The sequence below is a fragment of the Haladaptatus marinus genome (genome assembly GCF_051194195.1).
In genome coordinates this window covers 223,442-278,109 of record NZ_JBLZNK010000007.1, presented here as the reverse complement: position 1 = coordinate 278,109, position 54,668 = coordinate 223,442, and the positions used below count along the sequence as shown (strand labels likewise).

63 protein-coding genes and 5 pseudogenes (1 of these 68 cut by a window edge) are annotated in these 54,668 nt (G+C 53.5%); 43 read left to right on the top strand and 25 right to left on the bottom strand.

Features of this window, described 5'->3' with window-relative positions; genetic code table 11:
- Positions 1-193 precede the first annotated feature (193 nt).
- The 4 genes from ACN2TU_RS23430 to ACN2TU_RS23415 all read left to right on the top strand — a co-directional run bounded on the left by ACN2TU_RS23430 (position 194) and on the right by ACN2TU_RS23415 (position 2,195).
- Positions 194-412, top strand: coding sequence for a hypothetical protein (locus ACN2TU_RS23430; RefSeq protein ID WP_435158871.1), 219 nt, complete (start codon positions 194-196; stop codon positions 410-412).
- A gap of 109 nt (positions 413-521) precedes the next feature.
- The gene (locus tag ACN2TU_RS23425; RefSeq protein WP_435158870.1) at positions 522-1,049 is read left to right on the top strand and encodes a winged helix-turn-helix domain-containing protein; all 528 of its coding nucleotides are present in this window, start codon (positions 522-524) and stop codon (positions 1,047-1,049) included.
- Positions 1,050-1,051: 2 nt separating this feature from the next.
- A complete protein-coding gene (locus ACN2TU_RS23420; protein WP_435158869.1) occupies positions 1,052-1,489 on the top strand; it encodes a toxin-antitoxin system TumE family protein in 438 nt (145 codons plus the stop codon).
- Between the two features lie 412 nt (positions 1,490-1,901).
- Entirely contained in the window at positions 1,902-2,195 is a 294-nt protein-coding gene (locus tag ACN2TU_RS23415) for an amphi-Trp domain-containing protein (protein ID WP_435158868.1), read from the top strand.
- A 371-nt stretch (positions 2,196-2,566) separates the two neighbouring features.
- On the opposite strand, the gene ACN2TU_RS23410 is transcribed toward ACN2TU_RS23415, so the two are convergent.
- The gene (locus ACN2TU_RS23410) at positions 2,567-2,947 is read right to left on the bottom strand and encodes a hypothetical protein (RefSeq protein ID WP_435158867.1); all 381 of its coding nucleotides are present in this window, start codon (positions 2,945-2,947) and stop codon (positions 2,567-2,569) included.
- 833 nt (positions 2,948-3,780) lie between these two features.
- The gene (locus tag ACN2TU_RS23405) at positions 3,781-4,473 is read right to left on the bottom strand and encodes a hypothetical protein (RefSeq protein ID WP_435158866.1); all 693 of its coding nucleotides are present in this window, start codon (positions 4,471-4,473) and stop codon (positions 3,781-3,783) included.
- Positions 4,474-4,554: 81 nt separating this feature from the next.
- Between ACN2TU_RS23405 and ACN2TU_RS23400 the strand changes: the two genes are divergently transcribed.
- On the top strand, positions 4,555-4,845 hold the full coding sequence (locus ACN2TU_RS23400; protein ID WP_435158865.1) for an SWIM zinc finger family protein: 291 nt from the start codon (positions 4,555-4,557) through the stop codon (positions 4,843-4,845).
- A gap of 329 nt (positions 4,846-5,174) precedes the next feature.
- Here ACN2TU_RS23400 and ACN2TU_RS23395 read toward each other — a convergent pair whose 3' ends face one another.
- The gene (locus ACN2TU_RS23395; RefSeq protein ID WP_435158864.1) at positions 5,175-7,628 is read right to left on the bottom strand and encodes a DUF5059 domain-containing protein; all 2,454 of its coding nucleotides are present in this window, start codon (positions 7,626-7,628) and stop codon (positions 5,175-5,177) included.
- Positions 7,629-7,857: 229 nt separating this feature from the next.
- Here ACN2TU_RS23395 and ACN2TU_RS23390 point away from each other — a divergent pair, with 229 nt between their 5' ends.
- From ACN2TU_RS23390 to ACN2TU_RS23375, 4 genes and pseudogenes are all read left to right on the top strand, one after another.
- The gene (locus ACN2TU_RS23390; protein ID WP_435158863.1) at positions 7,858-8,025 is read left to right on the top strand and encodes a hypothetical protein; all 168 of its coding nucleotides are present in this window, start codon (positions 7,858-7,860) and stop codon (positions 8,023-8,025) included.
- Positions 8,026-8,151: 126 nt separating this feature from the next.
- On the top strand, positions 8,152-8,325 hold the full coding sequence (locus tag ACN2TU_RS23385) for a DUF5786 family protein (protein ID WP_435158862.1): 174 nt from the start codon (positions 8,152-8,154) through the stop codon (positions 8,323-8,325).
- A 488-nt stretch (positions 8,326-8,813) separates the two neighbouring features.
- Positions 8,814-9,347 (top strand): DUF7437 domain-containing protein, encoded by a 534-nt coding sequence (locus ACN2TU_RS23380; RefSeq protein WP_435158861.1) that lies wholly within the window; start codon positions 8,814-8,816, stop codon positions 9,345-9,347.
- Positions 9,344-9,538: pseudogene (locus tag ACN2TU_RS23375) on the top strand (PIN domain-containing protein); the annotation flags it as partial. The gene ACN2TU_RS23380 and the pseudogene ACN2TU_RS23375, both read left to right, overlap by 4 nt.
- Positions 9,539-9,569: 31 nt before the next feature.
- Here ACN2TU_RS23375 and ACN2TU_RS23370 read toward each other — a convergent pair.
- Positions 9,570-10,037, bottom strand: a pseudogene (locus ACN2TU_RS23370) (winged helix-turn-helix domain-containing protein); the annotation flags it as partial.
- A gap of 198 nt (positions 10,038-10,235) precedes the next feature.
- Here ACN2TU_RS23370 and ACN2TU_RS23365 point away from each other — a divergent pair.
- Entirely contained in the window at positions 10,236-10,997 is a 762-nt protein-coding gene (locus tag ACN2TU_RS23365) for a M23 family metallopeptidase (protein ID WP_435158860.1), read from the top strand.
- Between the two features lie 1,016 nt (positions 10,998-12,013).
- On the opposite strand, the gene ACN2TU_RS23360 is transcribed toward ACN2TU_RS23365, so the two are convergent.
- Both ACN2TU_RS23360 and ACN2TU_RS23355 read right to left on the bottom strand, forming a co-directional pair.
- Positions 12,014-12,412 (bottom strand): PIN domain-containing protein, encoded by a 399-nt coding sequence (locus ACN2TU_RS23360; protein WP_435158858.1) that lies wholly within the window; start codon positions 12,410-12,412, stop codon positions 12,014-12,016.
- Positions 12,409-12,606, bottom strand: a complete 198-nt coding sequence (locus tag ACN2TU_RS23355; protein ID WP_435158857.1) for a DUF7557 family protein — start codon at positions 12,604-12,606, stop codon at positions 12,409-12,411. The genes ACN2TU_RS23360 and ACN2TU_RS23355 overlap by 4 nt, the downstream gene beginning before the upstream one ends.
- Positions 12,607-12,983: 377 nt before the next feature.
- Here ACN2TU_RS23355 and ACN2TU_RS23350 point away from each other — a divergent pair, with 377 nt between their 5' ends.
- From ACN2TU_RS23350 to ACN2TU_RS23330, 5 genes are all read left to right on the top strand, one after another.
- The gene (locus tag ACN2TU_RS23350; protein ID WP_435158855.1) at positions 12,984-13,577 is read left to right on the top strand and encodes a SprT-like domain-containing protein; all 594 of its coding nucleotides are present in this window, start codon (positions 12,984-12,986) and stop codon (positions 13,575-13,577) included.
- A gap of 81 nt (positions 13,578-13,658) precedes the next feature.
- Positions 13,659-14,330, top strand: a complete 672-nt coding sequence (nthB, locus tag ACN2TU_RS23345; RefSeq protein WP_435158854.1) for a nitrile hydratase subunit beta — start codon at positions 13,659-13,661, stop codon at positions 14,328-14,330.
- Positions 14,327-14,944, top strand: a complete 618-nt coding sequence (nthA, locus tag ACN2TU_RS23340) for a nitrile hydratase subunit alpha (protein ID WP_435158853.1) — start codon at positions 14,327-14,329, stop codon at positions 14,942-14,944. The genes nthB and nthA overlap by 4 nt, the downstream gene beginning before the upstream one ends.
- Positions 14,941-15,366, top strand: coding sequence for a nitrile hydratase accessory protein (locus ACN2TU_RS23335; RefSeq protein WP_435158852.1), 426 nt, complete (start codon positions 14,941-14,943; stop codon positions 15,364-15,366). Before nthA ends, ACN2TU_RS23335 begins: the two co-directional genes overlap by 4 nt.
- Positions 15,367-15,423: 57 nt before the next feature.
- Positions 15,424-15,909, top strand: a complete 486-nt coding sequence (locus ACN2TU_RS23330) for a hypothetical protein (protein WP_435158850.1) — start codon at positions 15,424-15,426, stop codon at positions 15,907-15,909.
- 28 nt (positions 15,910-15,937) lie between these two features.
- Here ACN2TU_RS23330 and ACN2TU_RS23325 read toward each other — a convergent pair whose 3' ends face one another.
- The gene (locus tag ACN2TU_RS23325; protein WP_435158973.1) at positions 15,938-17,752 is read right to left on the bottom strand and encodes a formate/nitrite transporter family protein; all 1,815 of its coding nucleotides are present in this window, start codon (positions 17,750-17,752) and stop codon (positions 15,938-15,940) included.
- Positions 17,753-17,843: 91 nt separating this feature from the next.
- Between ACN2TU_RS23325 and ACN2TU_RS23320 the strand changes: the two genes are divergently transcribed.
- The 4 genes from ACN2TU_RS23320 (at position 17,844) to ACN2TU_RS23305 (ending at position 20,110) form a co-directional block, all read left to right on the top strand.
- A complete protein-coding gene (locus ACN2TU_RS23320) occupies positions 17,844-17,999 on the top strand; it encodes a hypothetical protein (protein WP_435158849.1) in 156 nt (51 codons plus the stop codon).
- A gap of 174 nt (positions 18,000-18,173) precedes the next feature.
- The gene (locus ACN2TU_RS23315) at positions 18,174-19,589 is read left to right on the top strand and encodes an ATP-binding protein (RefSeq protein WP_435158848.1); all 1,416 of its coding nucleotides are present in this window, start codon (positions 18,174-18,176) and stop codon (positions 19,587-19,589) included.
- Positions 19,567-19,854, top strand: a complete 288-nt coding sequence (locus ACN2TU_RS23310) for an SWIM zinc finger family protein (RefSeq protein WP_435158847.1) — start codon at positions 19,567-19,569, stop codon at positions 19,852-19,854. The genes ACN2TU_RS23315 and ACN2TU_RS23310 overlap by 23 nt, the downstream gene beginning before the upstream one ends.
- Positions 19,855-19,945: 91 nt before the next feature.
- Entirely contained in the window at positions 19,946-20,110 is a 165-nt protein-coding gene (locus tag ACN2TU_RS23305) for a hypothetical protein (RefSeq protein WP_435158845.1), read from the top strand.
- A 63-nt stretch (positions 20,111-20,173) separates the two neighbouring features.
- Here the strand turns inward: ACN2TU_RS23305 and ACN2TU_RS23300 are convergent, their stop codons facing one another.
- Positions 20,174-20,473 (bottom strand): HalOD1 output domain-containing protein, encoded by a 300-nt coding sequence (locus ACN2TU_RS23300; RefSeq protein WP_435158844.1) that lies wholly within the window; start codon positions 20,471-20,473, stop codon positions 20,174-20,176.
- A 2-nt stretch (positions 20,474-20,475) separates the two neighbouring features.
- Positions 20,476-21,327 (bottom strand): DUF7344 domain-containing protein, encoded by an 852-nt coding sequence (locus ACN2TU_RS23295; RefSeq protein WP_435158843.1) that lies wholly within the window; start codon positions 21,325-21,327, stop codon positions 20,476-20,478.
- 74 nt (positions 21,328-21,401) lie between these two features.
- Between ACN2TU_RS23295 and ACN2TU_RS23290 the strand changes: the two genes are divergently transcribed.
- On the top strand, positions 21,402-21,575 hold the full coding sequence (locus ACN2TU_RS23290; RefSeq protein ID WP_435158841.1) for a hypothetical protein: 174 nt from the start codon (positions 21,402-21,404) through the stop codon (positions 21,573-21,575).
- 348 nt (positions 21,576-21,923) lie between these two features.
- Here the strand turns inward: ACN2TU_RS23290 and ACN2TU_RS23285 are convergent, their stop codons facing one another.
- Entirely contained in the window at positions 21,924-22,499 is a 576-nt protein-coding gene (locus ACN2TU_RS23285) for a DoxX family protein (protein ID WP_435158839.1), read from the bottom strand.
- A gap of 856 nt (positions 22,500-23,355) precedes the next feature.
- On the opposite strand from ACN2TU_RS23285, the gene ACN2TU_RS23280 reads away from it, so the two are divergent.
- Both ACN2TU_RS23280 and ACN2TU_RS23275 read left to right on the top strand, forming a co-directional pair.
- A complete protein-coding gene (locus tag ACN2TU_RS23280; RefSeq protein ID WP_435158837.1) occupies positions 23,356-23,685 on the top strand; it encodes a DUF7344 domain-containing protein in 330 nt (109 codons plus the stop codon).
- Between the two features lie 141 nt (positions 23,686-23,826).
- Positions 23,827-24,165, top strand: coding sequence for a SprT-like domain-containing protein (locus ACN2TU_RS23275; RefSeq protein WP_435158835.1), 339 nt, complete (start codon positions 23,827-23,829; stop codon positions 24,163-24,165).
- A 23-nt stretch (positions 24,166-24,188) separates the two neighbouring features.
- Here the strand turns inward: ACN2TU_RS23275 and ACN2TU_RS23270 are convergent, their stop codons facing one another.
- Entirely contained in the window at positions 24,189-24,584 is a 396-nt protein-coding gene (locus tag ACN2TU_RS23270; RefSeq protein ID WP_435158833.1) for a toxin-antitoxin system TumE family protein, read from the bottom strand.
- A gap of 54 nt (positions 24,585-24,638) precedes the next feature.
- A complete protein-coding gene (locus ACN2TU_RS23265) occupies positions 24,639-25,136 on the bottom strand; it encodes a winged helix-turn-helix domain-containing protein (protein WP_435158832.1) in 498 nt (165 codons plus the stop codon).
- A gap of 242 nt (positions 25,137-25,378) precedes the next feature.
- Here ACN2TU_RS23265 and ACN2TU_RS23260 point away from each other — a divergent pair, with 242 nt between their 5' ends.
- From ACN2TU_RS23260 to ACN2TU_RS23240, 5 genes are all read left to right on the top strand, one after another.
- Positions 25,379-25,603 carry an SWIM zinc finger family protein gene (locus ACN2TU_RS23260; protein WP_435158831.1) on the top strand — a complete coding sequence of 75 codons (225 nt, stop codon included), beginning with the start codon at positions 25,379-25,381 and terminating at the stop codon, positions 25,601-25,603.
- A 65-nt stretch (positions 25,604-25,668) separates the two neighbouring features.
- Positions 25,669-26,043, top strand: a complete 375-nt coding sequence (locus ACN2TU_RS23255; protein WP_435158830.1) for a DeoR family transcriptional regulator — start codon at positions 25,669-25,671, stop codon at positions 26,041-26,043.
- Positions 26,043-26,507: a type II toxin-antitoxin system VapC family toxin gene (locus tag ACN2TU_RS23250; RefSeq protein WP_435158829.1), complete on the top strand. Its 465-nt coding sequence runs from the start codon at positions 26,043-26,045 to the stop codon at positions 26,505-26,507. The genes ACN2TU_RS23255 and ACN2TU_RS23250 overlap by 1 nt, the downstream gene beginning before the upstream one ends.
- Positions 26,508-26,574: 67 nt before the next feature.
- Positions 26,575-26,829 carry a DUF8118 domain-containing protein gene (locus tag ACN2TU_RS23245; RefSeq protein WP_435158828.1) on the top strand — a complete coding sequence of 85 codons (255 nt, stop codon included), beginning with the start codon at positions 26,575-26,577 and terminating at the stop codon, positions 26,827-26,829.
- 177 nt (positions 26,830-27,006) lie between these two features.
- The gene (locus tag ACN2TU_RS23240; protein WP_435158827.1) at positions 27,007-27,444 is read left to right on the top strand and encodes an SRPBCC domain-containing protein; all 438 of its coding nucleotides are present in this window, start codon (positions 27,007-27,009) and stop codon (positions 27,442-27,444) included.
- A 737-nt stretch (positions 27,445-28,181) separates the two neighbouring features.
- Here ACN2TU_RS23240 and ACN2TU_RS23235 read toward each other — a convergent pair.
- A pseudogene (locus ACN2TU_RS23235) lies at positions 28,182-28,367 on the bottom strand (DUF5789 family protein); the annotation flags it as partial.
- Between the two features lie 214 nt (positions 28,368-28,581).
- Between ACN2TU_RS23235 and sufB the strand changes: the two are divergent.
- The gene (sufB, locus tag ACN2TU_RS23230) at positions 28,582-30,012 is read left to right on the top strand and encodes a Fe-S cluster assembly protein SufB (protein ID WP_435158825.1); all 1,431 of its coding nucleotides are present in this window, start codon (positions 28,582-28,584) and stop codon (positions 30,010-30,012) included.
- A gap of 17 nt (positions 30,013-30,029) precedes the next feature.
- Here sufB and ACN2TU_RS23225 read toward each other — a convergent pair whose 3' ends face one another.
- Positions 30,030-30,260: a DUF7120 family protein gene (locus tag ACN2TU_RS23225; RefSeq protein ID WP_435158824.1), complete on the bottom strand. Its 231-nt coding sequence runs from the start codon at positions 30,258-30,260 to the stop codon at positions 30,030-30,032.
- 114 nt (positions 30,261-30,374) lie between these two features.
- On the opposite strand from ACN2TU_RS23225, the gene ACN2TU_RS23220 reads away from it, so the two are divergent.
- A complete protein-coding gene (locus ACN2TU_RS23220; protein WP_435158823.1) occupies positions 30,375-30,980 on the top strand; it encodes a hypothetical protein in 606 nt (201 codons plus the stop codon).
- 193 nt (positions 30,981-31,173) lie between these two features.
- Here ACN2TU_RS23220 and ACN2TU_RS23215 read toward each other — a convergent pair whose 3' ends face one another.
- A complete protein-coding gene (locus ACN2TU_RS23215) occupies positions 31,174-32,367 on the bottom strand; it encodes a trans-sulfuration enzyme family protein (protein WP_435158822.1) in 1,194 nt (397 codons plus the stop codon).
- 672 nt (positions 32,368-33,039) lie between these two features.
- The gene (locus ACN2TU_RS23210; RefSeq protein ID WP_435158821.1) at positions 33,040-33,363 is read right to left on the bottom strand and encodes a HalOD1 output domain-containing protein; all 324 of its coding nucleotides are present in this window, start codon (positions 33,361-33,363) and stop codon (positions 33,040-33,042) included.
- Between the two features lie 282 nt (positions 33,364-33,645).
- Between ACN2TU_RS23210 and ACN2TU_RS23205 the strand changes: the two genes are divergently transcribed.
- The 8 genes and pseudogenes from ACN2TU_RS23205 (at position 33,646) to ACN2TU_RS23170 (ending at position 39,974) form a co-directional block, all read left to right on the top strand.
- Positions 33,646-34,461: a helix-turn-helix transcriptional regulator gene (locus ACN2TU_RS23205; RefSeq protein ID WP_435158820.1), complete on the top strand. Its 816-nt coding sequence runs from the start codon at positions 33,646-33,648 to the stop codon at positions 34,459-34,461.
- Between the two features lie 140 nt (positions 34,462-34,601).
- Entirely contained in the window at positions 34,602-35,711 is a 1,110-nt protein-coding gene (locus ACN2TU_RS23200; RefSeq protein ID WP_435158819.1) for a flavin-containing monooxygenase, read from the top strand.
- Between the two features lie 286 nt (positions 35,712-35,997).
- Positions 35,998-36,549, top strand: coding sequence for a DUF7342 family protein (locus ACN2TU_RS23195; RefSeq protein ID WP_435158818.1), 552 nt, complete (start codon positions 35,998-36,000; stop codon positions 36,547-36,549).
- Positions 36,550-36,569: 20 nt separating this feature from the next.
- Positions 36,570-37,056: pseudogene (locus ACN2TU_RS23190) on the top strand (hypothetical protein).
- Between the two features lie 35 nt (positions 37,057-37,091).
- Positions 37,092-37,340 carry a hypothetical protein gene (locus ACN2TU_RS23185; protein WP_435158817.1) on the top strand — a complete coding sequence of 83 codons (249 nt, stop codon included), beginning with the start codon at positions 37,092-37,094 and terminating at the stop codon, positions 37,338-37,340.
- A gap of 230 nt (positions 37,341-37,570) precedes the next feature.
- A complete protein-coding gene (locus ACN2TU_RS23180; RefSeq protein ID WP_435158816.1) occupies positions 37,571-38,455 on the top strand; it encodes an aldo/keto reductase in 885 nt (294 codons plus the stop codon).
- Positions 38,456-38,483: 28 nt separating this feature from the next.
- Positions 38,484-39,203: a class I SAM-dependent methyltransferase gene (locus ACN2TU_RS23175; protein WP_435158815.1), complete on the top strand. Its 720-nt coding sequence runs from the start codon at positions 38,484-38,486 to the stop codon at positions 39,201-39,203.
- 342 nt (positions 39,204-39,545) lie between these two features.
- Positions 39,546-39,974 (top strand): OsmC family protein, encoded by a 429-nt coding sequence (locus ACN2TU_RS23170; protein WP_435158814.1) that lies wholly within the window; start codon positions 39,546-39,548, stop codon positions 39,972-39,974.
- A gap of 317 nt (positions 39,975-40,291) precedes the next feature.
- Here the strand turns inward: ACN2TU_RS23170 and ACN2TU_RS23165 are convergent, their stop codons facing one another.
- Together ACN2TU_RS23165 and ACN2TU_RS23160 are read right to left on the bottom strand one after the other, a co-directional pair.
- Positions 40,292-40,612 (bottom strand): hypothetical protein, encoded by a 321-nt coding sequence (locus tag ACN2TU_RS23165; protein ID WP_435158813.1) that lies wholly within the window; start codon positions 40,610-40,612, stop codon positions 40,292-40,294.
- Entirely contained in the window at positions 40,612-40,992 is a 381-nt protein-coding gene (locus ACN2TU_RS23160; RefSeq protein ID WP_435158812.1) for a MarR family transcriptional regulator, read from the bottom strand. The genes ACN2TU_RS23165 and ACN2TU_RS23160 overlap by 1 nt, the downstream gene beginning before the upstream one ends.
- Positions 40,993-41,084: 92 nt before the next feature.
- On the opposite strand from ACN2TU_RS23160, the gene ACN2TU_RS23155 reads away from it, so the two are divergent.
- Positions 41,085-41,306 (top strand): SWIM zinc finger family protein, encoded by a 222-nt coding sequence (locus ACN2TU_RS23155; RefSeq protein ID WP_435158811.1) that lies wholly within the window; start codon positions 41,085-41,087, stop codon positions 41,304-41,306.
- A gap of 137 nt (positions 41,307-41,443) precedes the next feature.
- Here ACN2TU_RS23155 and ACN2TU_RS23150 read toward each other — a convergent pair whose 3' ends face one another.
- The gene (locus ACN2TU_RS23150) at positions 41,444-42,175 is read right to left on the bottom strand and encodes a helix-turn-helix domain-containing protein (RefSeq protein ID WP_435158809.1); all 732 of its coding nucleotides are present in this window, start codon (positions 42,173-42,175) and stop codon (positions 41,444-41,446) included.
- Positions 42,176-42,347: 172 nt separating this feature from the next.
- On the opposite strand from ACN2TU_RS23150, the gene ACN2TU_RS23145 reads away from it, so the two are divergent.
- The 4 genes from ACN2TU_RS23145 to ACN2TU_RS23130 all read left to right on the top strand — a co-directional run bounded on the left by ACN2TU_RS23145 (position 42,348) and on the right by ACN2TU_RS23130 (position 45,801).
- A complete protein-coding gene (locus ACN2TU_RS23145; RefSeq protein WP_435158808.1) occupies positions 42,348-42,893 on the top strand; it encodes a GNAT family N-acetyltransferase in 546 nt (181 codons plus the stop codon).
- 86 nt (positions 42,894-42,979) lie between these two features.
- Complete coding sequence (locus ACN2TU_RS23140; protein WP_435158807.1) at positions 42,980-43,450, top strand: SprT-like domain-containing protein; 471 nt, start codon at positions 42,980-42,982, stop codon at positions 43,448-43,450.
- A gap of 236 nt (positions 43,451-43,686) precedes the next feature.
- On the top strand, positions 43,687-43,962 hold the full coding sequence (locus ACN2TU_RS23135) for a hypothetical protein (RefSeq protein WP_227355891.1): 276 nt from the start codon (positions 43,687-43,689) through the stop codon (positions 43,960-43,962).
- 1,443 nt (positions 43,963-45,405) lie between these two features.
- Positions 45,406-45,801, top strand: a complete 396-nt coding sequence (locus ACN2TU_RS23130) for a hypothetical protein (RefSeq protein ID WP_435158806.1) — start codon at positions 45,406-45,408, stop codon at positions 45,799-45,801.
- Positions 45,802-45,834: 33 nt separating this feature from the next.
- Here ACN2TU_RS23130 and ACN2TU_RS23125 read toward each other — a convergent pair.
- Positions 45,835-45,966 (bottom strand): annotated as a pseudogene (locus ACN2TU_RS23125) (NUDIX domain-containing protein); the annotation flags it as partial.
- Positions 45,967-46,533: 567 nt separating this feature from the next.
- Between ACN2TU_RS23125 and ACN2TU_RS23120 the strand changes: the two are divergent.
- A complete protein-coding gene (locus tag ACN2TU_RS23120; protein ID WP_435158805.1) occupies positions 46,534-47,610 on the top strand; it encodes a M12 family metallopeptidase in 1,077 nt (358 codons plus the stop codon).
- A 25-nt stretch (positions 47,611-47,635) separates the two neighbouring features.
- Here the strand turns inward: ACN2TU_RS23120 and ACN2TU_RS23115 are convergent, their stop codons facing one another.
- The 5 genes from ACN2TU_RS23115 to ACN2TU_RS23095 form a co-directional block, all read right to left on the bottom strand.
- Positions 47,636-47,785, bottom strand: coding sequence for a hypothetical protein (locus ACN2TU_RS23115; RefSeq protein ID WP_435158804.1), 150 nt, complete (start codon positions 47,783-47,785; stop codon positions 47,636-47,638).
- Positions 47,786-48,337: 552 nt separating this feature from the next.
- Positions 48,338-48,526 carry a hypothetical protein gene (locus tag ACN2TU_RS23110; protein WP_435158803.1) on the bottom strand — a complete coding sequence of 63 codons (189 nt, stop codon included), beginning with the start codon at positions 48,524-48,526 and terminating at the stop codon, positions 48,338-48,340.
- A gap of 351 nt (positions 48,527-48,877) precedes the next feature.
- On the bottom strand, positions 48,878-51,511 hold the full coding sequence (locus tag ACN2TU_RS23105) for a BGTF surface domain-containing protein (RefSeq protein WP_435158801.1): 2,634 nt from the start codon (positions 51,509-51,511) through the stop codon (positions 48,878-48,880).
- Between the two features lie 36 nt (positions 51,512-51,547).
- The gene (locus ACN2TU_RS23100; RefSeq protein ID WP_435158800.1) at positions 51,548-54,226 is read right to left on the bottom strand and encodes a phage tail protein; all 2,679 of its coding nucleotides are present in this window, start codon (positions 54,224-54,226) and stop codon (positions 51,548-51,550) included.
- Between the two features lie 58 nt (positions 54,227-54,284).
- Positions 54,285-54,668, bottom strand: partial view of a baseplate J/gp47 family protein gene (locus ACN2TU_RS23095; protein WP_435158799.1) — the 3' portion only. Its footprint extends 2,085 nt past the window's final position; 384 of the gene's 2,469 nt are visible here — the last part of the coding sequence; its start codon lies beyond the right edge, outside the window; the stop codon is at positions 54,285-54,287.

Below are 54,668 nucleotides of genomic sequence, written 5' to 3'. Positions count from 1 at the left end.
GTGAGACCCAGGTATTTCGGAAAATAAGTTGACGTGGTTATTCTGCATCGTTCCTAAGAAACCCATGCCGCTCTACAAATAGTCGTCCACGTTGTTTTACAAACTCAGTTGGCCTCCCCACGCGAGAGGATCGGAATTCTTCGCGACCGCCGACACCACATCAATCGACCTTCGGACAGTTATTCGAACTCGCGTGGCAGACCACCTGAGCGGCGGAGCGACGGCGCTCGTCGTCACGCGGGCATCGAAGCGGTCGCTTCCATTCGGCGTGTCCACTCGGACGGTGGTCTGCGTCCACATCGCCGTGGGCTGGGTCGGCTGCTGCGTCGTCGCCTCGCTTGTCGTCGGTGCTGTAGTCGCTGTCTGCGTCGCCTGTGTTATCTGCCTGTCTTCTTCACAGAGATCTCACTAACGGATAGTTCATCAAATTACCATCCTACAGACTACCCCTTCTGAAGGAGAAATTGCTGATAATATGCGTAGTCAATAGATATATTGCGTACCAGCTCGTATTTCTGCGTATGGGCGATACAAACGAACGAGGACCACCCAAGACCGATTTTGCGACCGATTTCGCCGATCGGCTTGAAAATGCCCCCGCTGACGAGCGGGTATACAGAATCGCCCTCGAACTCACCGATCCAACCCCTGTCTCCGAGGTTGCTGACCGCGCAGACTGCTCTGCGAATGCGGCCCGACGCCACCTCAAACGACTCGCCGAGATCGGTCTCTTGACCCGTGTGACAGAGAACCCGGTGACGTACAGACGGAATGAAGCCTACTTCAAATGGCGACGGCTGAATCGCTTAGCAGAGTTGAGCGAACAGGAGTACAAATCCCGACTTGGTGATTTGCTCGCCGAGAATGAAGACTACAAGCAGATATATGATGTCGAGAACCCCGACGACATTGATCCCTTACAATATGCAGAGTATGGAGATCCTGAGCAAGTCTGGTTGGACATCACCAATTGGGAGGCAGTCAGACAGGAGATCCATGACCTTCGTCGTGTCAACCGCGACAGTGCAACCGATGAAAGGGTCGTCTGAGTGTGGCCAACGGGAAGAGAAAGCGGACCGCGAATCGCGCACTGTTACGGGAAATCGCATCGATTCTGGGATCAGAGGAGTGGATCGAGACGATTTCCATCTTTCCATCGAATCGGCCGGATTCGATCGTTATCTCGCTTCGTGACGAACATTACCCAGAGGAGTATGTGAGAGAAGCATATATCGAGGTTCAATCGTATGTCAACGGTGATTTCCATATTACATATGTCGAAGAACATTTCGGTGAGGAGTGGATGTGTCGTTGGGATCGCCACGAGAGTGAAGAATATTCTATGGACCATTTTCACTCACCACCAAACGCGGCTCATGACGATGGGGTGAACCGAGAGCATCCACCAGAGTTGCCATCCGTATTCTCACGTGTCGTTGTCCCTTGGGTCTATGATCGAATGGGCGACATTTGGACTGAATATGAATGAACGAGACTGCTGATTGACTTGGTGATGAGGTTCTTCTTTCACGACGAAACGATTTTTATAATCCAGTTAGAACTACTGTCTCGTGCCAGTTACACGGTCGAAATCGATTATGATGTATTCAATGGAAAGGGATGAGTATCTTGAAAGACGAAATCAGATCAATAATATGGTGATTGTATAAGGCGTTCGACCGGCTCGATACTGGCGGAAACAGTTTCGAGAACTCATCATCATCTGCCCCACCCACAATCTCGACTAGTCACTCTAATCAGTAGATACAGGAGATAGACTTACCACTTGAGTCAGTAAGGATCCTCTCGGTGGTGTTTCGATGAAAGTGGTGACTACCACCGATCAAACTGTGCGGATATGAAGCCCGAGATGTTTTATTGACAGCCGTTGCAGGTTTGGTATGGGAAACGACGACGAAGAATCCAAGACCGAAGCGGAATCGGCAGATGATGAGACGGAACGTGAAGGTGAGCAAGTGATGAGTCGGACAGACGGTGCGGGGATCCTCCGCGAAGTCGCCGATGGTGTGGAGAACGGGACAATCGACATCGAAGGAGACAACGGTTTCACGGTCGCGGTTCCAGAGCACTTCGAACTGGAAGTCGAGTATGAGGTTACCGACGACGAGGCTGAGTTCGAAGTCGAACTCGAATGGCGAATGGAAGACGGCGAACCGATATCGTCGGACGAATGACACGGTTGGTGGCCTCAGTAGCAGCCAATCGTCGGAAAATCGCATCCATTCATTCAGCGATATGAGTGGTTGCCAGACCGGATATATTTCCACCAGAGGGCACCAGAACCGGCCAATACAGAGTCTTTAGTCATCGTAACCATCCGCGGACTCAATTTCCCCCCCGTTCTAACTTGCCCAGTTCATGCAACTCCTCGAACCGCTGATGGACTGGCCACCGTTCCATTGCAACCGTATCTGCGACCCAGCGAGCGGTCACTGCCGGAAACTCGGACTCACGAATTACTCGAAGAATATCGTCATCACTTGTTTGCTCCGCAAATTGTCCCTGCTCGTCGCGCTCACTCTCGTTCTCTGTCAGAGTGGATCTATCACGGAATTCCGATATGCCGATGCCGAAAGTACAGATAGAGGCATGCAATTGGGACATTGAGCAGCGGAATGACCATCAGGTGATAGAGAATAGTTGGCTTCCACGCTGAATGATTCCGGACATACTGCCGGTCAGAATACACAGCCACCAGTGACAGAAGTGCAACTGCGGAACTCATGAGGATGATCCCCCCAGCAAGATACATCGTCAAATACCCAGAGACATTGAGTGGAACAAATCTGGCGATACCCATTGTGAAGATCGTCACCACGAGCCAGAGAGCGAATAGAACTGGGATTGCGAGTATCACCAGCCACCATCGTCCGGAGTGAAGATATCGCTCGAACGGCGTCCTTGAAGAGAGTTCTGTAGTAACCATAGATGGTGTATCGCTTCCTGCCGGTAAATCCATTTCTAGAGTAATAAGTAACTACTCGGGTTCGCCAGCTGACTCAGAACATCACTGAAAGAGCGATTGCACCGAGAAACACAATCCCAAGAGCCCCAAAGAGCTGCATGAGCCGCCGATACAGAGTCGGTTGTTCCAACGAATCACCAGTCGTTGCCCCAATCGCCCACACAAGACAGCCGAGACTGACTGCGGTAAATCCACCAACAGTCGCGATAGCGCCACCACTCTGCCAGTTAATCCCGCTCGTCCAAATTGCATACAGCGACCATACCGACCACAAGCCGACGAGAAAACCAAGTGGAGTTCGTGGCGATTGGTACTCAAAATTCATCATTGGATAGAAAATAGAGTACCGTAATAATATAATTTTTCACTAGATGACACCTTAGCAAGTCATGCGTATCTGCGACACTGCGATACTTCATCCGTCGCGAAATCCTGTTCCTCGGATGAACAGAAGATAAACACACCCAACGCCTAGAAACCCCGCGAGAATTGCGTCAAGAGCTGAACTCATCGTTACCCATGTAGCAATGAATGACGACAGAAAAATGCCAATCAGTAACCCATTTCGCTCCCTCTTTGTAAGGTTGCTTGTCATTATGAAATGGTCTATTGGCTGATCTAAAAAGGCTTGTCAGTTGGTGCTTCTCTATATCGAAGCAATGGTCACAATATACACTCTACATTCATTTAACCAGTGATAAACGGAGAAAAACCAATAAGTTCCTTCTACTATTATCACAAATATTCAGTATGAATTCAACGACTGATTTTCTATCGAATCTGGCTTAACTCTACTACTCCTTCATCGCAGTATACGTCGCGCGTATCTGTTTCAGACCATTCGTTAGTAGTGCTCTGGGAAATCGTCTCCGTGCTCCTCTCAGTGCGTCTTCGAGCGCTGCTGGTGCATTGGTAAGAATCCCAGCTCCGTGTCCAACGAGAATACGGTCGGGAACGAAGTCGCTCAGATCTTCAGGTGGCGAGAGCCGACCGAGCAAATACAACCCGATCCGCTCGTCACCAACAGTGTAGAAGGATACCGTCCCCAGTAGATCAGGGACGTAGAGCGTTCGATCCGAGTCGCGGTACATGATTGTGTCATATTCAAGCCGATGAATACGAAATCCAGAATCACCGAGCGTTTCTGAACATCGCTCAATCGGTGCCTCAACCTGCTCTGTGATACCATCCATCTCCTGTGGGACAAACACGGGGACATCGTATCGATCCGCAAGAATCCCTGCATCTCGTACGTGCAGTTTTGATAGAACAGCAACACCGACGACCTTTCGTCCTACCTCGCTAAGCAAGCCATCAAGGCCTGGTGTGTCGAGTGGATCGATAAGCCACACACCACCGTTGTCACCGACAATCGCATGGCTTGCTCGGCGCGAGTCTTCGTCTGGATGAGCAAGCCATCCTACACCCTCACCCCATCGGTCGATCACTTGGTAATCTATTGATTCAGTTCGATCGAAAATCGGCATAGTGGTGCTGAAATGGTCGGCTAGATATTAAAATGACCGCTACAGTGGAAACAACTTGGCTTCCGCGTCAAAGCCCCCGAAATGGTCGACGTTACCAACGAGAGCCACGACAACCCTGCTAACCACCAATACGTTGTGACGGTGGACGATGTGACCAACGAACTGATGGCCTGCACGTGTCCGCACCACGTCCACCGCAACGCCTTCTGCAAGCATATGGCCGCCGTCGAAAACGCAACCGAAGGGACGCTCGAAGCGTTCCCGTCCGAGGACGACGACGAGACCAACCCCGAAGACTGCGAATGTGACGGCCTCAACGGGTTCCCGTGCTGGCCGTGCGTGCAAACGGGACGGACGGAACTGCCGAACTAACCTCTTTTCAATTCGACACTATTTCTGCAATTCCGATTTGTGATAATCTCATAATTTGGCTTTATATTCCTTGAGACTACTCTTTTCCCTCTGTAGGTCGTTCTCACATCACATGAGCAAAGTCTATACGTATTGCAGAAATCATAAATGATATAAAATTTCCACATGCTATATAAATATAGGATATTTCGAGCAAGAATATACTCGTAGAGTCGGTGAAAATGAATTTCGGGTGTGGAAATGGTTATTGAATGAGTTTCGTGTGCGAGCGGCTTACTCAGATTAGGAGACGCACACGATAGGGTGTCTAATCGACGATACCGGCAGCGCTATTTCTCGACTGTGATGGATCCCGTCATACCAGCGGACTCGTGCGGAATGCAGTAATACTTGTAAGTGCCGGTGGTCTCAAAGGTGTGGACGTAGGCTTGGCCAGATTGGACTGCGCCCTTCCCGTTTTCCCAGGCTTTCTCAGCTTCTTTTTGGCTGTTCGAGCCCGCAGAGGACCAGTAGCTTGCGCCATCCGGTATCTTCTCCTCATATGCCGTAACCGTGTGGGCTTCACCACCAACGTGCTTGAACGCGACTTTATCGCCTTTCTTCACAGTGAGTGACTTCGAGTCAAACGAGACAGCCTGTATTTTCACAACGTGATCGGCATCTTCTGACACGCCCTTGACCACGTTCGGACCACCAGAGAGTGAGGATTCGCCGCTACTCTCGCCACCGCTACTCTTGCCGACGGGAGCTTTCTTCACTGCGCCGACGACAGCGAACTGTGCGCGGATACTCGCTTTTACATAGGCATTGAGTACACCGTTGACGTCGGAGCCGGACTTTGCAGCCTCTATGAGTGCCTCTAGTTTGTGCTCGAAGGACTCGTAGGCGTCATGGTTAGCCTCTTCGAGGAGTTCGTGAACGGTCGCGTTCTCGAAATCGGCAAATGCATCGCTCGCGAGTGCACCAGCGGCTTTCGAGAAGTCACCGCCCGCGTTCTGGACGGCCGCATAGACCGCTGCGACAGCTTTCGCATTGAATGCCTTGACAGCCGCATAGACGTCTCCATTCGAGTTAGCAGCCGTCCCGACTGCCTCTAGTTTACGCTCGAAGGACTCGTAAAGATCGTGGTTGGCGTGCTCCAATGTTTCGTGGAACCCCCCAGCACCCGCCTCGAAGAAGCCGAATGTCTCTTGGACGGTGGTGGCCGCACGGCTGTTCTTCCCCAAAGTGGCGAGTGCTGCCGCGTCAAACGCACGAGCAGCCATGAAGCCAGATTCGGCGGCGCTAACGGTGGCCTCGGAGCCGACCGTCGTCTCGAAGCCGAGTAGGGACTCTAGGGTAGCACTCCCATGATTAGAGACAGCGGAATTGTTCGTCGAAGAAAAGGCGGACTGGAGGTTTTCTAGATGTCCTTCGAACGTCTCGTAGGCCTTGTGGTCTGCGTGCTCGAAAGTTTCGTGGAATCCGGCTTCGTTCTGTTCGAAACGCGCGAAGAGATCCTTCACAATGCGTGCGGCAGTGTTATTCTGGCCAGATTTGTAGAGGGCCAGCGCGTCCTGAACGCGAGCGCGGAAAAAGGCTGATTCGAGGACGGCTGCCTGTGTTCCGGGTGCAAGCCTCTCAATACCGGTAACAAGTGCGTCATTGACCTGCATGACAGCCGAATCGATACCCTTGGTATTACCGTTCTTGATGGTCGTCTTGAGTGATTTGAGGCCGCCCTCGAATGATTCGTATGCCTCATGGTTGGTGTGTTCGAGGGCTTCGTGAGCCTTTGCACTCTCGAAGTGGGCGTATATGTCGGCGGCCATCGTGGCTGCCATGTCAGCTTCACCGCGGGCGGCGAGCCATTGCGCGTCGAACGCACGGTGGCGGTAGATATTGAGTGCCGCAGCGTGGGCAAAGTCCGTTGAAGGGCCACCGAGTCCCGCGAGAGTGGCTGTGTCGAAGCCACGGGCCTGCATCGTCGCAATCTCGCCAGCACCAGCCTCCTTTTTTGTGGTCATAGCATAGGAGCCCTTAATGGCTGCGTCAAGGGTGTCATTGACCGCGGATTTCACTGCCCTAGCGTCACCAGCTTTTGCGCCCTTCTCGATGCTCTCCAGTCCCTTCTCGAACGCTTTGTACTGCTCTTTCGAGGCAGATTCAAGATCTTTATGCGCATTAGCTTTCTCGAACGCTTTATAGGTCTTCGCGGCGACTTGGGCGGCTGCATCGAACTTCCCTGCGACCGCAAGCATGCGGGCATTCATCGCGCGAACGCCAAGCCGCTGGAGATCAAGTGCGTGCGTGATAGCGTCACCAACAAGTTTTTTCTGGGCCCCATAGAGGTGTCCAGTGCCCTGACGACGAGCCTCTTGAACTTCAGCGAGGTCTTCTTTGATCGCGTTTTCCTTCACGAGGCCGAGTTCCTCCTCGAAGCCCTCATAGTATTCATGGCTTGTCGATTCGAGTTTTTCGTGGGCCCCATATGGACCGCTCGCTTCTTCGAACTGTGTGAAGGTATTGGTCGCTACCTGCGCGGCAGCCTCGAACTCCCCTGCTGTGGCAAGTGCCGCTGCGTCGTCGAGTCTTGCACGGTAGACGTTCCACTGGGCTGCGACAGCCACATTCTCATCGAGTGAGGACGAAGACCCGTCAGTATTTTTCGCTCCAGTTCCGGTGCCTTTCTTCTTAGATTTGTCTGCCGTGTTGGTCTTTCCTTGGCTGCCACAGCCAGCGAGGGCGGTCGCGCCCACTGTCGCGCCGAGTGTCCGAAGTACGTTGCGTCGATTCGTATCCATATCGAATTAGGCTAACCTAAACAATTAAAGTGTTCCGATTTTTTGGCGGGCCTAAATCTCGCAGGTCCTGTCAATACCCAAGGATGTCAAAAACTCTCCATCCCCATTGATTCATTGTTTTTCATTGGGTATGACGACGTAGAAAGGGATCCAACCTGAGTCAGGAAAGTGTGGTAACGCGTTGGATGTACCAGCACCCGGCACCGGTCTTCCAATCTACGGAAAGACCATGAGTACAAAACAATCCGCAGCGCTTGAAGCTGCCGAGACGGCACAGAAACGCGTACAGGTCGAACAGTTCTCCTTTGACGTCGATGCCCCCGGACTCGTACAAGTCACCAACGAGAGCCACGAGAACCCCGCAGCCCACCAGTACGGGTCTCTATCAACGACATGACTGGCGAACTAATCTCGTGGATTCTCGAGTCGTTAGAATTTAACGTTATTGGATCGGATAGCTGCCGATTTTTGTCCGATAGCCATTTATTCAGTTAGAACCCATAATTATCACGGAGGTAATTCTATGTCAATGGGTACATTCGATGCAGAGGAGTACGAACGTCGCGAGAAGAAAATCAGCTCTGTTGTCGCTGAGTCTGACGATCGACGGACGAACTTCGAAGGTCACGTAGAGTACACTAGTGAGGACTCAATCGAAGACCTCCTCGCTCGACTGAAAGAAGTGAAGGCAGAGTAGCCCACCGGGTGATTGACCGCTATTTTAGCTTGCTGTGTCAACTCTAACCAATCGTGGAAGCTACACTATCTGGGCTACCAGTGGTTACTGGATCAGTATACAGATTCCGTGCGTGAATCCCATCTACCGAACCAAATATGATGGCTCGTGCGCGAGGACTGCGGCGGTCGGATTGCCCGGTATCGACGCTCGAAGACCGTCCGCAACCCCGAACAGTACAGCTGTAGCAAGTGCGGTGGGTTAATCCATGTCGAGGAGAGTGAGGGTCACTAACCAATTCTCATTTAAGTAGTTCTCGCGATAAGCAGTAGATACGAAGAAGCTTTTCACGAACCGCTGCTTTCTGTGTGAGTCAGCTCTGTCGCTCCTACTTCGCGTAAGAGCCTGCACTAGTTAGTAGTTCATACTAACTATCTGTAACACCATTTCCACTATAACGCACCCCGAGCGGAAGATCTATTACGAATTATGCATAATTCATAACTACGATGGCACAGTCTGCCGCTTCCACCGATTCGATACCAATTGCGCAACTCCAAACAGTGGTTGAACTACTGGAGAACACAACACTGGCGCGGATCTATACCTACGCACTCCGTTCTGATGGCGCTACTGTCGCGGACTTCGTCACCGAACTTGACGTTCCACAGGGGACCGCCTACGACTACGTCCGAACACTCGAAGCTGCAGGACTACTGACGAAACAAGAAGACAACCGCCCCTACGAATTTGAAGCCGAACCGCTCTCGATCACACTCACGGCAGACGGCGAGACGCGAACCATCACGGACGAACTTGTAGACGCCGCCGCACGCCGCACAGAAAACGAGGATATCAACGTCTACATTGACCGGCACGGTATCGATGGCCTCGCAACTGCCCTAGAGTATGCTCGTGAGTTCGTGGATGGGACCGTCAATCACCGAATCATGGCCCGTGAACAGGATCTCTCGCCACTCGAAGCCGAGATAATTTTGCAGGCCCTTGAACCAGTCATTCGTGCCCACTCCGACGACGAATGACAGCGTACATCGCAGACACGGGTGTCTTCGTCCGGTGTGGTGGTCCGGACAACAAGAAGTACCAACGGCTTCGCCGGGCTGTCCGACAAGCTGGTGTCTCGTTGCTCGTCCCTCGTCGCGTGTATGAGGAGCTCGGTGGCGATCCTGACGACGAAGCCTATCCATCGAGCAACAGCCGTTGGCAAGAGGGAGGTGTGAACGCAGGCGTTGATGGAACGTCAACAAAACTTCTGTGTCACTCCGATCTGTGAGTCCGTTCGCTGGGAATGGATAGGTGTGTCTGCTTGCCGGCGATTCGCAGCTCGGACAATGCACCGAGAGGAACCCTCTTTGATACTGGACATCCAGTTTGCCATCGCAGGTCGGGCATGAGGTATCAACGTTGAGCGTTTGGTCGGCATTCTCCATAGGCCGGTTCGCCAACACTGCCCGGTAGAGTGCCGTCGCAGCCGCTGTCGGAACGTAGCCATCATCAACGCGTCGGATGTAACTGTCGCGTAGTTCGTTGAGGTGATAGTTGAACTGGCCACTGTCCTCGGTGCCAACAGTGCGCATCAACTCAGCGTAGCCCCGTGGTTCTGTCCATTCACCTTCCCATTTTTCGAACAAGGCCAATAGAATGTCTAGACGGACTTCATGAGAAAGAACGGAGAAAGCTGCCCGAGGAGCAGCTAAGTCGTCGATCGTCATGGGGTTTAGATTCTTTGCGTGAGTCAATGAGTGTGTGGGATTGTGAACTGAGTTTCACAAAAAGAATATATCCTGCATTATCCATCCGGCACCATGGAAAAACATGCGATGGAGAATAGCGACGGTTCTGCTCCAGCTTCAAGATCCCTCCCACGACGCTTGCTCATTCGTCTGGCAAAGGTCAATATTTGGATTCTCATGGGTGTCTGGTTTGCGCTCGGTGGGCTCATCCACTATCTCGGAGGCCCGTGGTGGCTCGGATTCCTCTGTTTCCTCCTTGCTGGTATCCTTCCGATCGCCCTCCAGACCATCCCTACTGAAGAGAATGATGACGGAGTCGAGATTACCAACCGCGAGCGGGCTGTCTATGTGCTTTCCGTGCTTTTTTCGTCGGTCACACCGTGGGGTGTTCTCGCTCAGATCCTTCAGCTCGGTGGACAACTCATTGCCTATGCTCGATACCGAGACGGCAAACCGAGTCCAGAGATTCACATGCCCGAGACCACCCTCACTCTTCCCTTCGACGGTGAATGGACCGTCGTTAACGGCGGCATCACCAAAGACACCTCACACTCATGGGAGATTCTTTCCCAGCGCTATGCGTACGACTTCGTCGTCACCGACAAAGATGGTGAAACTCATACTGGCAATGGCGAGAAGTTAGACGATTACTACGCTTTCGGGAAACCAATACGTGCGCCTGCGGATGGTACTGTAGTCGCAGTGAGTGACCGGCGCCGTGACTTCCCCCGCCCACGAAGTGCCCAGATCGAGTGGCGCACGTGGGACATCGCGGGCAATCACGTTACTATCGAACACGAAGTTGGTGAATACTCATTCCTCGCGCACCTCAAAGCGGGCAGCACAACTGTTTCCGAGGGTGATTCCGTTACGGCTGGGGACATAATTGGTCAGTGCGGGAATTCTGGGCATTCGACCGAACCACACTTGCACTATTAGTTACAAGATACCAAAAATTTCTGGACGGCTGCTGGCCTGGTCCCACGCTTCTTTGGCGTTGATGTCGACCGCAACAATGAGAAAGCGGTCAGTTATGAGCCTTCCCATGACTCGAGAGAGGACGTTTGTTTGTTTGCCGGTGACATTGTAGGCGTCGCTGAGTAGCGTCTGCCCATAACTAATGAACACGTGGGGTTGTTCCCCTCCAGGGATGACTATTCTGAACCAGCCGAGTACGACAGTGACGGCCTCAACGGTTTCCCGTGCTGGCCGTGCGTAAGAACCGGACGGACAGAACTGCCGAACTAACCACCGTTTCAGCCCTTTTTATCCATGGCACAGCGATTGATGTTCCTGATGTCTGCTTCCCTTCTCGGGGTGAATCTGTATCCCGTGTTCGTACTAACAGCCGTAGAAGAAGGAGGAGCTTCGAGTATTCCGCTTAGAGCCATTCCCGTATCGGTGGTATAATCTCTAACGTTGCTAATCCCAGATAGAGGCCGAAAACAATGGCAGCAATCCCTGCTACGAGTCCAACAATTGAGGTTCCATACAAGGCAATTGTTACTCCAGTCCATACCAGAACCACAGCAACTCCAACTAAGAGGAGCGTCCCAACCATCCCTAAAAGTGCATCTCAACTGCTCTGCGAACCAGCTCATATAGCTCCTGTTCTTCAAGTTCATTGACTGCAGCAGTCTCTGATGAGTCCATGGTTTCAATGCTACAGTACGTTCGAAAAAATTTGCGACTCGGCAATTTCAAATCATAGGACTGCGGGAACTACCCTGCGTAGTAGCAAGTTCTCCACTCAAAATATAGGCTGTGATTGCGTTGGCCTCGGTGACTTCCCGTGCTGGCCGTGCGTGCGAACGGGACGGACGGAACTGCCGAACTAACCACCGCTTCAGCCCTTTTTATCCATGTCTCGCCAAGTGACGGTCTCGGAGATCAGCGACCAGCGAACGTTCGTGGAGTATGATCGATATCGCTCGGCAGTACTACCGCAAAAGCGATCACTTCTTGGGGTTGAGATTCGTGATGTCCATTATCTCGGTGAGATAATTGGTCTCGAAATCACGGTCGGCGACTATGAGTTCGTCCCCAGTGGATTTTGCAGTCGCGGCAATGAGCAGGTCGCGTGCAGCCATTCGTTGGCCATCGTTCATCAACGTATCTTGCATTCGTGCTGCCTCCAATGCGATTTGCTCGTTCAAGTCCAACGCTCGGACGCCACCGAACTGCTGACGCACTTCGACAACATCGGTCTTACCGTTACCAACTGTTCCATCTAAAACCTCGAACACACAAAGTGAAGAGGTGAGATATGGTTGACCGCGTTCTTCCACGGCCTCAGCTACATCGGGGACACCCTCCAGCATATCGATAATGACGGAACTATCAAGGAATGTCACCGGTCGAAGCTCTCCCGGGATCGTTTCACAGCCTCCCGCGCTCGTTCGGCGTCTTCCTTGTCCCAGGCACCGATATCGATGGGTTTCTCACTCTGTGCAAGGCGTTCAAGGAGCTCATCAAATGTTTCCTCGTCTCTTTTTAGACTCTTTAACATTCGTTTTGTCTCATCAGATACTCTGATCGACGTGCTCATGTGTATACGGACTGCATACAAACGTAATTAGTTTACGCTGGCTCCCTGCCTGATGGGTTAGCACAGAACTGTTTGCGTTGCTATCCGAGTTGATCTCCTCCCGCGACTTTAGGCGCGGGAATCCTACAATGGGATTTCAGGCCGAGCGGGGCCCTAAGCAAGCACAGGACCGCTGTCGAAACCGCGACGGACGACGGCACCCTGACAGCGTTCCCATCGGAAGACAACAAAGACGAGCGTATCAATGGTCCCTATACGGGCTACGACACGTACGGCACCGTCGATCACACGTACTAGCAGTGTGGTGGCTGTGGCGCGGAAGCCACCCGGAAGGGCGCACTCACCGACTGCTGCTAACTCACTCACTTCTTTCATTTATGGCACGCCAAACGACGCTTTCCGATGTCGCCACCCAGCGAACGCTCACCGAAAGCGCGAAACCTGCGACCGACGATACCTCCGAGACACCGACGGATCTGCTCGACCGAGCACAGCAGCACGCAACGAACGTCGCCGCCGAACACTTCCCCGAGCTGCCGATCAGAGCGATTGAGTGGGAGGTCTCACACCGAGCACAACGACAGGCAGGCGTTACGAAATACGACCCGACAACAGAGGCAATCACGATTGCGCTGACCTGGACGGCTTACGAACACCACGGGAGGGTGCAATTCAGTTCGACGGTGCGCCATGAACTCATCCACGCGTGGCAGTATCACGAGTTCGGCGACGCGGATCACGACGCAACGTTCACCCGCTGGATCGATGCTCTCGACACCTCGCGGCACTGCGAGCGGTTCAAATCGGCGAATTGGTATAACGCCATCCGCGCGAGGAGCGTCTTGAGGCCGCGGAGGTCGGGGGGAGAATGGTGCCCCGATCAGGTTTTCGAGCACGAGCTGGGCGAACGCGTTGAGATTCCGATTGAGCCGTTGGTGGATGAGTTAGTAAGTGACGAAACGGAGGAGTGATAGTCGTAATGAGGTATCGGCGTGAATGGTTCTTGTTACTGATTGGATAAGGGTTTTCCCCGCCGACATCGAGGAGAGGTTATGGACGGCATCCACGACCTCGGTGGGATGGATGGATTCGACGACTTCCCACCAGACGAACCCGACGATGCGTCGCCGTTTCACCAAGACTGGGAAGGACGCGTCTACGCGCTGTTCGTCGCCGGTATCGCCAGTGGTGCGTTCAATCTGGACGAATTCCGCTACGCGCTCGAACAGCACAACCCCGAATTTTATCTGGAGAAGCCGTACTACGAGCGCTGGCTCACAGGCATTGAGTCGCTCCTCATCGACGCTGACGTCGTCGACCGTGACGAACTCGCAGACCGAGCAGCAGCGTTCGAGCGTGGGGAGGCCGAGATCTCCGACGAACCCGGTCCGTCGCTGGGCGAGCTCACCGAAGGAGTCGCTGAGGTCTACCAATCGGAACGCGAACCGGAAGATCCCGTTTTTGAACCCGGTGACGAGGTCGAGGTTCACAATAACCATCCTAAGGGCCACACCCGGTGTCCGAGATACATTCGTGGCATCCGGGGAACGATTCAGGCCCACCGGGGAACTCACGTCCTGCCGGATGCGAGTGCCCATGGCGAGGACCGCGCGGAACCACTCTACAACGTCAAATTCGACGCCGCCGACCTCTGGGGTGCCGACCACACCGATGCCGACGCCGTCCACATCGAACTCTGGGAAAGCTACCTTATGGAACCATGACCGACACATCCAATTCCATCACCGAGACGAACGACCTTCGTGACCACGACCCCGAGGCCCGAGCCAGGGCACTCCAATCACTGCTGACCGAGAAGGGATTGTTGAGCGCCGATGCCGTAGACGACGTGATTTCCACTTATGAGGAGGAGGTCGGCCCGTTGATCGGCGCGAAAGTAGTCGCGCGGGCTTGGATCGACCCTGAGTTCAAAGACCGTCTCCTCGAGAACGGAATCGAGGCAGTGGCCCAACTTGACGTGGAGGTCAGCAACGAGGTGATGGAACTGCGAGTCGTCGAGAACACACCCGAGACGCACAATCTCGTGGTGTGTACGCTCTGTTCGTGCTATCCGTGGGCAGTCCTCGGACTCCCGCCGACCTGGTACAAAACGCCAGCTTACCGCTCGCGGGCCGTCGACGAACCCCGGACACTGCTCCGCGAGGAGTTCGACACCGAGATTCCCGACGATGTCGAGTTGGAAGTGTGGGATAGTAACTCTGAGATTCGGTATATGGTGTTACCCCAACGCCCCCCCGGAACCAACCGGCTGAGCGAGACCGAACTCCGGGACCTCGTGACGCGCAACGCCATGTTAGGGGTGGAGCGGCTCGTATGACTGATTTCACGCCCGAACCCGGAGATGACGCACCGACGTTCGACGCCCCGTGGCAGGCTCGTGCATTTGCCCTCGCGGTTGCCCTTACCGACAACCAAGCCGATGAGACCCTCACGTGGCAGGAGTTCCAGACCCGTCTCGTCGAGGAAGTGAATGCCGACCGGGAGAACGGCGGACAGGAGGCGGTCTATTTCCGCCAATGGCTAACCGCGCTCGAACGGTCGTTGGTCGAACGAGGGATTCTTGACTACGGTGATCTCACGGCCCGCGTCGCGGCGTTCGAAAACGGTGACCGAGACGGCCACGAGTTCGTTGAAGGAGATCCCCACGCCCACGCAGACCGCTTGCCAGACAGCCACGCCGAAGGAAATCATCATGACCACGAAACTACTGCGAATAGCGGCGATAGACAGCGACACTGAGGTTCAGGTCACAAGGTTCCAATCTCCTTCGACGTCGATGCCCCCGGACTCGTCGAAGTGACCAACGAGAGCCACGAGAACCCCACAGACCACCAGTACACAGTCTCCATCGACGACGTGACTGAAGACCTGATGGCCTGTACGTGTCCGCACCACGTCCACCGCAACGCCTTCTGTAAACACATGACCGCCGTCGAAACCGCGACGGACGACGGAACACTCGACGCCTTCCCCTCCGAGGACAAAGAAGACGATACCGAACCAGAAGATTGCGACTGTGACGGCCTCGGTGACTTCCCGTGCTGGCCATGCGTGCGAACGGGACGGAAGGAACTACCGAACGAACCACCGCTTCAGTCCTTTTTATCCATGGCACGCCAATTGACGTTCTCGGATATCACCGACCAGCGAACGCTCACGGAAAGCGTGGATGCTGCGACCAATGATACACCCAAGACACCGACAGCCCTGCTCGACCGAGCACAACAGCATGCAGTGAACGTCGTCACCGAGCATTTCCCTGAAATCTATACCCATCCATAAATTAAAAGTGAGCTATCAGAAGCAGCGTTCATTTTCTACTGAATAGTCGTTCGATGATAGTTCGATTACTTGGTCGCTCCGCCAACAATACGGAACAATCGACTTCATTGAGAACGTCATAATGTAATGTATTTTTTACAAGCCGTGAAAGTAGTCCTTCCTCTGTTGCTCCGATGATTACTAGCGTATGGTCTTTCGATTCGCGCTTGATCGCCTCGCCGACATCCCCAGTATCGTTTATGACGAGCGAAGCAGTGTCTAAGTCGTTTTCTGTTGCCCAGTTAGAGAGAAACTGTTCACCTGAGTCACGTTCGTTGGGCCCATCTACAACGTGTAACAGGGTCACTGTTGATCCGAGAGCAGACACGAATTCCCGTGCTACTTCTGCACTTAATTCCGAATCAGGACCACCTGCAGTAGGTAACAAAATCCTCGAAGCATCCAGCTCCTGGCCCTTTAATACGAGAAAATCACATGGAAGATATTTCGTTAATTCGTCGATCGGCTTTTCTGCGCGTGCCTCCCCCCAGAGTCGGTCCGTATCCCATCCCATCACGACAAGATTTGTGTGCTCACGCTCAGCAACATCAAATACCTCCTGAAATGAACGATGAGAAACGACTGTAGACGTCTCGCAGGAAATATTATAAGAGTCAACAGTGTCACGAACACCGTCCATCAGTGCATCAGATTCAGCAATAATACGGTCTTGCTGATCATGATCGTAGCTCATCGAGGCACGGAGGGGTGTTTGAACGATATGAACCACATGGATCACCGCAGACTCCCGTCGACTGGCGAAAGTACTTGCTAGGTTTACCACTTCTAATTCGGTACGAGGATTCTCAATTGGAACCAAGATCCGGTAAGCATCGTTATCAGATGAAGCCATTTCACTAGTATCAATCATTGAAACGTATGAGCGTCCGACGAGATCCCCGAGTAACCACTCTCGAATCGAAAGCTGACGATCGATGCCTTCGAATCGAGCTGCTTCGAGTCGGCGTTCGCTCGTTTGGAAGTAGTTGACCACGGTTACTAATACAACCCCACCTACTGTATTGCCGAGTAGAACTGGAATAACGAACTGTGTGAGTCCGACAGAGATTCCAATGTCTCCTGCCAGCACTAAGTAGGTCATTTCAGTGAAAGAAACGACGACGTGAAAAAGGCCGCCTAATGGGATTGCAAGGAACGCTAAATACACGACTACTAGCCGTGAAATTGTATCACGAGAGGCATATACCACCCAAACAACTCCAGCGACTATCAATCCAGCAAAAACCGCTTTAAAAAACAACGATGATGGTGGCGTCTCGATCCCATTTTCGGCGTGGTGGAGAGCCGCAGCTGCTGCCTCTGGTGAAAAGACACCACCCCATGTAAGTGCGATTGCTCCGATGGCACCTCCTGTGAAGTTACCGGATAGTACGATAAGCCAGTGACGTAATAGAGCTGGAATGCTTGCCAGTCGTTCGATTGTCAAAGCGACTGGTGGGAGCGTGTTCTCGGTATATAGTTGATACCCACCGAGTATAATGTAGATGAATCCAAGTGGATACAGTAGTGCACTAAAAAGTGGATTACCGCCCATCGTAGCAGTCATTGACGAATAGAGAAGAAAGGTGATTGTAATCGCAAACCCTCCTGCGAGAGCCCCGAAGAATAATTCGCGAGAGGTTGACGTTATTTCCTCGTCAGCAGCTGCAATAATCCGTTGGAAAATTTCATCTGAAGAAAAACGGTCTCGGACCACTGCTCCAACTGCGGGAGCACCGCTCCGAGAGCTTTCAACAGCATCACGAACAGTCTCTCGGTCCGAGTCCGAATCCGAGTCTGACATCATAGTCTATAATGTCCGACAAGCTATACGAATTGTGTTCTATTACTGATTATTTGGTCCCTTCACACACCGGAACGCCCACTACAAACACATGGCTGCCGTCGAAAACGCGACCGACGACGGGACCCTCGACGCCTTCCCCTCCGACGAAGACGAGACCGAACCCGAAGACTGCGACTGTGATGGTCTCGGTGACTTCCCGTGCTGGCCGTATGTACGAACGGGACGGAAGGAACTGCCGAACTAACCACCGCTTCAACCCTTTTTTATCCATGACACGCCAATTAGCGTTCTCAGATCTAACCAACCAGCGAACGCTGACGGAAAGCGAAGATTAGGAATGAGACTATTAGAGTTTAGACTATAATAGTTTCACCACTAACTTCGAAGCACATACATACCCCGTGTATCTACAGTATGTATGGAACAGTTCGTCAATCGCGTCAAGGAACTTGACCGACTCAAAACGCTGTATGATAGCGAACAAGCGGAACTCGCGATCATCTACGGCCGTCGGCAAATCGGGAAGAGCGAACTCGTTCGACAATCCGTTATCGATCGAAACGATGTCGTCTACTATCAGGCTGTCCAAGGGACTCCTACCACCCAACTTTCTCGCTTCGTTGAAGCAGCTGACTCAACATTTCCCGGCATTACATCCGTCAAAGAAGAGTGGGAACCACTTCTTACACACCTCGTTGCGAGAGACGCGATCATCATTATCGACGAGTTTCCGTATCTCATTGAATCAGACGAGAGCCTCCCCTCTATCGTGCAACACCTGTGGGATACCGGCGTGGACGACAGTCAAGCAACGCTCGTCCTGACAGGGTCAGCGATCGGTATGATTCATACTTATTTGCTCGATGGCGGTGCGCCACTCTATGGCCGTGTCTCCCAGACACCGAACGGTCGAATGGAACTCACACAACTCCCCTTCCGGTCGGTCCAAGAATTCGTTCCGGGATACAATCCGGAGGATCGTGTATTCGTGTATGGTGTCTTCGGTGGCACACCGCGCTATCTAGATCCACTCGACGCATCACGATCGCTCGGAGAGAATATCACACAATTATTGTGTGACCCGGATGGGCCACTCCATAACGAGCCAGAAACAGTGCTCCAAATGGAACTCAATGAGGTAAACACGTATTTCTCGGTACTAGAATCGATGGCGAGCGGAAATCGAAGCCGAAACGAAATCGCACAGGGGGCCGGAATTGAGAGTACCAATACGTCCTATTATTTCGACCGTTTGGAAACGCTTCAGATCATCGAAAAACATCATCCAGCACTCGCTGACCCAACGCGAAGCAAACGAACGCGATACAAGATCCGAGATCCCGTCTTTCGTTTTTACTTCCGGTATCTGTACGGCCGTGGTGGTCAATATGAACTCTATGGCGAAAATGCATACAAGGATCTTATCGAACCAGAGTTGCCGGACTTCGTGAGTGAAACGTTTGAAGAGCTTTGTCACGATGCGCTCCCTGCATTATATTCTGGATATACGTTCACACGGGTGCCAAGTCAGTGGTGGTACAAAGGACGCGAAATCGATGTCGTCGCCCCGACTGACGAGTCGGAACTTCTCGTCGCTGAAGCCAAGTTCACAAATGCTCCACTCGGGTATGATATCCTCAACAATCTCGAAGAGACAGTCGAGTATATCGACTGGACACCGAAGACGGGCGGCAGTCCATCGTATGAATACGCATTATTCAGCCGGTCAGGATTCAAATCATCCGTGGAAGGAGCTGCTGACGATCGTACTGACCTTCGCCTTTTCAATCTCAATGATGTTGTAGGTACACTTGAGACAGACGAAACACGGTGAACACCACTCCCCCATCTCCATCGACGACGTGACCGAGGAACTGATGGCCTGCACGTGCCCGCACCACGTCCACCGCAACGCCTCCTGCAAACACATAGCCGCTGTCGAAAACGCAACAAACGACGGGACGCTTGAGGCTTTCCCGTCGAAGGACGACGAGGACAACGAAGACGACACAGAATCGGCAGAGTGCGACTGTGACGGCCTGAATGGCTTCCCGTGCTGGCCGTGTGTTCGTGCGGGTCGCAAAGAACTCCCGAACTAATCCCATCTCACCTTTTCATTTATGTCACGCCAAACAACGCTGTCCGATGGTGCCCAGCGAACGCTAACTGAGTGTGCGGATACGACCGAACGTGAGGACGACTGAGCGCAACCTGCTCGACCGAGCGCAAGTACATGCAGCGGACGTCGCGGTTGAGCATTTCCCGGACCTACCGGTTGAAGCGATTGAGTGGGACGTGTCCCACCGCGCGAAACGGCAGGCAGGCGTCACTAAGTACGACTCGACACGGACGTGATTACGATCACGCTCAGCTGGGACGCTTTCGAGCAACACGGCTGGGAGCAATTCAATCAGTAATCTACTCGCTTCTTCGAACGACAACAGTATCTCCAGCGACGGAAATGCAGCACCCGTTAAAGCTGAACGTCACCGAATTCTCCTTGTGGTCGGTTCGTCTACTCGATTCACTGAAAAGGCCGTCAAGGTGAACAGGATCCATCACAGAGTAGAGTGGATCAAGGTCGATCACTGGCGTGTTCGTAAGGGCAGCAGTTGCCCGAACGACGGCTTCACTCGGTGATTCTCCCTCCCCGATTTCATAAGTGAGTTCGGTGGCTTGGGTGGCAGTCTCGTTATCGTCTGATGAATCATTTGTCATTGTTACGAATGGATTTCACTTTGGAAATCTGCACTCTGGTAGTCGAGGTGGTCGAGTCGTGATCCAAGCAATTCTCGAACGAGGACGACCAGTGGGTTGTCTTCGCCGTCTCCAACCATTGCTCTCTCCTCTGGGTAACTGCCATCAGAGTTCGGCTCATCCAAAATGGCGAGCATGACCTTTCGGCGGTCGACGAAAACCAGGCGACCGACCCTCGGGTACCCCGATGGCGCTCTCAACCATGCACGTTGGGGTTCCCAAAGCGTGACTTCGGGCAGACGTTTGCGACAGAGATCGCAGACCTCGGGATTCTGTGACCCCAAATACAGCTCTACACCTCGGTTGATAGCGTCTTCCGCGTGGCTAAGACACTCCTCTTCGAGCAAATCAGTGCTGACGTACATGCAGAACAGTTCTTCCTCCGCCTCGTCGGCAAGTTGTCTGCCGTACTCGATTGTTGCCTGATGGCCTTCGAGGATCCCGATCGAGTTCTCGGTAGATTGCGAATCAGTCGAGAACCTCGCCAGCAACTGGTCAAAAACGTCCTCGTCGAGCCAGTCGATCTCAGGTACTACATCGGTACGAGGCGAAACGATGTTCTCCTCTAAATCGTAGTCAATTACCCCGTATTCTGCAAGTCTTGGGAGAGAGTTATGATGCAACGAGAGCCGTTCCTGTTTGAGCTGACGTTCGTACTCGTCAGCGCTGATCATCGTCTCGTCTCGTTTGACTAGCTGTTCGGCCAGCTCGGTCACGTGGAGCGGCCTTTTGGCATCTTCAAGCACAGCCAGTATCTCCCGATAGTGGGGATCGGATAGAATAGCCGTCCTATTTCGACGCACATTGCTAGTCATATTATTCCAACGCAATAGCTCAACACCGATAAGTCGTCTGGCCCGTAACAGACTGTAGTAAGACCGGCAAGCTAATGGCCTGTACATGTCCGCACCACGTCCACCGCAATGCCTTCTGCAAGCACATGACCGCCGTCGAAACCGCGACCGAGAACGGAACACTCGACGCTTTCCCGTCCGAGGACTACGAAGACGATGCCGAACCAGACGACTGCGACTGTGAGGATCTCGGTGGCTTCCCGTGTTAAGAATGCGTAAAAACGGATCGGCAAGAGATTCCAGAGTAACTCCTCTCTCAGCCCCTCTTCTCTATAGCCTGTCAACAAACGCTTCCGTAAATCGCTGATCAGTGTCCACTCATGAAGTGTATCCACACTGTAATCGCTAAGAGTGACAACTGTATCGCGCCAGGGACACCGCCGGCTTTTCCGTCTGGGCGCGTACGTAGTGCAGATGAGAATGTTATGACAAGTACCGTGCCGATTCACTCACTAGAACGAGCGAGACGGCCGAATTTGATGGGAGGAAACGAAGGATCAAGAACGAGTGATAGACCGATTCTCACATGAAGGCGGTATGGGGTTGACTGTCAGAATCTACCCGAGGACGTACTCGAGGATGGGGTAGCGCTCGACGAGCGCCTGACCGCCGATCTTGTACTGTTCGATGTACGTGTCGAGGCCGAGGATCCGGCCGGCACCGAACGCTGCAACGGCGAGGAATACGAGCATGTACGCGAAGTCACCGTTGATGACGCCGTGAGCGATGTCCCAGTTCCCGAAGTAGAACATGAGCATCATGAGCGCGCCGAAGAACGCCGCAAGACGGACGAACGCGCCGACGAGCAGTCCAAGACCGATGAACAGTTCGCCCCACGGGACAGCGACGTTCGCGAATTCGACGAACCACGGGGTCGAGCCCATCCAGGCGAATAGGCCTGCGATCGGGTTGCCGTTGGTCGCCGCGACGTTGGTTAGGTAGCCACCGGCCGAGAACGGTTCGGCGGCGACGATTTTCGTGAATCCCGAGTATGCGAACGCCCAACCCATCATGAGCCGAAGCGCGAGGACGAACCAAGCTGAGAGGCTGTGAGCACGGGTTCCAACCGTGTAGCCACCGATGGTGCTTTCGAAGGTGTTGCGAGTGTCTGGAGAGATGGTGGATGCAGTCATGGTATCGGAAGAAAAACTTCCTATCTTCTAAAACAACGTTAAAGTATATAAGTGTATTTAGATAGGCTGTGTCATGGATTTGTATTAGTTATAAAAATTATTTAGCACCGCTATCGACTCATTTTTGTCTCGGTGAATGGCAACGAGAGTGAAGATACTGAGACACCTATCGACGACGAGAGCGGGCCACCGGAGGACTGTGACTGCGATGGCCTCGATGGCTTCCCAGGCTGTCCATCGTGAAAGCGAGCCGGAAGGAACTGCCGAACAAACCTGCGCTTCCGTTTTAATCCATGTCTCGATAATTCTCAGTGGCGCCAATTTGTCAAACAAACTCCAATCACAGAGTTATATATCGATATTTATTGCGGGATAGATTAATAATCTGTTTAAAGCTTTTAGAATGAAAACATATATGGCTGAGTTGCTGGTATCTCATACCAGACTATAGAACTACTTCATCGATTACGTGACGCCTTCACTCCGGAAGAGGCCGCTCAGCAAACGGAAAAGCAAGTCCGAACAACCGGTGATATTTTTGAATGTGAAGACTGTGGTACAACGTTCATTTCAAAGCCAACCCAGTGTTCAAACTGCGATCATAACGAGTTTCGGAATCACGGCAGCTGTTAATATTCTGCTCAATCCAGACGTCCTAGGCTGAGTTCGCTTTGACATTCTCCCTTCGCTAAAGCGCGAGAATTCACACGAGTTGGGATATTCGGGGTCCCGATTGACAACTCTCCGAGTTTTAATAAAATATTCTTAACACAATTTGGAGCAAGAATTTTCCCCGGAGTGGTGGTCGAATCCACAATCACTATCGTCGACGATTGGCTAGACGTTGATGGGAAACATGGCGACATTAGACACTATCTTCGACTTATTCAGTACGAAGCGGCGACGATACGCACTATACTATCTCGATCAACAGAGTGGAACAGTAACGGTTGATGAGGTTGTGGAGTATGTTGCAAATCACGAAAACGACGCGACTGATGAAACAATTCCTGACGAGCAGTACGATCGGATCGAACTCTCTCTTCGCCAGGTGCATATCCCAAAAACAACTGAAATTGACTCGATTGAATACGATCGCAATGAAGGAGAAATTACCATTCAGGGGACGCCAACCGAATTTGACGCAATTGTGACCGTCGCGAAGGTTCTCGAACACGCCGATTGAGCCGAGTAGATAACGCTTCAATGGCGATCTCAGCAGGATACTTTCGAGATCTAGCAGTCAAAGTAGTTTGCTAGGGAGATTTCGAAGAGCGTCCAGGCACTTACAGAGGTCACAAAGTACGACCCGACAACGGACGAGGTTATGATCACGCTGACCTGGACGCCCTACGAACACCACGGCTGGGAGCAATTTAGCGAAACTGTCCGACATGAACTCCTTCACGCCCGGCAGTACCACGAGTTTGGCGACGCCGATCACGAGGCAACATTCACCCGCTGGACGGACGCTCTCGATACTTCGCAACACTGCGAACGCTTCACTGCACCCAAGTGGTGGCTGGTGTGCGAGGACTGCGGCGGTCGGATTCCGCGCTATCGCCGCTCGAAAACAGTGCGCAACCCCGAGCAGTACTGCTGTAGTGAGTGCGGTGGGTCACTGCGCGCCGAGAAAGGCGATAGTCACTGCCCGAATTCGGAGTAAGTAGCTCCCACCGAGACCGTACATTATGGGGGATCTGGTTGCTGGAGGCGTGTGAGATCGCCAGCATCCACCGCATCCCGCCAGAGTTGGAGGACAGCGAGAGTGACGAGTCGCACTGCTGTGACGTCGATACAGGAGGGAACAGCATCACCATGGGTTGCATCTGGTGGTTCGTGAAAGTGGTTTGTGGGGAGGTCTCGTCGAGGATGGTAGTCGTAGCGATAGTTGAAGACGTCTCCTTCGGTGTAATGATAGCGGTAGTAGTGTTTGTCCGTCCACGTGATATCAAACCGGCCGCTATCTGCGGTAATGCCGTCTGCAACGTAGAGATGAAGCGTCTCTGGATTCAGAGCGTTATCAAACCCTGAATCGGTAATGAGTGGTTCGTACTCTTCGGCAACTGTTCGTGCTCTCTTCATGAGATCCTGGTCCGGAGCGCCTGTATCGACATACGTCCAATCGTCCGTCATGGATCAGGCTTCCGCGAGCCGATGGGCTTCATCTACTTGGAGCGCAGCTTTTGCGAGAGCGAGATTCTGTCTCGTTGCTCTCCACTTCCCGATATCTTTCCACCCGTTATCACCGGGCTCAAGCTTGATTGCGAGATCCTCTGGATTCTCGACGTCGTAAGTTTCTCGAAACTCCTGCAACGTCTCGTTCATCTCTTGGATGCCTGCAATGAGATCTCGATGCGAGTGGGTCCTGCGGAGTTCTTCAATACGGTTGTTGATGCGGTGGCCTTCATTCCGCTTGTATAGCGTTGTACGCCCATCCTGGCGAGTGCTACCAATACCTTCGTCGACGAGTTCAGTCAGGTATTTTCTAGTGGTTGGCTCACTCACCAGGGCCTGCTTCGCGATGACACTAGCTTTTGTGTACTCTGTGGTTTCGGTGAGTATCTCTTTGACTCGCTCTCTGCCTGTTGTGGTGGCTTTCCATTCCTCTTTGACTTGCTCGTTGATATCGGTCATACGTAATACTGAGTGCCACTACGTAAAATAGTTTTCTCAAGGTCGTATTTCTTATCTACTGGTGCCGAATTTACTGGATTTTTCTTGACTATATTATAGCCCGTGAAGCTGACAAGACGGCACAGAAACGCGCACAGGCCGACCAATTCGCCTTCGACACCGATGCCCCCGGACTCGTCGACGTCACCAACGAGAGCCACGAGAGCCCTGCAGCCCACCAGTATACCGTCTCCATCGACGACGTGACTGAAGAACTGATGGCCTGTCCGGGTCCGCATCACGTCCACCGAAACGCCTACTGCACACACATGGCCGCCGTCGAAAATGTAACCGATGACAGAACACTTGACGCCTTCCCCTCCGAGGTCGAAGACGATGCCGAACCAGAAAACTGTGACTGCGATGGCCTCGGTGGGTTCCCATGCTGGCCGTGCGTGCACACGGGACGGAAGGAACTACCGAACTAACCTGCTTCAACTACCATTTGCGTATTCCAATACGGTTAAGGCAATCGGAGCACTATCAACCGAATATGAGCGACCAATCACGTACAGATTCTGGCCACTATGCCGAAACAATTACGCTTGAACGCGTATTCCGTGTCTTCGATCAAATCGAGGGTCCGACGATCACTTCGCGTGACGTTGCCGACGTTCTCGACTGTTCAACGGAGGCCGCTCGACAAAAACTCGGCCAGCTACATGAACAAGGGCGTATCCATCGACGCAAATCAGGACGAACCGTCCTGTGGTGGCGGGCGGATGATACTCAAGCAGCGACCGAATTCGATCCCGATGATCCACTCTTTGCAGAGCCACCATCCTTTGCAAGTGAGGAACCGACAGATGCTGCAAACGTCGACGAATATCTCTATGGTTCAATCGAAGCGAATTCTGACGACGAATAATGCCGCCAAGTACATCTACCGCTGACGCTGCTCGTTCTCTCTTTGTTGATACCGGCGCGCTCTTTGCCGTCTTCAATCCAAACGACGAGCGACATGATGCTGCTCGCGTCGTCATGCAGAAGATTCGAACAGGTGAGGCTCCATACCGCCCGCTCTATATTAGTAGCTTTGCGGTCGGCGAACTTGCAACACTGATGCTTCGGAAACTGGGCCACGATGCAGCTGTTGAGGGGATTCAACGCATTCGTGAATCACCAAATTTGATAATTCTCTATCCTGGACCAGCGGCGTTCGCAAACACGTGTGCGGAATTTAGTCGATATGATGATCAGCAAATATCCTTTGTGGATCACATGACTGGTGTGTTGGCAGATGAACGAGATGCTACTCATGTATTTGCCTTCGATAGTGATTTCCGAACCCTCGGGCTCACAGTTGTCCCAGAGGATGTTGGTATCTTGTGAACTGTACTAGCTCACTCACAGAGCGTATTCACAGTTGCTCATCACAATCGGCGATTTTCTAGTTTACATGACCAACGAGTCGTTTGCTTGTACGTGCCCGCATCCTGTTTACTCCCAATCCTCCTACAAGCACACGGCTGCCGTCGAAAATGCAACTAACGACGGGACGCTTGAGGCCTTCCCCTCAGAGGACGAAGACGAGCGTATCAGTGGCCCGTACACTGGCTACGACAAGTACGGCAACGTCGATCACACCTACTGGAAGTGTGAGAACTGTGGCGCGGAGGCCACCCGGAAGGACGCACTCACTGACTGCTGCTAACCTCGTCTCACTTTTTCATTTATGCCACGCCAAACAACGCTGGCCGATGGTGCCTAGCGAACGCTAACCGAGTGTGCGGCTGGTTCGACCGAGCGCAAGCGCACGCGGCGCAACATCCACCATCCTCGGCGCGTTACTGAATACATGGTTGAGAGAGTAGATTCCGCGAGGAAACGAATGCAGGCCTCTCCAGAAGCCATCTACCAAGCTTTCGCAGAGCCCGGTGCCATGGAACGTTGGCTTCCTCCGGGCAACATGACCGGCGAAATGCTCCACTTCGACTTCCGCGAAGGAAGCACGTACCGAATGCGGCTCACCTACAAGGACCAGCAGGCCGGACAGGGTAAGACATCGGAAGCATTCGACGAGATGGAAGTACGTTTACCTCGACTTGAACCAAACCATCGAATTGAGCAGGAAGTCCTCTTCGAGAGCGACGACCCGGCGTTCGAGGGAACCATGCGTATGGTCTGGACGTTCGAGCCCGCGGACAGTGGAACGATCGTGACCGTCCGCGCCGAGAACGTGCCAGCAGGCATCCAGCCGGAGAACCACGAGGCAGGAATGAAATCGACACTCGACAACCTCACGGCATTCGTCGAACAGGACGGCTAGTTGGTTAGCGGGAACCGAGGGAACACTACATTACAGTATAACGATTGTTCCTGCGGTCGACAAATTCCATCTAAGAATGAGGACACCTCTTGTTGAAATAAAATCTATTCTGACTCCTCAATTATCTCTATAGATTGTCGGGTGTCCATTGGGACTGCGATTCGGGTATACGATATCGGAACAGCAGACGAGGCTCTCCAAATTGCGATCGCCGACAGTGGTGGTTCCTCAGCCGATTGTTTCCCTGATAGTGAAACATGAGGAAATCCAGATCAAATGGTCTCGATAGCGGGTAACCTACCACACGCCAATCATACACCTCGTGAGTAACTAGGCTTTCGTAGCATGACAAAGGAAGAGTGTGTTGAGTGGAGGTGCATACGATGTGGCGAACCATTCGATGCACCGGATACACAGACGGCTACGTGCCCCTACTGTGGAACCATGTTGAAGATCCCTGACGAAGCGTGGGAGTACTACCAATCGGATGAAAATGAAGAATAGAGCAAGCAGATTCATCGCAGTCTCTCTCAAGAGATGAGTATCCAGCCCTGGATCAACTCGTTCGCATCGAAACGAATTCAAAAATGACTGTTCTACCGAGGATCGACCGACAGCTGAACTGCCATCTCGTTTTTTTTTTACATTGTCGGACACTGGACATCGTTCCTCGACTCGCTGCGCTCCTGCTTCGACCGTTTCTATATCAAAACAAACAATACTGTGAGACCCGTCTTCTATTCTTGCCGATTTAATATGTTGTCTCGGACTTCATCTGAAGAGTTATACGTTTTCTCGTCGGCTGAACCAAGCACTTCTTCGATGGATTGTGTGCCGTCGACTGATTCGACCTCATAGTCGCCAAATGCGGAAACTAACTCATCTCCTGTTAGTGGATAGTCCTGTTCTTCGAGGGCCTGATCGAACTCACCGAGTTCGCCACTTTCTGCTCGGTCTTCAACCGAAGGTCAATCATCACTCATAAGAACGTAGTAGATCGCGAGCCAGAATAAAATATTGGCTAATTAGTCAAATGAAGACAGACGAGGAACGGATCAACGAGGATCCCAACATACACTCCTGTCTATCGTTAGCTTACCCACCAGCCTCATCAGGCTAGAGCACTCACTTTTAAATATGAGTTCAGACCAGCATCACCTACGTGATACAGACACAGAGGAACGGTTCGAGTTCAAGAAAGAACAGCGGGCCGCGGTCAAATCCGACAAGGGACTGACCGAAGAGGTCGTCCACCTCATCAGCGAGGACAAGGACGAACCCGAATGGATGCTCCAACGACGCCTCCGTGCACTGGAACATTACAAGAACATGCCCCTGCCGACGGACTGGCCCGGCCAGCCCGACCTCACGGAACTCGATGTCGAAGAGATCATTCCCTATATTCGCCCAGACGTCGACAAGCGTGAAGGGGCGGACAGCTGGGACGACCTCCCGGACGATATTAAGGACACCTTCGAGAAACTTGGCATTCCGGAAGCCGAGCGCAAGGCACTCTCGGGCGTCGGTGCCCAGTACGAGTCTGAAGTCGTCTACCAGAACATGCAGGAGCAGTGGGAGGAAAAGGGCGTTGTCTTCTGTAACATGGACGAGGCGGTTCAAGAGCACGAAGATCTCGTCAAGGAGTACTTCATGACGAAGTGCGTGCCGCCGAGCGACAACAAGTTCGCGGCACTCCACGGTGCCGTTTGGTCTGGCGGGTCGTTCGTCTACGTTCCCGAAGACGTGACAGTCCAGATGCCGGTACAGGCGTACTTCCGCATGAACTCTGAAGGGATGGGGCAGTTCGAGCACACGCTCATCATCGCGGAGGAAGGAAGCGAAGTTCACTACATCGAAGGGTGTTCCGCACCCAAGTACGGTAGCCACAATCTCCACTCCGGTGGCGTCGAAGTGTTCGTCGATGAGGACGCTCACGTCCAGTACTCGACCGTCCAGAACTGGTCGAAAAACACCTACAACCTCAACACCAAGCGTGCCATCGTCGAAGCCGGTGGCCGCATGGAATGGGTCTCTGGCAGCATGGGATCGAAGGTAACGATGCTCTATCCGTGTTCGATTCTCAAAGGTCGCGGTGCCTCCGCGAATCAGATTTCCATCGCATTCGCGGGCGAGGGTCAGAATATCGACACCGGCGCGAAGGTCTACCACAACGCCCCGAACACCAACTCGACCATCGAGTCGAAATCTATCAGCAAGGACGGCGGTCGCACGAACTACCGCGGCCTCGTCCACATCAGCGACGGTGCGGTTGACTCGTCCACGTCGGTCGAGTGTGACGCGCTGATGTTCGACAACGAGTCCACGTCGGACACCATGCCGTATATGGAGATCAACGAGGATCGCGTTGACGTTGCCCACGAGGCGACGGTCGGGAAGATCGGCGACGAGGACGTGTTCTACCTCCAGAGTCGCGGATTGGACGACGACGACGCGAAACAGATGATCGTGAGCGGGTTCATCGAACCCATCACGGAGGAGCTTCCCATCGAGTACGCGGTCGAACTCAACCGTCTCATCGAACTCGAAATGGAAGGCAGTCTTGGCTGATCTTTTTGAGATAAGGATTAGAGCGAATCATCGTATTGATCAGCCGGATCCTGCTGATCATCGACAGCCTGCGTAAATAGATCTTCAGTTAGTTCCTCTTCGGATTCACTCTCCGTATCCTGAGCCGACACACCGAGTGACAGAAGTTTTTTAATTGCTTGTTCTCGATTCAGAAAATCACCTTGTTCGACAAGGCGATCAATATCACTCTTGATACGGTCAGGCAAGGCTACCTCAAGCGTGACCATAGACACACTCTGGTCTAGAGACAGATTAGCTCTCGGGCTGGTTTCTCGATGCGTAGTGTGCTATTCCTCGGTTATTGCTGTTTTTACTCTTTCCTACGGACAACCCCGAAATCCATGAGTACAAAACAAACCGCAGCCCGTAACACTGCCGAGACGGCACAGAAACGCGCACAATGGGAACAATTCGACTTCGACGTCGAAGCTCCCGGACTCGTCGACGTCACCAACGAGAGCCACGACAAGCCCGCAGACCACCAGTACATCGTCTCCATCGACGATGTGACCGACGACGCAATGGCCTGTACGGGCCCGCACCACGTCCACCGCAATGCCTTCTGCAAACACATGGCCACCGTCGAAAACACAACCGATGACGGGACGCTTGCGCCATTCCCCTCCGAGGACGACGACGATGCCGAACCGGAAGACTGCGACTGTGACGGCCTCGGAGGCTTCCCGTGCTGGCCATGCATGCAAACGGGACGGAAGGAACTGCCGAACGAACCACCGCTTCAGCCCTTTTTATCCATGACACGCCAATTGACGGTCTCGGCTATCATCGACCAGCGAACGCTCACCGAAAGCGCGAACGCTGTGACCGACGATACACCGGAGACACCGACGGCCCTCCTCGACCGAGCACGGCAGCACGCAACGAACGTCGCCGCCGAACACTTCCCTGACCTGCCGGTCGAAACGATCGAAATCACACCAAACTGATAAAAAGATGGACGCCTCGCTTGCCTGGATCCATGAGTTCGTTGCCCAAGATGACTGTTTCACTGCACTCGCAAATCATGATGCCGCTGTAGGATCAGTCACAATCGGTTGACCGCTTCGAATAACCGAAATCGGAGTCCATCGGTGCTGGGTGGATTATGTTCCGCACTCATTCGAATACTACACTCTCGGTTCAGAGGGAGTCGAGCTGTGTTTTGAGGTCGGTGAGGAGGTCTTGTGAATCTTCGATTCCTGTAGAAATTCGGATTAAAGTATCTGAAATCCCCATTTCGGTTCGAACTCGTTTACTTACTTCAGCATGGGTCATCGTACCCGCATGTGCAATGAGTGATTCGACACCACCGAGGCTAGCGGTGAGTGCAAAGTGGTCGAGTCCCTCAAGGACGTATTTCACATCATCCCGATCTCCATTGAGTTCAAACGAGAGCATCCCACCATACCCCGACATCTGTGACTTTGCCAATTCGTGTTGTGGATGGGATTGCAGACCGGGATAGTGTACATCCGAGACGGTTTTATGATCGGTGAGGAATTCGGCTAATTCCTGTGCGTTCCGTTCGTGTTCTTTCATTCGCTGGGGAAGTGTCTTCAGACCACGGAGAATGTCATAGGAATCAGAGGGAGACTGGTTTGCGCCGGTTCCATATTTTTGGACGTGGTGAAATCGATTATGGAGGTCTGGATCATCGGTCACGATTGCACCTCCAGTGACGTCACTGTGCCCGTTCAGATACTTCGTGGTACTATGAACCACGACATCAACACCGAATGACATTGGTCGTTGAAAGTACGGGCTCATAAACGTATTATCGACCGCGATCACGGTCTCGGAGGTTGCGGTCGACTTCGCGATGGAACTAAGATCACACAGTTTCATCAGCGGATTTGTGGGAGTTTCTAACCAGAGTAAGGCAGTCTCCTCTCGAACTGCGTCGAGGATAGATTCCGTGTCAGTCGGGTCTACATAGTCAATGTCAATTTCGAATTCAGCAAAGATATCTGCAAACAAATTCCGCGTGCCGCCATAGAGCGAATCCAGGGTTACGACGTGATCTCCCGGTCGGAGCAGCGCCCATCCAACAGTTGCGATCGCTGCCATCCCGGATGATACTGTCAGTCCATAGTTGGCATTCTCGAGAGTCGCGATTCGTTGGGCTAGCTCGTTACATGTTGGATTTTTATTGCGAGAATAAACGTACTCGTCTCTCGGCTGTTCGATCTCGTCACGGACGAACGTCGATGTGTGATGCAGTGGTGGGACGAGATCCCCGAATCTCTCACTATTTTGTGTTTCTGATGTATCTCCGTGTATCGCTTTTGTCGAGAAGGAAACATCATCTGACTCTGAGTCATTATCTCCTGTCATAGTGAAAGAGGCGTTCCGAGGGTTGTTAAACATTCTCAGGAATTCTAGCGTGTCTGGTTAGCTGTCTGCTAGATTTCCAGATTTACTTGGCTTTCAACCGGACCACTCACGAATAAACCTAAGAGGAAAAATGCGCTCTCTATTCAACAAGCAGATTTAGTTGAGTCTGTATGTTGGGACATTGAGACGCTCGATGATGGCCGTTTGTTCCCCTACAAAAGCGCTGCTATATGTGGGAGCTACTGGACTATGAGGTAAGGGACTTCAAACCAACAGGTCCCCTCTTGTTGCCACTCGTTATGCTAGATTTTCATCTAATCCAAGGAAGACAGCGAGGAGGAGGTAGGAACGCAGGCCGCCACTGTCTTTAGTCATTGTCAAGACAGTCGCCCCAACTATTGTTCACATCTCTCATATGACACCACGTCCTCTTTTCCGTACCGTATGCGCGGTTTCGGTCTGACAGCCACCATCGTCAGCGTCATCGCACGAATACTTCGAGACGCCACCCCTGCTCATTCCAATGGCGTTGACGCTCGTACTATTTGTTTGACCAAGAACTACCGAACTAATCCAATTTTCAGTCTTTTTGTCCCTAGTACGGTAGGTGCCACTCTCGACGCCACTCTACCTACGCCCTAAATGAATCAGCGTGAGTCTCTCCGTGCTAATTCAGTCGAATATCGGCGAAGGATCTGTTTGCCGGTCAGAGTCACAGATGAGAATGTGTCCATCCTGCCGGACGAACACGTTCCAGTGATCAAGTGAGTAACTAAGGAGTGCTGATTGGGATCCATCTGAGTGATCGAATAATTGGTCAAGGGCATCAAGGTCAATCTCCTCAAGCAGCGGATCGAGTTCTAATGGGTCGACGTCTTCGACTTCAGCGAGTCCGTCAATGATCGCTGCAGAAGGGGGTATTTCGCCTTCTGGCTTTGCCCACGTTTTGTATGTCGGGGTACAGGAACAGTGAAGAGACAGTTGTTGGGGCGCCATCAAATCAAGACTAGCAAACTGGATGACTTGTATCAACCGCTTCAGCCCTTTTTATCCATGACACGCCAAGTGACGGTCTCGGATAGCACCGACCAGCGAACGCTGATGGGGAGTGTAGATTTCACGATCTTCGCAAAAAGTGTACTAACTTGTTTTCGGGCGAATTTCTCTAACGACGAACAGCACATCATTGAAACAGGAAGCCCGTCCGCAACGCGCGAAGCGCGTAGGGTGGGGTAGTTCACGTAAAAGGGCTAAGCTGTCCGAGCACCTATACTATGTATGACCTCCGGTATCGACAGCATCGAGTTCCTGGCCCGGTCGCCTCACCGTGTCGGAGTCCTCGAAGCATTGATGGATGGATCGACCGACCGTCGGGACCTGTGCGAGATCACTGGAGCCTCCTCTCCGACGGTCGGTCGGGTGCTCGCCGACTTCGAGAACCGCCAGTGGCTCGTCCGAGATGGCCCGACGTACGCGCTTACTCCCCTTGGGGAATATGTCGGCGACCGGTTCTTGGCCCTCCGAGACGCGATGGAGATCGAACAGAAGCTCCGTGATGTCTGGCCGTGGCTTCCACACGAGATGCCGGGGTTCAGCGTCGACCTATTTGCCGATGCGGTGGTCTCGTTCCCCGGCCCGGGATACCCGTACGAGCCCGTTGAGCGACTCGGGCAGCTCATTGCGTCGACCTCGTCAATGCGCGGGTTCGACAGTATCGTCTACAAGTCGAGCAACCTCGAGACAGCCTGCCGGGAGATTCTCAAGGGAATGCAATTTGAGTATGTGTTCACACCAGAAGCTCTGGAAGGGACATTTACTTGGAACCCCGACCGGATGTTGGAGGTCGTCGCCTGCGAGAACGCGACTGTCCTCGTCCACGACCAACTCCCTGACGGCGACCGATGCGGCCTCGGTATCGTGGACGACCGGGCAGGCATTTGCTGTCACGACGTTGAGACTGGAGCACTGGTGGCGGTTATCGATACCGATGCGTCAGAGGCCCGCGAGTGGGCAATCTCGGTCTTCGAGCAGGTTCGCAAGGAGGCGACGCCGGTCGACCCAAGCGCCTTCGAGTCGTCTATGTCACCAGAATAATACCAGTGACGACCGCCGATGTCAGCCATCATTCGCTGACATGACCGCGTGTCGACCCAACTTGGGATTTCACCCCCTGAAATCCTGCACACGGCATCATGACGACCGTTCGCCGCCAACACTCACCGAGGAACCAGGACATGACCGAACGTTACGAGACCGTCGTTATCGGCGGCGGTCAGGCCGGACTCGCAACCGGGTACTACCTGCAGTCATGCGACCAGGACTTCGTCATTCTCGACGCGGGCGACCGTGTTGGAGATCCGTGGCGAACACGCTGGGACTCACTCCGGGTGTTCACGCCAGCCCGTTTCACCAGCCTGCCGGGAAAGGCCTTCCCGGGATCGCCATCCGAATTTCCTGGCAAGGACGCGGTGGCTGACTACCTCGAGAGCTACGCCGAACACTTCGACCTGCCCGTCGAACTCGGCGTTCGCGTCGATGGCCTCAAGCGCAATGGCTCGAGCTACCTAATCACTGCAGGCGACAGGCAGTATTCAGCCGACAACGTTGTGGTGGCAATGGCGAGCTACCAGGTTCCGACAATCCCTGACTTCGCGGACGAGCTAGCCGACGACGTCGTCCAGCTGCACTCGAGTGGCTATCGAAACCCCGACCAACTGCAGGACGGCAATGTGCTCGTCGTCGGCGCGGGGAACTCCGGTGCCGAGATCAGCCTTGACCTCGCCGACGAACACGAGACGTGGTTATCAGGTCGGGACGTCGGCCACGTTCCGTTCCACGTTAACTCAAAATTCGGCCGATATATTGGGGTTCCGCTCGTGATGCGTGTACTCTACCATCGAGTGCTTACCACTGACACGCCCGTCGGCCGCCGTATGCGACCAAAGCTACTCTCCCAGGGCGGTCCGTTGGTTCGCACCAAGCCACAGGATTTGGCCGCTGCGAGCGTCGAGCGGGTGCCCCGGATGACAGATGTCCGCGACGGCTACCCTGTGGTCGGTGATGGCCAGATTCTCGACGTTACAAACGTCATCTGGTGTACGGGGTTTCAGCCCGATTTCTCGTGGATCGATCTCCCCATCTTTGATGGCCAAGTGAATCCCAAGGAACCCATCCACGAACGCGGTGTCGTATCTGATGCTCCTGGGCTCTACTTCGTCGGTCTATTCTTCCTCTACGCGCTGACGTCGTCGCTATTCACTGGTGTCGGCCGGGACGCAGAGTATGTTGTAGACCATCTAATGTCGCGGCCACACCCCTCTAGCACTGGTCGACTATCGGCTTAGACTGTTTGCAAGCGGCCGAACTGACCACCGCTTCAGCTCTTTTTATCCATGTCTCGCCAAGTGGCGTTCTCGACTATCACCAACCAGCGAACGCTCTCGGTGAGGTTTGATAGCCCACTTGAACAGTGGCTTTCAGTAATTCTTGATTCTCTCGACTATCACCGCTACCCTCTATAGCCACTCTAATTACTACGCTTGTACAACGACACTCAGTCATTCTCGATTATTCAAGAGCATACAAACATATATGAGACTGCGCTCCAAACACTGTAGCGAGGTGAAGAGGATGGCTACCCCACCACAGGACGGTGTCACGTCATGGACCGAGACGATGAGTGCACGCGAACGCATCCGCTCAGTGGTTAAAACGCTTCGTGAGCCTCGTTCGATCAATTGGATAAGCGAGCAAGCCGATGCAGCTTGGAGCACGACGAACCAAGAGCTACAGAACCTTGTTGACCAGGATCGCTTGCAGCGCGTCAAGGTTGGTGACACCACGCTTTATCAGCCGGACTATACTCGGCTACTCTTCGACGATATCCGCACCCTTATCGAAGAGAACGCTCGCGAGGAACTCCGTAGCGAACTAATAGCGATCACCGAGGAAATCGAGGCGTGGCAGGCAACGTATGCTGTTGAGACGTGGGAGGAACTCGAACAGTCACTCGCGGATGGCAACCTATCGAGTGCCGAGCTCCGCGAACGGCGTGATGTGATCGGATTCTGGCGCGAAAACGAACAAGACCGCCAACTTATCAAGCACGCACTGGAGCTCTATTCGGATGTTGAAATAGCTCGTGAGCAGATGACTGACGCAGTTGATCGAGCAACAAGCTAATTTCTTTCCCTGTATCATCAATGATCTTCCTCGCTAATCGTGATCGGTATACCCAACGTACACTCCTCAGGGAAACTCATAACCGCCTTTCAAAACAAGCTGGCTGCGAAGACATCCGATACCGGCCATCTGATCGTCGTCCTCGGTACGTAATCGCAGATATTGATACAGCAGTGTTCCTTGGTGAATCCTATGAAGTTGAGAACGCACGGCTGGAACTTCGCTTTTGGTATCCAGCCGGGGTTGACCATGAGTATTATCGAATCAACTGGATAGAACCAACACGTAACCTCATGGTTGGATTCCATCAGGATGCAGATCATCCTGATTTGGGCCCATGCTATATTCAACTCAATTTCGAAGAGACAGCGGTTGATCGGCATGAGGCTACGTTTCTTGATGCACACTCTCACTGTTCTTGACAACCGACTCCAGCAACTTCCGACTGCATTAGGATCGATCCATTGGCATGATGGCCAACCATCGCTCCCTGACTGGCCAACGTGAGCTACTCGGTTCATTTCGCGTCGAGGACGTAACTGATGACCTGTACGTGCCCGCACCACGTCCACCATGATGCGTTCTGCAAACACATGGCCGCCGTCGAGAACGCAACAGACGACGGCACCCTGACGGCGTTCCCTTCGGACGACGAAGACAATACCGAACCCGAAAACTGTGACTGTGATGGCCTCGGTGACTTCCCGTGCTGGCCGTGCGTGAGACAGGACGGAAGGAACTGCCGAACTAACCACCGCTTCAGCTCTTTTTATCCATGTTTCACCAATTGACGTTCTCGGCCAGCACCGACCAGCGAATGCTTACAGAGTGTGCCAATGTAGCGATCGACAATATACCCGAGACACCGGCGATCCTGCTCACCCGAGCGCAAGCACATGTGGACATCGCTGCTAAGCGTTCTCTAGATTTTCCGATCGAAATATTTGACTAAAAGCTTGTTCAGACCTAGTGAGCAAACTTTGAGACATACGCTTTTATGGGCTGGCAGTCACCGTTTACTATGCAGACGCGTTCTCTTGGCAAGACGGGCCATGACAGCTCTCTCATGACGTTCGGTGCCATCGCGCTCAACTGGCTCGAACAGGACGGCGCGAACCAGATGATCGAACTCATGCTCGACCACGGCGTCAACCACTTCGATGTTGCGCCGACCTACGGGGATGCAGAACTCAAATTGGGACCAAAACTCCGTCAGCATCGAGAGGAGATATTCCTCGGCTGTAAGACACAGGAACGAGGATATGAAGGAGCGAAACGCAAACTCGAACAGTCGCTTAACCGACTTGGCGTCGAGCACATCGACCTCTATCAAATTCACGGTCTCGAATACGAAGATGAATTGGAAACAATAACAGCTGAGGGAGGCGCACTCGAAGCGTTTCAGGAAGCCAAGGACGAGGGACTCATTGACCACATTGGATTGACGAGTCACGGGGAGCCGCAACTGGTCTTGAATGCCATCGATCGCATTGATGATCTCGAAACGGTGATGTTTCCGATTAACCCAGTGGTCGCAGGCAAGGACGATGACAAGTATGACTACGAAGCGGTGCTCGACTGTGCAAACGATGCGGACATCGGAACGCTCGGTATCAAAGCCTTCGCAAAGGGGCCGTGGCCCTCGACTGACGAACTCCCTGAGGATGACCGTCCGTACGCTAACTGGTACGAGCCGGTTGATACGCCTGCTGAAATCAAAAAACGATTCGACTTCGCAGCCGCACAGGGATTGACGAGTATTATCAATCCGGGCGATCCAAAGCTGATCGCTATGGTACTTGACGCGGCTGAGCGCTACGACGGTATGGAGGAAGCTGCCCAGCGGTCACTCATCGAGCAAGTGCGCCACGATCAGAGTCCCGTTCCCGAGCAGCTCCATCATTAATGTAATTAAATTGATCACTTTCCCAACGATGAATGTCCCTCAGACCATTACGACTGCCCTCGCTGACCGCCCGGTTACGGGGGCGGTCTGCCTCGAAGCTGGGGCGGGGTTCGGTAACATGACGGCCGGTCTGCTCGCAGCCGGTGCCAGTCGTGTCTACACTGTCACAAATAATTCTAAGCACGCGAATGCTGTCTACGAGCGGATCAATCGCGACGAAGCTGAACGTACCGCCGTTTTGGAAGCAGACCTTTGTAGCCTCCCGATCGTAACCGACTCGGTTGAAATCATTACCGCTCATGGGCTCTTCAACGTGCTTGAGCCTGCATCACTTGAATCCGTTACAACAGAGTTGACACGGGTCGCAGCTCCCGGTTGTCATCTTATAATCGACGACTACACCCCACCTCCTGATGACGCTGCTGTACGTGAACTCTTTGCTCTGGAAAACGCTGCAACCGAGTTGGCAACAGGTCGACCGGCACTGACATTCTACCCAGAAGCAATACTTCGACGACTGTTTATCGGATACGGATGGGAATTCGACCGAGAACAAATTTTACTGGAACCGGTTCCGTGGACAGCGAGTCATATCGAGGCTCACACTAGTGCGACGCTCTCTATGAGTTCACGACTACCAAACGAACTGGGTGAGTGCTTGACTACGGAGGTCGAATGCATCGCAACTGTCATCGGTGAGGAATCGGCCGGAAAGATGTATAGTGTAGCGTTGCAATTACCAGCTTGAACCGGCCTGCAGTCCATACTTTCGGCCGCTGACGAGCCAAGTGCGATGTGAAAATTTTCATGACGTAACATCGATAGTCGATCTTGTGAGATATTTGTTTATGACACATGGGAGGGCGATACCGAGCCGGATGAGTGTGACTGTGACGGCCTTGACGGCTTCCCGTGCTGGCCATGTGTGCATGAAAACGGATCACAACGCACTGCTGAACTAACCATCCTCCTCTCAGTAATGGCTTGTCAACAGACGCTGATGGAATGACAGAGCGAAAAGTGCTGCGAGACTAGCAGCTGGTCGTGGCCGGTATTTCCATACGGGTGCCACCCATACCCTAACACGACGATGACCACAAGACACGCTGAAACGATTTGGCAAGGCGGAAAGGACGGGAGCGGTGACTTCGAGACCGAAAGCGGACAAATTGAAGGCACTTTCAAGTTTCCGACCCGGTTCGAAGACGAACCCGGGACGAATCCCGAAGAACTCATCGGAGCAGCCCATTCTGGCTGTTTCTCGATGCAACTAACGGCGTTCCTCGAAGAAGAGGGATACACACCCGATCGCCTCTCCACATCGGCGGATGTCCATCTTGAACAAGCCGATGGTGGGGGGTTCGAAATTCCGCGTATCGACCTGACACTGGAGGCTGCTATTCCCGACATTGAACAGAACACCTTTGACGACCTCACCCAACGCGCCAAGGAAAATTGTCCGGTTTCGAAGGCATTGGCCGGCCCGGAAATTACATTAGACGCGACATTGGAGAGCTAAGTAAGACGTATCGCTTTTTCTGCAGACTGACTTGACACCTCGCAACACTGCGAACGCTTCACTGCACCCAAGTGGTGGCTGGTGTGCGAAGATTGCGGCGGTCGGATTTCGCGGTATCGACGCTCAAAAACGGTTCGAAACCCAGAGCAGTACAGCTGTAGCGAGTGCGGTGGGTCGTCCCGCGTCGAGGAGAGTGACGGCCACTGACCGAATTCTAGTTTTGCTTCGAGGTTTAGAGCAATCATTGGTTAGTAGCCCATACTAACAAATGATGCCCACTCCGGCGACGAGTGACACTCAACAAAGAACCGTGAATATTACGCGAAAACGTACTGTGTCATCGTTTCGACCGCGGTGTCCACAAACTCCTCGGTAAGTCGGGCAACTGCACGGTCAATATCGATGTCCATGAGCGAAACGACGGCCCACGGGGAGACAAACGATTCTCGATTCAGTGTACCCGTCTCAAATGTGTTCGCCAGCGAGAGCCCTTCAGGATACTCTTTGGTGGTGATACCGAGCGCGATGTACTGTTGCCTGACAAACGGATGGTCCTGACTGCTGATAATCAAATAGGGCCGCCGTGGGGTATTCCCAAATGGATCCGAAGCAACGACTACGGCACCGCGATCATACATTACTTGTTCTCCGTCGACGTGCTCTCTTGCTCCTCTTCGTCAAGATCTGGAAGATCTTCGTCCCAATTCGGATTCTCGTCGTAGTAGTCGCCCTCGAACTGCATCGCAACCGTCTCTAATCCGATGAGGCTCGCGGTGTGAGCATCGTACGCTTCAGGGTTGATTGCCCAGTACTCTCCCTTATGCCGGACGAGTCCCCTGGTTTCAAGTCGACTCAGTGTGGTTCCAACACTCCCACGGGGGATATCGAGTTCCTTGGCTAATTCACCAGCACGGTATCCTAAGTCTGGATTGTCGGCAAGGAACTCGAGGATGTACCGTCCGTTCGTGTTTTCATTCGGTAACTCTGTTGGGTGGTAGCTCTCGAAGTCGACGGGCATACGTAACAGTATGTAATCAAACGTAATAAGACTGCTGTAGTGGACACCACAGGTACGAAAACATTGCATAAATCACAGTCTCCATCGACGACGTGACCGAGGAACTGATGGCTTGCACGTGCCCGCACCACGTCCACCGCAATGCCTTCTGCAAACACATGGCCACCGTCGAAAACACAACCGACGACGGGACGCTCCATGCGTTCCCCTCGAGGGACGACGATACCGAACCCGAAGACTGCGACTGTGAGGGCCTCGGTGACTTCCCATGCTGGCCGTGCGTTCGTACGGGTTGCAAAGAACTGCCGAACTAATCCCGTTCACTCTTTTCATTTATGTCACGCCAATTGACGTTCTCGGATATCACCGACCAGCGAACGCTCACGGAAAGCGCGGATGCACCGACTGACAGGTGCCATCCTCGAGCGCTAGATGATTCTGGTGTTGTTTTCTACTCCGAAAGGCGATGCTGGGCTACAAAACTATCCATAACCCATTCCTCAGCACTGCGAAGACGATAGCGAAGAGTTGATCGAGGAATTTCGAGTTTAGTCGCGATGTCTTCAAGCGTTACAGAGCGCGGGGTTGCATAATATCCCAATTGATGAGCAGTCTCAATCGCCTGTTGTTGGTTCCGGGGGAGATCCGCGAGCGTCTTGGCCCCATTGCCCCACTGTGTGGGCTCTTTCAATTGCTGGAGCGTGATCGACACCCCTGATGGAACGTTCTCTTGGACTTGCTCAAATAACTCACTAACGCGTTGGTGCTCTCGAAGTAAGATGCGCCAATTGTAGATGCCCTGGTGACGATATGTATCGAAGAACGATCCGTTGCCCATGCCTGTCGCCGCAAGAAATGGAATTGAATGACAGTACGAAACTGTATCTAAAAACGAATATAGAAATACACCACCAGTATCTCGACTGATTATTTCGTACTCCCATTGTGCGTCACACTTTTCGTGTTCACCAACGCATTCGGGGCAATACTGATCGTCGACAAGTGCTGATGTGAGTGCTGTAATCCCGTCATCAGCCCCTGTAATGCGGTCAACACGCCACATCCCGTGTGTAGAGACGGAAAGTGAGATTGATTTTGCCTGTAAACTTGGATGATTGAGAAATACATCTGCGACAGGATCTGCTCCACTATCAAACTCAACCGTGAATCGAAATTCGCGCATGTGCAACCAGAAGAGTTAGATGGTAAAAATATTACTGTGCTCTGTCAGGGCTGGAATCTGTCGATATAGCAAATCAATAGCGAAAACAGATCAACCAGTATCATTTTCTATTGATAATTGTTGCACTATCACGACACAAATGCTAACCGCTTCTCGTGACTCATCGTAGTTGATGATTCGAAACGCACGTGAAGACGATTTTCCTGGTATTCGAACAACTGTACAGGAATCATGGATTGCAACGTACTCTGACTATCTTGGCACTGACACCGTTCGGACCCACGTGACAAGCAACGAATTCTATCACTCCGAAGAATTGAAAGAGCGGCTCGCTGATAGCGAAGGTGTTGTTCTCGTAGCTGACGACGATGCTGCAGGGATCATCGGGTATCTCTACCTCACATGGGATACGACAGCTTCATCCTATCTAGACGCAAACGAAGCCGATCTACGGCATATTTATCTTCACCCTGACTACTATGGTGAAGGAATCGGAACACGATTACTTGAACGGGGATTGAAGGCTCTTCCCGAATCAATCGATCGCGTGAAAGTCCTGTTCCACCCGAAAAACGACGGTGCACGAGCCTTTTATGCTGCAAAAAATTTCGAATCTAGTGGGCTTCTTGATCTTGACCCTAGTAAAGTTGGAATGCCGTCCTCGAATGTTGATCCACCAGAAATGTACGTTCGCGATCTTCGAGAAAATCCCCCATAGAATAGTACTACAGAAATTCGATTACGTCGGGTTCTCTCAACACTCAGTATCAATTACCAGAGTCCCCACGAGATACCGAGCAGGATTTGCTCAATTGTACGCAATGCCATGCGGCCGACGTCGCCACCGAGCACTTCCCGGATCTGCCGGTCGAAACGATCGACTGGGAAGTCTCGCACCAAGCCCAACGACAGGCAGGCGTCACGAAATACGACCCGACAACAGAGGCAATTACGATCGTGCTGACCTGGACGGCCTACGAACAACACGGCTGGGAGCAATTCAGCGAAACCGTCCGGCACGAACTCATCCACGCCTGGCAGTACCACGAGTTCGGCGACGCGGATCATGGGCGAACGTTCACCTGCTGGACGGACCGCCTTGACACCTCGCAGCACTGCGAACGCTTCACCACGCCCACGTGGTGGCTTGTCTGCGAGGACTGTGGCGGTCGGATTGCTCGGTATCGTCGGTCGAAGACGGTACGTAATCCGGAACAGTACAGCTGTAGTCAGTGCGGCGGTGCAATTCGCGTTGAAGAGGTCAACAGCCACTGACCGATTATCGTTTAAGTAGTTCTCGCGATAAGGAGTAGATACGAGGAAGATTTTCGCGGAGTACCATTGGTTTGCAGAGTAGAGCGCCGATCTCTGAGGTTTAAGTTTGAATGGCTAGTGTTAGTATTATATACTAACGTCTGTTTCTCCTACTTACTGGGTGCGAGTCCGTTCTAAATTAGATCTGTTGCGTCGTAGAAATTATTATCGTCTTTGCGAACGTACTAGTCTTGATTATGTCCGTCCGCACCACAACACGAGGGCCAATCAGTAAATCGTTCGTGAGAGATATCGCCGTCATTTTTGTCGGTCTCCTCGTCCTATCGTGGGTCTTCAGCGGCGGGACAGTCTTGACGTATCTTGCAGTCCTCTTTGCATCTGCGCTCCGAAACATCTACTTCGGTTGGATTGGGAGTGGGCTGCTTTTCTATGTGATCGCGGGTATTGGCCTCCTCGCGGAGGCGATCGTCCTCGCAGTCCTCTATCGGCTTGCTCGACGAGTACTTGCGTGAGAACGAATAAGATGAGATAAAGAAAGTGTACGACCCACATATCCTATTCTCCCGATAACCGCATCCGCCCACGTCTACCACCAACCCATAGCCCTCACCATTCACAACCCCTCTTACGCAGTGGACAGTCGACCCGCGTTCGTACGGAGGACAGCCAGCCGGCAGAAACCAGACGGGGTGCCTACCCAGCTGAAACACACCGGATTTCCTTTGCTTTTCATCGGATAGACAGTCAACCCTGCCCTGACAGTCCCTTGGTGACACCAGAGTTCCGCTGTAAACAACGCTCGCTCGACAGTCCCACCGTCTTTAGATCAGACTCACTCCTGCTGGTAATCGGAGGACAGTCCACCGGACTCTAGCCGGCTCATCTCTACTGTGCTGCTTAGTCGTGGACAGTCCAACGTGCTGCCCTATGCCATTTCAGGGATGATTCCCCTGACTTCCTGTGGACAGTCTGGCAGTGCTTTACTGCTACTCACTTGTGCGTTCTATGGAAGACGGTCGCTCTCATATTGGCTCCCCAGTATGGCGCCCATGTGGCACCCCACCTTTGCCATCACACGAGGATTCCATGGGTACGTGCTACTGGCACCCCAGTCAGTGTACCAAGACTGGTTGACTGCGTGTCGCTCATCGGCACCCCTCTCCAGTGCGGATACTGGCACCCCACATAGTCGCTTCGCGGCTTTCTCATTATGTTCTGGCAGGCAGACTGTCCACTCTTCTCGTCTATCACTGGCTCAAGGATATCACGGCCATACTCGCTTGTGTTGGTCGACATTCCACTTCTGCTGTCGTTGTGCTGTTGCAGTCTCCTCGCTGTACGGTTTCTTGCTGTGCGGTACACTGCTTGGTGCTACTCACGGCGGCTTGCCGCCAGTGCTGTCTCATTATTCCTGCTGCCAGTACGCTCTTTTTCGTGGTTCTGCTCGTCGCACTGTTGGACTGTCCCCTTTCGTTGCTCAGTCGTGTTCCTCTGGATCCGGCACGGCCTGACTGTCTCACGGTCTTACCCGTGTTCCTCTCCTCGTGTGTCCTCGGCTGGACTGTCCCTCTGTCCGCACTTCCCCGTTCTTGTGTAGCGTGACCGCCTTGTCTTTCCTCCGACTCTACGTCTATTGGGGTGCCCCTATTCTCACTACTCTGGCTGAATTTTCTCGTGTGGCATTCTGGGGCGCCCTTTTGCTGGTTACTGGCTTGATATTCTTTCCCGCAGATTATTATTTCTACTCTCTGATGGGAAATTCTGGTGGCTTGCATTCTCTTCTCAACCGCCACTGCAAGATCGGGACCAGGTCGCCAGGAGGACCCAGCGTCTCACTGATCTCATTGTAACTTCGCTTCCGTCCCATGGGTAATTCTCCCTCTATTATTGTCGGGAGGAGGAATTTGATGTGCAATTGCCGGTATAATTTTGACGGTCGTCGTGATAGTGAGAGTATGGACGAACCCAAGTCGTCGGATGTTTTGATCGACGAACTTCGCGGCAACCGCGCCGAACTCCTGTTAGCAATTAACGATAATTATCCGGCCGAGACACCGAAGCGTGAGCTTACTGACACCGTCAACTCCGTGAATTATCACCTCGACATCCTCGAAGAGTGGGGCCTGATCGAGGTTGTCGCTCACGAGCAGCAGGGCGACCGAATCCCCGCGCGTGTGTTCTCTCTTACCGACCGCGGACGTGAGGCAGTCGAGGACCTGCTTGCACAGACTGATGCTCGGCCGATTCCGTCGGCTGTTGAGCAGCATATCGAGTCGCTCCGGAGTGACGTCGACGACGCGAGGGCCGAAGCGCAGGCGGCAGAAGTCGAGGCGCAGGCTCAGGCGAAGTAGATATTCATTACGAATATAGATCCCAGCGAGAGCAAGCGGTTCAACGCTGAGTCCATTCTCTTCACGTGTCTCTCGAATAGCGGTTTCTTCGGGTGATTCATTGGGTTCGACATAACCTCCTGGCAAACACCACGTTTCGTCATCGGCACTGAGTTGGAGCAAAATCTCCCCGCTTCGTTGAAGATGGCTGCATCAGCGCTTAGTTTCGTGTGACATGACCAACCTCGGCAGCAAACCGCTCTCGCACCTCGATAGACGGAAGGTTGACTGACTGGCCGTACCAACTACTCACAAGATCCAGGATTCGCTCACAGCGGTGTTCGTCGTACGGATCGTTTGTGTACTCAAGTCTGATTTGTGTTATAATTCGAAGCTCCTCAAGGAATGGAGGAATTCTTCCTTGACCTATTCAGTTATGAAAACACTTCAATAGTGGTTAGCAATGAGTTTATATTGAATCTACAACACCCCTAGCGCGTTTAATAAATGGTCAAGTTTCTCAATTGGAGATTTCGGCTAATCGGGACATCACTACCGGACACTGATCATTATCTTCATAAAATTCTATCTCAATCAGTATTATTTACATGTTCTGGATATAATGACAATTATCAATAAAGTTCAAATACTTGTAAAGCGTCTATCGATATTGATCATGAGAGAGATCGGCGGGCGACAATTAGAATTCAGGATTAATCCTGACGAAACAAGAATATACAGAGGAGAAGGCCAATGAAGGACAAAAAGAACGCCGAACCCGCTCCGAATTGCTCCCTCCCGGACGTACCGATCCGCCAGCTTCCGGATGACATCTCACCCCACCGAGAACACCTCATACGTGAGATTGAAAAGAAGTGGGTCAACGGCACCAAGCTCCGCTACTACTACTTCCGCGATGGTGAGCATTCGACCGACGATGTCGAGTCCCAGATAGAAAAGGTTGAAGCGGCCTTCGACATCTGGCGGGAGGTCAATATCGGCATCGAATTCGAGGAGATAGGCTCGATAGAAGAGGCCGAGGTTCGCATCGGCTTCAGGCAGGGGGACGGCGCCTGGTCTTACGTCGGTCGCGACATTCTCGAGTACCCCGGCCAGTACGAACGGACGATGAACTTCGGTTGGGATCTGACCCAAGACCCGCGCGGCGACGGCGTCGACACCCCGGTCCACGAAATCGGCCACACCCTCGGCTTCCCCCACGAGCACCAAAACCCTCTTGCCGGCATCGAGTGGAACGAACAAGAAGTCACCGACTACTTCACCGGCCCCCCGAACTTCTGGCCCATAGCCAAGATCCACCACAACGTCCTCGACAAGTACATGACCGAAAACATCGAGGGGTCCGACTGGGACCCCAATTCCATCATGCACTATGAGTTCCACGCTGCCCTCATCGATGGGCCCGACCCCTACGACGAGCAGGGCATCACGCCCGAGGGCGGGCTCTCCAGGGTCGACAAGAACCGGGCCAAGACGTTCTACCCGGCCCAGGCTGGCGGCGATCTCACAGTTCTCGAGCCCTTCAAATCCCAGCGACTTTCCCTGGGTCCGGCCGAACAGCGCAACTTCGCTGTGGAACCCGACGCTACCCGCGACTACACCATCCAAACATTCGGCTACTCCGACACCGTCATGATCCTGTTCGAAGACCAGGACGGCGACCTCAAGTACGTCAAGGGTGACGACGACAGCGGCACCGACCAAAACGCACAGATCACCCACCGGCTGTACGCCGGTCGACGATACGTCCTGCGCGTGCGGCTCTACCTCAATTGGGGAAGCGCCGATACAGCCGTGATGCTCTGGTAGCAAGAAAATACACCTGCTATAGTCGTCAGTCCTCAGGCGCGCGGAGAGGCGCAGACAGGTTGCCGTCCGCGACGGAAAGGATGCGCCCCCACGCCTTCAGGTCGGCCGAAAAATTCTGGCATACTGCCCGCGGTTCGAGCGCAGCGAACCAGTGGGTGTATGCCGCACAAGTCACGCACGGCCTCCAGAGCTAGCAATCCGACCCACCGAGTCTCGCGCGAGGGTAAGCGAATTTGAATGCTCTGGCGGACTCGACGGGCGAGGCGCCTCCCGATAGCATAAACAGATTTCGTGATTCCCCAAGGGCGGCGACCCGCTCCCTTTCACTACCGCTTACGATTTTTGGCGGCAATGGGTGAATTTCCCACTCCCGAATTTTCGCCAAGTCAGCAGTGGATAGAGACGTTTCGAAGCGTTAGACCCGGAAACGTTTCCGAGAAATGCCGGAACCACTACTCATTTGAGGTCATGGAGCAGAAAGTCGGCGTCATGCTAACGAGAGCCCGTCTTGAGCACGAAATCAGCTCTGCGGGGGCGCTCAACGGGTCGCTGACCAATCACAGCCACCCGTTGGGGATGTGCACCGACTGGGTCAAACTCAACTTTCTTCAGTACACTCAGAGAGTGATTCTATTGGACGGAATTGCTCCCCGTCGCACTAAATTCAGTGAATGAGCGAGAGGTGTCAAACCGCCCCGAAAAATCGACTAATTGGCGAGTGCTGTGGCTATTCGCCGGGCGAACACGCCGGTATGGAGGCCGTATCGCCGATACCACCCACCTCTTCTATCGCCACGTTCAGGAAGCGCTTCGCATTCATCCTTGGTTTTTGACGATGTTCCTCTGTGTTATCCAGACTCACCTGTATTAAGAAATCGACCAGCAGCCACAAATTGTACAGCAGCACGGCGAGCACGAAGTAGAACAACCGTACCGATTATTCTTTTGAGGTTGTCCACGCCAGGAACTGTTTGATTGACCAATAGGAGTTCTCGATGCCACGGTGCCGGCGATAGCGGTCTGTCCACTTGGTGCGAGATCTTGTCCATATCCGTTGAGGGGAAAGCGTTGAGTGTGGCGTCCTGGGTCGCATCTTCGACAGCAGCGATGAGTTTGCGGAATTCGTTCCCATGGACGTGATGCATGCACGTGCAGTCCATCAGTTCGTGGGTTACGTCGTCGATGGGAACAAAGGAACTGCACTCAACACGGTGAACTGCCTCGGGGGTTGACCCCGAGGCACTCGGCCAGTTCCGTCTGTGGAGAATCAGACTACTCTGGCGTTGTCCAATACCGATTTCGTAGAGCCACGGTGTCGAACCGTGACGACGAACTTCGTACCAGGCGTAACGTCCGAGAAATCGAACGACGCAGCGTAGTCGTGGTTCTCATCGACGGAGACAGTATCGGTCTGGAAGAAGGGATTCGTCCCGATGGCTTTCACCCTCACGTTCAGTTCCGTTTCGGGATCGAAATGCGAGCGACCCGTAATCGGTTGGTCGGGTGCGGCCTCGACTTCGAGTAGGTCGTTTCCGTCAGCATCGACAGCGTTCGTGTTGATGAACGTCCGCATCGGTCGGTCGTCACCGACTGCGGAGACGTAGCCGAAACAGACCTCGTGGACGAACGCCTCGTCAAACTCACCACTGAGAACCACGTGGTCGATTTTATTGGTTTGAACACGGAGCGTGTATGGTGATTCTGTGTCGATATTCTCGGGAGTTTCGTCTACGTCAAGTTCGTTTTCCTCACTGTCCAGTGCGGACAGAGAGACCGTACCGACGGCGTGCGAAACCTCAACTTCAAGTACGGACGTTGGTGGTACGTCGATTCTGAGTCCATCCTCGTGGAGTCCAAGTTTAACCAGACCTTGGGGGGATCCCTGCGAGACGAATCTGAGCATGTTTCCGCTCTCGTGGGTAAACGTTAGTCCACCGTGTTCGAACCGTCTACGTTCGTCTATATCGATCAGTTCGTCGGGGATAAACCCATGAAAATCGACATAGTCCAGTTCGTCTCGCCGCCATTCGATACACTCAACGTTCTTGCAAACTCGACTCAGTGCGGCCGCGATATCGATCGGGGTCGAATCCATAGCTGCGAGGGTCTCGGTAAGCGCCGTTACCGACGCAACTAATTGTCGTTTTCCGGTCACGCCGCCTAGTTGTTCGAGTTCCGTTTGGAAAGAGTCAAACAGCGAACTGTTATCAGTGAGATGAGAGCGGTACGCCTCGTCATTTCGATAGACGTCAGCCTCTAAGGCCCTCTGTAACATCTTCGCGATATCGCCAGCACTTGCGAGACCGAACTGCCTGTTGATTTTCTGGAACCGACAGACACACCACAACGACGACTCTAACACGTATTGCTTTACCCGTGAGAGTTGGTCTCGAATACTCTCAGAAAGCTCGATATCGACGCGGTTCAGAGCGTGCCTCGGAGTTATCGTCAGTGTTTCCTCCGAATGCAGTTGTACGTTCCGTTGGTCGTTCCCTCCGACCTCGTTCACCGTACGTATCGCATCGATATTATCGGCAATCGCTTCGTGTGACACGGTCAGGTTTATCTCCGAGGGAGTCGCTTCGCCTTGGACGGTAGTGTCGATAGAGACCGTCGCATCTGAAGAAGTGAGGTTGACGGCACCTGCAGGGTCGTCGTGCTGAATCCGGACTTTTGCACCTGTCTCCTCGGCCGTTCCCGTCAGTGGCGCGTCGGTCGTCACCGTAAATTTCGACGTTTCGACTGCATCTGCTCCCGTAGCCGGAGTTCCAACGCCAGAATCGTCGGCACGAACGATCGTCTCACCGTAGGTGACGACGTAGTCTCCGTCGAAATTCTGCGTATCGAGACGTACGTGTCCTTCGTCATCGAGTACGAACTCCGCGGCCAAACTCCCTTGGTCGTTCGTCTCCGTAACATCCCGAACTGCGAACGTACGCTCATCAGTCGTCGTATCCCCGAAGTTGTTTCCAGTTTCGCTCTCGACGAGATCGTGCCCGTCAAAGAACAGTATCTGACCCTGAGCGAACGTCTCTCCGGCGGTCAAAAACGCGCTTGCTCCGTCGGGGACGTTGCCACCAATTGGGGTCGCGGCGAGAGTCGTCCGGTGAGGGTTCCGGAAGCCTGCCGTATGTCGCGCGAGACCAGCGTGGAGGAAGTCGTTCGAGTAGACGTAGGACCCATCGGGTAGGCTCGGGTCGATTCGAGTCCACTTTCCGTCGACATTCGATCCCGTGAAAGTTCCCAAAAACACCCACGGGTCAGTTGCCGACGCACATTCTTCGAGGTAGTCGGCGTAGTAGCTTCGTGCCATCTTCACGAGCCCGGGGTCGTCCGGTTCGATGACACCACCGTCGTCAGTCACGTCTTCCGGGTTCGGGAACTCGATATCGGGAACGGGTTTGAATCCTACTGGGACGTCTTGGTCACTTTCGACTTCCTCAAAGACGATATCGAACACTTCGAGAACCCTGTTATATGTACATTCGTTCTTACAAGCATTCTCCGACCCCGGTAATGGGACGGTTTCGATAGAACACTCGTCGTATCTGAGGTACAGAAAAATGTTGCCCGTCGGAAGGGTTGTGGGAGGTTCGTTCGTTACTGGATCGGTGACTGTCACGGAACCACCATCTTGAACCACGATGGGATTCCCGAAACTATCTACGGCGAACCCGGGAGTCAGTTCGACCTTGAGTTCGTCTTCGACCTGTTGCAAGTCCAGTACGTCGAGACCACAGGTGATTCCGTAGCCGGTAACGTACCGATTCGTCGCCTTCGCACGGTCGACGAAGTAATCCTGCTCGGCTTGCATGTCGCGTGCGGTCATCAATTTCGCGTGGAAGTAGCGATTCCGCTCGAAGGAGCGCAGATCGCCGTCCGCGTTTATTTTCGAAGTCATTTGTATTTGTAAGGTAAGGTGGTGGTCGAACTCGAACTACGAGAGCACCGTGTCGGTGTCAAGCTTCGATCGCAGTTCCAAGTGAGCGTACGTTTCTCGTTCTTGGAGCACGGAATCGGCTCCCAGCGTAGAGGTATCTGCGACGAAGTCGCGTTCCGAGAGTACACTGTTGACTCCCAGATACGTGTTTCCGGGGTGAGACGCTCCGCTGAGCCGTATCCACGGCCGAAGCCTCACGACTCGTCCGACCGCGTGGGCCGGAGTCATAGACGCGGCGACTCGTTCGAACGCCTGCAACTGGTCATCAGTGACCGACGGCGGCAGGTACACCACGAAACACTGCGGGCAGTCGACGTGAGCGAGAAACGGTTGTTTCGCGTCTTCCACGTCGATGCAACTGAGACTGCTGTATTCCAGTAACGACACCGACTGGGTCGTCCGCTCGCGTTCCGCTGCTGCCTCCTCTGGGGTCAACCAACCTCGGTTCACCTGCTCCCGAAGCCATTCCCGTTCTCGCTCCATCGCCGCCTGCCAGTTCGTCGGCGGGACCGCTACGTCGGCCAGATGAATCCTGAACGACTCCAGCAGTCCAGACCGAGTTCCACGTTTCTTGAACAAATCCGGTGCTCGTTCGAGACGCGTTCGATTCACCGCTTCCGACCACGTCTCGTCCACGTCGATAGCGAGCCATCGGCCCAACCATGGAAGATACTCGCCGGGGAGGCCACCAACGTCTAAGTACTTCGTGACGCTCTCTATTCCCTCCTCGATGCCGACGAATGCGCTCTCGAAAATCGACAGAAACCGTTCCAAGAACGCCGCACTCTCTACGTCTTCTCTGTACGCTCTCGGAAGGTAGCGAAGGTAGGACTGACGCGGGAAGTACGCCCTGAACGAATCGACGCTCGGCGAGGTCGTTTCGCTCCCGAGGAGTTCGATTCGAACCCACAGATACTGCCCGTTCGCGTCGTCCAACAGCGCGTCTCGAGGATTCAAAAGCTCCACCGAACGCCCGTGTCTCTCCCACTCAACATCTAGACGTTGCTTCGCTCGGGTCAACCAGACGGTTGTCTTCTCGGTCGAAACCGAGAGCAATTCGGCGAGTTCGGTAGGCGACACTGAGAGCAAGGCCGACAGTCGTGAGATGCCAGCGTCGGAAAGTCGGACTCTCTCGACAGGGTCGACAATAGTAGTCCACTCTTCGCCAACAGCCTCGTCCACGATGTCGCCTGCCTGCGCTAGCCACCCGTCTGCCGCGTCGGTGCCGGTTTCTGCGATTTCTGCAACTGTTTCCGAATCGACGCCTAGCAACTCCACAACGCTCGTGATACCTGCATCTCGGAGGCGCGTCTCGAAGGTTGGGTCGATACCGGTGATGTCCTCCAGTTCGCTCTCGACGCGTTCTTCGGCGAACTGCTGGCCCAGCGCGAGCCATTCCGTGGTTTGGGACGACTGAACCGCAAGGAGGCGAATTATCTGTTCGGGAGTGAGTTCGACCAACTCCCACAAGCCCGTGACGTTCGCCGCACGAAGTCTTTCGGCGTAGCCAGCCTTCATCCGGAGATCTGTTTCGAACTCGCCGACCTCCGCCACGTCTGTCGCGTGATAGCGCAAGCGTACCTGCGACCGTGGTCCGCCAGAGTCGAATCCCATCGTCGCCCGGTGCCACTCCGTCTCTTGCACGCCCGAGTCGAGTCGTCGCCACGCCCACGCGTCGTACCTGCCCGTTTCTGCGTTTTGCCTGTTCCGCCTGCTCTCGCTCAGGAAATACAGTTCGCCTCCGTAACCATTCGGTGTCTCATCCCGGTGGCCGGTAATCGCATAGAGACCTCGCCCGAGTGCTGTCGTTTCGATCCGTCGCAACAGCAAGGTCGAACACGCTTCGTTGAAGCTCGAAATCCGTTCGAACAGGCTCGTCTCGGGATGGTACCGGTACGGCGTCGTTTCGCCAGTTTCGGGAGTTCGAACCCCGAGCAGAATCTGGCCATCGGCCGCGACTTCGATGCACTGCGGGTCGATGTTGTCCGGAATCGAGACTACCCCGTCAATGTGCTCTTCGAACGTCCCACCCGATTCGGCCGCAACGAATCGCTTGACGACCGGTTTGCGTTCATCATCAGTTGCTTCTACTTGATCGAGGACGTAGAGATCTCCCTCCTCGTCCAGAGCGAAGTCTAGGGGGTCAGCGAGTCCCGTCACCGCTTTCTCTGCCGTAACGCCGCCCGGTGTCACCGTGACGATGAATCCCGGCCTCACTTCCGTCTCCGACTCCGAACCGCTGTCTAACACGTAGCCCGACCGCCCGTCTCCCACGAGTGCAACTGGGTTCTCGAAGGGGTCGGTCGCTATCCACCTCGTCTGATATCGACTACGCGAGAAAGCCTGCACCCCGCCAACGATTTGGTCCGCAACGTACAGCGTATCGTTCGTGACACAGAACGCGACTGGCGCTCTCGCAGACTCCGTGCACGGGTTACCGTCGTTCACCGCTGGGGTCCACAAGCAGGGCAACCGTTGGAGCGAGTCCTTTCGATGGTCGTACCGATAGATGTCGCCTTCTCGAGTGAGGACGTAGAGGTCGCCACACTCGTCGATAGCGATGTCGATAGGCGTGAACTCGTCGGGAGGGTCTGTAACCAATTGTCGAGGCGACACGTAGGTCGGTGTCCGCTCTCGTGCTAACCGCACTGTATTAGCAGTGACTTTGAAGTTCATTCCATGCCACCTCGACCATTCTTCACCGCTCCGAGTATCGTCAAACGTAAACTCCATATCAGGTCTCCACCCCACAATGTCCGCGGTCAGATTCGACAACCACGCTGTGGTCTTCCGAAAAGACGAGCGATGACTGCCCAATTTCGACGTTTCCACCATGATACCGTGCAGTCGCTCCGGACGCGGTAATGGCTACGTCGAGTACGCAATCGACTCCCTCTACCTCCGCTATCACTTCGTAGAGTTCGGACTGGTACACTGGTCGGCCAAATGGCCACCCATTTCCGTCGAACCCTTCCAACGGATGCAGGAACTCCGCAAGTCGGTTCTCTACCGCAACCGTCCGCTCGGGGCCGGAGTAGCCTCCTGCGATTCGTATCTCGGCGGTGACGCTAATACCGACGTACGCTGGAGGTTCGACAGTCACTCGCTCGGTGAGGAG

Coding starts and splice junctions, on each gene's coding strand:
- ACN2TU_RS23290 (WP_435158841.1), top strand. CDS start 21,402: ATGGCCTGTACATGTCCGCACCACGTCCACCGCAATGCCTTCTGCAAG.
- ACN2TU_RS23255 (WP_435158830.1), top strand. CDS start 25,669: ATGAGCGACCAATCACGTACAGATTCTGGCCACTATGCCGAAACAATT.
- ACN2TU_RS23180 (WP_435158816.1), top strand. CDS start 37,571: ATGCAGACGCGTTCTCTTGGCAAGACGGGCCATGACAGCTCTCTCATG.
- ACN2TU_RS23195 (WP_435158818.1), top strand. CDS start 35,998: ATGGCTACCCCACCACAGGACGGTGTCACGTCATGGACCGAGACGATG.
- ACN2TU_RS23385 (WP_435158862.1), top strand. CDS start 8,152: ATGTCAATGGGTACATTCGATGCAGAGGAGTACGAACGTCGCGAGAAG.
- ACN2TU_RS23400 (WP_435158865.1), top strand. CDS start 4,555: ATGGTCGACGTTACCAACGAGAGCCACGACAACCCTGCTAACCACCAA.
- ACN2TU_RS23135 (WP_227355891.1), top strand. CDS start 43,687: ATGTCCGTCCGCACCACAACACGAGGGCCAATCAGTAAATCGTTCGTG.
- ACN2TU_RS23205 (WP_435158820.1), top strand. CDS start 33,646: ATGACCTCCGGTATCGACAGCATCGAGTTCCTGGCCCGGTCGCCTCAC.
- ACN2TU_RS23275 (WP_435158835.1), top strand. CDS start 23,827: ATGATCACGCTGACCTGGACGCCCTACGAACACCACGGCTGGGAGCAA.
- ACN2TU_RS23315 (WP_435158848.1), top strand. CDS start 18,174: ATGGAACAGTTCGTCAATCGCGTCAAGGAACTTGACCGACTCAAAACG.
- ACN2TU_RS23335 (WP_435158852.1), top strand. CDS start 14,941: ATGACTGATTTCACGCCCGAACCCGGAGATGACGCACCGACGTTCGAC.
- ACN2TU_RS23225 (WP_435158824.1), bottom strand. CDS start 30,260: ATGGTCACGCTTGAGGTAGCCTTGCCTGACCGTATCAAGAGTGATATT.
- ACN2TU_RS23245 (WP_435158828.1), top strand. CDS start 26,575: ATGACCAACGAGTCGTTTGCTTGTACGTGCCCGCATCCTGTTTACTCC.
- ACN2TU_RS23395 (WP_435158864.1), bottom strand. CDS start 7,628: ATGGATACGAATCGACGCAACGTACTTCGGACACTCGGCGCGACAGTG.
- ACN2TU_RS23380 (WP_435158861.1), top strand. CDS start 8,814: ATGGCACAGTCTGCCGCTTCCACCGATTCGATACCAATTGCGCAACTC.
- ACN2TU_RS23405 (WP_435158866.1), bottom strand. CDS start 4,473: ATGCCGATTTTCGATCGAACTGAATCAATAGATTACCAAGTGATCGAC.
- ACN2TU_RS23175 (WP_435158815.1), top strand. CDS start 38,484: ATGAATGTCCCTCAGACCATTACGACTGCCCTCGCTGACCGCCCGGTT.
- ACN2TU_RS23355 (WP_435158857.1), bottom strand. CDS start 12,606: ATGAGCACGTCGATCAGAGTATCTGATGAGACAAAACGAATGTTAAAG.
- ACN2TU_RS23215 (WP_435158822.1), bottom strand. CDS start 32,367: ATGACAGGAGATAATGACTCAGAGTCAGATGATGTTTCCTTCTCGACA.
- ACN2TU_RS23365 (WP_435158860.1), top strand. CDS start 10,236: ATGGGTGTCTGGTTTGCGCTCGGTGGGCTCATCCACTATCTCGGAGGC.
- ACN2TU_RS23285 (WP_435158839.1), bottom strand. CDS start 22,499: ATGACTGCATCCACCATCTCTCCAGACACTCGCAACACCTTCGAAAGC.
- ACN2TU_RS23300 (WP_435158844.1), bottom strand. CDS start 20,473: ATGACAAATGATTCATCAGACGATAACGAGACTGCCACCCAAGCCACC.
- ACN2TU_RS23240 (WP_435158827.1), top strand. CDS start 27,007: ATGCAGGCCTCTCCAGAAGCCATCTACCAAGCTTTCGCAGAGCCCGGT.
- ACN2TU_RS23170 (WP_435158814.1), top strand. CDS start 39,546: ATGACCACAAGACACGCTGAAACGATTTGGCAAGGCGGAAAGGACGGG.
- ACN2TU_RS23350 (WP_435158855.1), top strand. CDS start 12,984: ATGGCACGCCAAACGACGCTTTCCGATGTCGCCACCCAGCGAACGCTC.
- ACN2TU_RS23415 (WP_435158868.1), top strand. CDS start 1,902: ATGGGAAACGACGACGAAGAATCCAAGACCGAAGCGGAATCGGCAGAT.
- ACN2TU_RS23210 (WP_435158821.1), bottom strand. CDS start 33,363: ATGGCGCCCCAACAACTGTCTCTTCACTGTTCCTGTACCCCGACATAC.
- ACN2TU_RS23250 (WP_435158829.1), top strand. CDS start 26,043: ATGCCGCCAAGTACATCTACCGCTGACGCTGCTCGTTCTCTCTTTGTT.
- nthA (WP_435158853.1), top strand. CDS start 14,327: ATGACCGACACATCCAATTCCATCACCGAGACGAACGACCTTCGTGAC.
- sufB (WP_435158825.1), top strand. CDS start 28,582: ATGAGTTCAGACCAGCATCACCTACGTGATACAGACACAGAGGAACGG.
- nthB (WP_435158854.1), top strand. CDS start 13,659: ATGGACGGCATCCACGACCTCGGTGGGATGGATGGATTCGACGACTTC.
- ACN2TU_RS23150 (WP_435158809.1), bottom strand. CDS start 42,175: ATGCGCGAATTTCGATTCACGGTTGAGTTTGATAGTGGAGCAGATCCT.
- ACN2TU_RS23295 (WP_435158843.1), bottom strand. CDS start 21,327: ATGACTAGCAATGTGCGTCGAAATAGGACGGCTATTCTATCCGATCCC.
- ACN2TU_RS23265 (WP_435158832.1), bottom strand. CDS start 25,136: ATGACCGATATCAACGAGCAAGTCAAAGAGGAATGGAAAGCCACCACA.
- ACN2TU_RS23200 (WP_435158819.1), top strand. CDS start 34,602: ATGACCGAACGTTACGAGACCGTCGTTATCGGCGGCGGTCAGGCCGGA.
- ACN2TU_RS23390 (WP_435158863.1), top strand. CDS start 7,858: ATGAGTACAAAACAATCCGCAGCGCTTGAAGCTGCCGAGACGGCACAG.
- ACN2TU_RS23160 (WP_435158812.1), bottom strand. CDS start 40,992: ATGCCCGTCGACTTCGAGAGCTACCACCCAACAGAGTTACCGAATGAA.
- ACN2TU_RS23320 (WP_435158849.1), top strand. CDS start 17,844: ATGGCTGCCGTCGAAAACGCGACCGACGACGGGACCCTCGACGCCTTC.
- ACN2TU_RS23410 (WP_435158867.1), bottom strand. CDS start 2,947: ATGGTTACTACAGAACTCTCTTCAAGGACGCCGTTCGAGCGATATCTT.
- ACN2TU_RS23270 (WP_435158833.1), bottom strand. CDS start 24,584: ATGAAGAGAGCACGAACAGTTGCCGAAGAGTACGAACCACTCATTACC.
- ACN2TU_RS23105 (WP_435158801.1), bottom strand. CDS start 51,511: ATGACTTCGAAAATAAACGCGGACGGCGATCTGCGCTCCTTCGAGCGG.
- ACN2TU_RS23100 (WP_435158800.1), bottom strand. CDS start 54,226: ATGAACTTCAAAGTCACTGCTAATACAGTGCGGTTAGCACGAGAGCGG.
- ACN2TU_RS23425 (WP_435158870.1), top strand. CDS start 522: ATGGGCGATACAAACGAACGAGGACCACCCAAGACCGATTTTGCGACC.
- ACN2TU_RS23325 (WP_435158973.1), bottom strand. CDS start 17,752: ATGTCAGACTCGGATTCGGACTCGGACCGAGAGACTGTTCGTGATGCT.
- ACN2TU_RS23280 (WP_435158837.1), top strand. CDS start 23,356: ATGGCGACATTAGACACTATCTTCGACTTATTCAGTACGAAGCGGCGA.
- ACN2TU_RS23220 (WP_435158823.1), top strand. CDS start 30,375: ATGAGTACAAAACAAACCGCAGCCCGTAACACTGCCGAGACGGCACAG.
- ACN2TU_RS23145 (WP_435158808.1), top strand. CDS start 42,348: ATGATTCGAAACGCACGTGAAGACGATTTTCCTGGTATTCGAACAACT.
- ACN2TU_RS23165 (WP_435158813.1), bottom strand. CDS start 40,612: ATGTATGATCGCGGTGCCGTAGTCGTTGCTTCGGATCCATTTGGGAAT.
- ACN2TU_RS23120 (WP_435158805.1), top strand. CDS start 46,534: ATGAAGGACAAAAAGAACGCCGAACCCGCTCCGAATTGCTCCCTCCCG.
- ACN2TU_RS23185 (WP_435158817.1), top strand. CDS start 37,092: ATGACCTGTACGTGCCCGCACCACGTCCACCATGATGCGTTCTGCAAA.
- ACN2TU_RS23130 (WP_435158806.1), top strand. CDS start 45,406: ATGGACGAACCCAAGTCGTCGGATGTTTTGATCGACGAACTTCGCGGC.